Here is a 57671-nt window from a genome sequence, read left to right as displayed (position 1 = left end):
CAGACCTACAAAAGTGTTTTTATCTACCGTTTGTCTCGCGTCTGGCGGATCGATAGAATACTGGTACTTCGCAGTTCCTCCACTTGGGGTAATTATTATCCTTCCATCATTCCCTCCATTACAGCTTACTGGTTTTGATGAAAAAGCTGCCGAAAATTTAGCAGTTGGTTCTGAGATTTTAGCTGGCTTAGAAACTGTAGCACAATCCCCACTAGCAACCGTTACTAAATAATTGCCTTTAGGCAGATCCGTGAAAACACCTGGTGAAGTTTGAGTAACTACAAATGGTAACGGAAGTCCCATATTGTCTGTCAACGTATAAATATAATTGCCCAAACCACCTTGGGCAGTAGCCACGATTCTGGCGGTTCTATCACCAAAACAAATGATTTTGGCATTCGATAAATCTAAAGAAAGCGACACATTTACAACTGGAATAAAACCAATTGAGTTCGAGACTGTACTTTTACAGCCATTCGAATCCTGAACAAAATAGCTATACGTAGTGGCTACAGTCGTTTTTGGCAGTGTAAATGTTATTGGAGATACAAAAGAAGTCCAATTAGTAACTCCGTCCACACTATAGGAATAAGTACCGTTTCCGCCCGTACCAGTTAACGTAATTTCTGGTTGCTGTACACAGTCTTCTACTGTTTTAACCACTAAGCCAGCCGTTACAACGTTTGGTTCACTGATCACAATATTCGCAGAAGCACTTGAACTACAACCCCAAGCATCGGTAACCGTAACAGTATATGTTCCTGCAGTTAACCCATTAAAGATAGGCAAAAGCTGACCAACTGCCGGCGGCACAGAAGCCGGAACCGTATTTAAGGTATACCAATAATTACTTCCTTGTCCTCCAGTAGGCACATCAACAATTATAGAACCGTTAGTGTCTCCCTTGCAAGCAAGCGAAAGTGTACTTGAAGCATTCACAATAGGCGTACTAATTGGTGTTGGGTTGTCTAAAACTACCGTATCAAAGTCAACGCAACCCTTAACATCTCTTACACTTACCGTGTAAGTGCCTTTTGACAATCCGGTAAAGCTAAATTGAGTTGCATTCCAATCTGATATAACTGTTGCGCCTAATTCTACTTTAAATTCATAACCACCATCCCATCCGCCAAGGGCAGATACAGTAATCGTACCGTCATCGTTGCCCGCAGCACAAGTAATTTCGGTGTGCTTAACGTCTATAGCAAGCGGCAGTAATGGACCATCAATGGTAAAGTTGTTCGTAACGGTACACTCCGGACTATTTTTTAATGTAGCCGAAACAGAATAAAGACCCGCTTTCAAACTTGAAATAGTAACAGGGACTACGTTTAGAGATGTACCCGAAATCGTATTTCCTAATTTATCCGTAATTACATAATCAAAAGGTCCTGCATCATCGACTGGAACTGGTTGTTGGTCTATCATAAACAAGGTTACATTTCCTTCTGAACCATCGGCGCAAATAACATCCGAAACCTTAGTTACTTGTAGTTCAAAAGTATTCGGGTTGTTTACATAATGCATGGTTTTTATGCTGCAACCTGTAACAGTATTTGTAACGGTGATTAAATAATCTCCAAGGGTCAATCCCGGAAAGAGACCAGTAGTATTAGTAGTAAGCGGAAACGTACTACCTGCAGTCTTCGCTTCGGCTGTATAGCTCAAAGTGGGTGCTACTCCTCCATTGGTAATTACGTTAACATCTACCTGAATCGTTTCGGTAGTAGCGGTACATGTAATGGCTTTTGTAACCGTAATGGCTGGGTCTGCAAAATCGATGCTTACAAAAGGATCAATTATTAAACTACCAACAGCCGTTTGTCCAGAGCATCCATTGTCATCCTTTACGACAATGCTGTAATCGCCACCAAGCAAATCAGTCTCGGTATATACATATTCCGTCGCAGGAGCTATAATTGTCCCTTGCTCCACTAAAGTACCGTCTCTGTAGACATCGTACGAAGTATAGTTTCCGGAACCTCCCGTTGGTGCTTTTACGGTTATCGTAGCATAATTGGTTCCGTTGGTAGTGGCGTTACAACCGTATGGAGTAACAATTGGAGCGACGGTAACCAAATCTATAGGAGCTGGTTCGTCTACAAGGATAGGTTTAGAATCCTTACAGCCTCTGGCAGAAATCACCGTAACCGTATATGTATCTTTAGGAAGATTCGTAAACACGTTGCCTACTAAAACAACACCTACAGGACTAGGACTAATGGTATAGGTATAAACGGGATTATTATTGGTACCCACTGGCGTAGTTGGGAGTGTCACGGTAATTGTTCCGTCGCTACCGCCATTACAGGACACGTCTTTTGGAGTTAATACTATACCAGTAACTAAAGTAGCTGCTTTCAAATCTACTTTTACTTCAAAAGTACATTTGGTCGTTATATCACGAACCGTGATTGTATGTTGGCCAACCGCCAATCCTGGAAACTTAATAAGAGCTCCATAGGCTGAGGCACCAATTTTATATTCATAATTTGTAGAACCACCTGCAGCTTCTACTTCAATACTACCATCATCTGCGTAACAGCTTGGAGGATTTTGAGCGATAACTTTTAAGGTCAAAGGCTCTAAAATCGTTATTTTATAAGGTGTCGCCACGTTCGTACAGCCGTTTTTGTCTTTTACGATGATATAATAATCACCCGGAGCCGACACTTCAAATGGCTGAACGGTTTGGTAACCTTGACCAAAGTCGAATTCAAAAGGACCAACTCCTGTAACTCCTGTGATTAAATCGATTGTGAAATGGTATTTACCTGACGCATCCGCACATTGGCTAACAACGTCTGCTTTTGCAATCGTTGGCAAAGGATCTAACGTAATAACTTGCGGATGGTTTACCGGACAGCCATTGGCATCCTGAACGTACACCATCCAGTCCATGTCTACCCCGTTGTTGGTGTCTATCTCCAATACTTTGTTGCTTCCAAAAACGGTTGGTGCAAGATCACCCGCTTTCACAACGGCATAACCATAGCTTTCGGTACCACCAGCGGCAGTAACGGTTATGGTTGCTTTTTTCTTATCACAATTAATGTTGGTGGCTTCGGAAGTGAAATCTAGCACTGCCACTGGCTGTTTAATCTCGAAATCAGTTACTGTGGCAACACAACCAGAAACCTTGTCTGTTACTGTGAATGTATATTTTCCTGCACTTAATCCAGTATAGGTAATCACATCACCAACTTGTGACGGAGTATTTGTAGCAGGAATAGTAGCTAAAGAATAAGTGTATTGACTAGCCGTGATATAATTACTTACCTCAAAAGAAACCGAACCCGTGCTATCTCCATAACAATACACATCGTTGCCCAGCTGTGGGATAACGCTAATTTCATTGGCTTTTTTAATTTCAATAGGTTTTTCAATGCTACAACCTATTATCAAATCAGTTACTTTGATTTGATAGCTGACATCTGGCTGTAAACCTGGGAACTCATTCGAGCCTAGGCCTGTTCCGGTCATGCTAATAGGAGAAATGATCTCATATTTATAAGAACCCGATCCGCCAGCTACCGCAGTAACTTTCACGGTACTTTCCTTAGGATTTGTGCTGCAATAAATAGGCGTTGCCCCTAAGGTCATTGTAGTTGGCGGGTTAAAAGCCACTACTGGAATAGAGCCATTAAACTCACAAGCATTAGCATCTAACACTTTATAAGTAACCGTTTGTGCGCTACTGACTGCAAATGTATTAGAAATATCAAAAGCTCCATCATTAAAACTATAGGTGTACGGAGCGGTTCCTGTAGTAGGAACTGCGATGGTAACCACAGCATCTTCAGGGGTGTTGCTTGCATTACAACCAAATAGTTTTACACTAGCAGTGGTAGTCAAAATAGCTGGTGTTTTAATTTCTACCTCTTGCTCTGCCGATGGACAATCTTTGCTGTCTTTAACTATAATCTTGTATTTGCCTGTAGGTAATCCTGTGATTTTAGCTAAAGGTTTGAAAACGCCTCCGTCAATATTGTATTTATAAGGCGCTAATCCGTCTTTTGGAGTAATGGTAATTGTTCCGTCTGAACTTCCAAAACAGCTTACTAAGGTTTCTATATGGGTGAAATCTGGAGTTGTTTTTGCGGTTATCGTAATTTTATCCGATTGGTCTGTACAGCCTTGGCTATCGGTGCTCACAAAATAATAATCGCCCGCAGTAGTAATACTTTGTATAAAGCTTGCCCCAAGAACTGGCGTACCTACTGCAGTTCCTGACGGCGCTGTTCCAGCATAAAGTTGGGTAGAATAAGGAGCTACACCAAAGTCAACCGTTATTTTAACCGTTGCGTCTGGGGATAAAGAGCAATCTAAATCCTTGGTACGCGTAGCGGTTTGCTCCAGTTGTTTTTCAATTTTGTAAGTCACAAAAGCCTCACAACCATTATCGTCTCTAATTCCTAATTTATAAGTACCCGGAGCTGTCAATGTAGCCGTCGATGTGGCTAAATCAGCACCGTCTAGGGTGTAGGTTTTCGAGCCTCCATAAACGGTGGTCAAAGGACCTAAATCAACTGTTAGATTGGCACCTGTGAAACATTGCTGCGCAGGCGCAATAATCGTTGGCATAACATCTTTCGTGATTGTAATGTTGTCAAAAGCAGTACAGCCATTGGCATCTTTCACATACACATCTACGCTCCAAGTCGTTACAGCACCCACGGTTACCCCATTGGTAAGCGTTGCTGTGTCAAGGTTTGTATTATCGCTAAAAACCGTTGGCACAGTAGGTCCTGCTTCCACAAAAGCATACTCATAGGTTGCCGTTCCTCCTGTTGGAGTCATTGTAACTAGACTATTAGTATTGTTACAATTCACATTCGAAGCCACAGCTGTAAGGCCTAAAACCATTGCGGGTTGTGTAATTGTAACCGGTTTAGTTATAGGACAATGAGTCGTATTGTCTGTTACTGTTACGTTATAGGTTCCTTCTTTCAGGTCTGTTAATGTAAAGACATCGTTCACCACCGTACTTTCCGTGAAAGTCAGCCCCGCTGGGTTGGTTACTACTGTAATGTCATAATTTCCGCTTGCGCTAAATCCTGATACGGTAAATTTTGCTTTTCCTGTAGCCGCATTAAAACAGTCTACATTGGCAGTCACTTCTTCTTGTAATTGTATTGGGATAACCGCAGCAATTTCGAGTGGTTTTTCGTCAATACAGCCCTTAGCATCCGTAACACGGAAAATATAATTGCCCGCAGCTACTGCAAGGAAAACATCGTTATCCGTTTGAGTAGCAATAACAATTCCGTCAGAACTTTTAGCCATTGTATAGGTAAATGGTGCTACACCATCCGTTTTATTCAAGCTTACCGTAGTGGTTTTATCGGTACAATCGATCACCGGCGTAAAACTAGGCGCTAAAGTTGGCGGTACTAATGCATTTACATTTACCGTTTGCTTTGCTGTAAAACAGCCATTGGCATCTTTTACAATAATATCATAATCACCGGCAATAGTCGTCTTGTGAACAGGATCAAAAGAATAATTCCCTCCGTTATTAAAACTATATTCCAAGTCACCCGTTCCACCAGAGGCGGTAACGGTGATTGTGGCTTGATTGGCATCATTATTAAGTCCGCACGTTAATTGAACTACGTCAATTTTTGTTATTACTATAGCCGCAGGATCTGTAAGAGTTACTGAGATCTTTTCTACACAGTCATCGGTGTCTTTTACATAATAATCAACCGGATTTTCTAGAGCGGTTTGGCTAAAGACATTGTTGGTATCATAGGTTCCGGCAATTCCTTTTTTATACTCATAACTTCCCGTTCCGCCTGTAGCGCTAACTATTACTTGGCCAGCAAAGCCCACACAAAGTGGCTGGGTTACATCTACCTTAGGTACAATTAGCTCTAAAGGGTCAATTTTTACAGTAGTCGTTTCAGAACAAACACCGTCAGATACTTCGAAGGTATAATCGCCGTCAGCTAAACCTGTAAAAATTCCAGAAGAGGCTCCTGTAGTATTGATGGTCGCTCCTACCGTGATTGCGTAAGTGTAAGTTGCAGCATTACCGCCTCCGGCCTTAACCGTTACCGTGGCATTGGGCGCTGGCGATTTACAATCTAAAGGTTTGGTTAAAGTAGGCGTCAGCGTTAATTGCTCGTTGATAACAAAAGGAGTCGAAGCCACGCAGCCATTGCCGTCTTTTAGGTTCAGGGTATATGTTCCCGGTAAGAGATTAAATTTAGGATCGCTTTTATAAGCCCCTTTTACCGCACCATTATCTACACTATAGGTTACTGGTCCAACAAGAACTGCGGTATTCCCTGTGATAGTTATCGGTAGTGGCGTTCCAGTATAACAAAGCGCGACTTGGGCACCAATTGTAGGAGTTGGATCTAGTTTTACCTCTACATCGGCTTTTATAATACAGCCATATGCATCTTTAGCGTACACATCATACTTTCCGGCATCTTTATAAAAAGTATTCGGATTAGCAAACGTAGTTGGAGCCATTGCACCATCTGCAACAATGGCATATTGATACGGGCTGGTTCCGTTCTGGGCAATAGCGGTTATGCTACCGGCATTGGTAGTACAACTATTGTCGTTTTTAGGACTGCTGGCGTTTAGTGTCAAAGCAGTAGCCGATTCAGTAATTCTAAAAGGAGCCGTCACGATGGCACAGCCATCATTAGAACCCGAAGTTTCGGTAACTAACACATAATAACTTCCAATCGCCAAACCTTTGATAAGTGGTAGTGAAAATTCAAATCCGAAATCAGCCACCGTTAATTTTCCAGGAACCACTGGCACTGAAACTAAATCGGCAGCCGGCACTGTGCCAATAGCTGAAATCCCTGTGGTTAGTAAGGTTGATGAGTTGAAAATTTCATATTTCACACCAACAGGCGTAGCATAATTATTGAGTATCGTTAAATCTACCGCTCCATTAGCGTCTCCTTTACATCGAATTGCTTTGCCAATTCCGGTAGCGGTTAGCGTAGATTGTGTTGGTATGGCATTTTTAAACTCTTGGTAGTAATAACATTTCGAAATCTCATCATACACGATAAAGCTATAGGTTACTCCCGGTATTAAGCCTGGGAATGTCGCTTTTTTACTTCCTGGAGGAGCTTCTTGCAACCAGTCCGTATCTCCAACAGTGTATTTAATTCCGGGTTTGAAGATGGCAAACCAAAAAGGACCAGCTCCGGAACCAGCTGATGTTATTGCTATTTCTGCAGAAGCAGTAGTTCCACAAGCGGGAGCTGCTCCAATTATTACAAGTCCTAAACCTCCGGGTGGCCTGGTAATTTCTATATTATCATCAGTCCAAGAGCAACCTTTACTATCGGTAACTACTATTTTGTATATACCGTAATCGATAATATCAAATTTTAAAGTTAATCCGGTACCTCCAACAACTCCAGTTTTTTGTTGCGGAGCATACCCCATATAACTTGTTAAATCAATAGTATAAGGGCCAGTTCCTTCGGTAATGCTGGTTATTTCAATTTTCCCTTTTGTCTCACCAGAATTATCTAAATTACAAGTAATACCTGTTGGGATATTAGTTACAGCAATTTTTTTAGGATCAACAATCTCGATGTCTCTAAAAGCTTCGCAACCTTTTGAATCGGTAAGGGTGACTCTATAAAAACCAGCCGCTAGGCCCGATGTTTGTACTCCTAAATCAGTTAGCAGTGTTGCATACGTATTATCCGTATATTGTTTTACATTAATTACAAAAGGCCCCATCCCTTGGGTGTTATCATAAGTAACGGTTATTGCGGCATTCGAATCTCCGTTACATAACACAGCAGTAGCCAGCACAATTGGGTTTAAAACGGGTTGAACGGGATCGGTAACGGCTACAGGCTCAGTTGTAAAAACACATAATTTTGTGTCGGTAATTTCAAACTTATAATTTCCCGCTGTAGCGAAAGTTTCCGAGAATGTTGCCGTAGCGCTGGTTTTTACAACGCCATCTGTTACTCCATCCTTATAAATTTTATAGCTAAAAGGAGCAAAGCCGTTGGTAATGCTCACGTTCATTTTCGCATCTTTTGGTACTGAGCACGTAAGGTTTTTTTCTAAATCAGCTTGAGCTATTCGTTGCTTGTCAACGGTATAATCTACCTTTTCTGTACAGTTGTTCGCATCTTTCACACCGAAAGTGTAAGTTCCTGCTGCTTTAATTTCGTAGGTGTTGCCCGTAATAGTAGCACTGTTTACACTATACACCAATGGTGCTTTTCCTGTTCCTACAAGGGTAATTGTAGTAAAAGGAGCCCCTGTAAAACAGAAAGCTGCTGGCGCAGGCAAAGTGACTAGCGGATCTTTGTCAACAGCCACATCCCCTATTTTTTTGGCACAGCTATTTGCATCGAGTACCCAAACATCCCAGTTTGGAGTTGCAGGGTTTAAATTACCAATATTAGTTGCTTTATAATCTCCCGCAACTGGTATTACGCCATCTGCTACAAAAGCATATTTATAAGGCCCTTTGCCTCCTTTTGCGGTTACAGTAACGGTAGCCGTAGGGGTAATACAGTTGGCATTCACATTAGTAAAAGAATCTAATTCTAAAACTGGCGCTTCGGTAATAGTAAAAGAAACGTCTTTATAACAAGTGGTATTGGTATCTGTAACTCTCACCGTATAAGCACCTGCTTTTAATCCTGTAACATCCACAGTATTTGCTGTAATTGTCACGGTTCCTGTAGCTGGAGTTAAAACAGCGGTGTAGGCAGTAGAATTGGTTACGTTGATTTTCGCACTTCCTGTAGCGTCGCCAAAACAAAGCACATCGACTTGCGACACTAGGCTGGCATCGATGTTAACTCTTGAAAGAATGCTTTTGTTTTCAGTATCGCTACAGCCATAGGTATCGGTCACTTTAAAAACATAATTACCAGCAATCAATCCTGTAAAAATACCCGTGTCTTTTCCGGTTACATTTATAGTTGGCCCCGATTCTATGGTATAAACCAGAGTTGGTGTACCTCCCGTTACGGTGATGGTTGCAGTACTTGTTGCCTCGCTAGCTTTACACGTAATTGTTGAAACGTTTACCGCATCAATTACAGGTGGGTTTAGCGTATTGACCACTACTGCCGTCAATGCAATGCTACAGCCGTTGTTGGTCTTATCTCGCATACTAATTGTTACACTCCCTGAGGCAGTTGTAGAATAAGTAGTACTAGGAGTATAAGTACCTCCATTATAGCTGTATTCGTAAACGCCACTACCTCCTGCTGGATTGCTAACGGTGATGATAGCTCCTTGAGGCGTATTATTGACTGTGCCGCAAGTTAATACCGTAGTCATTTCTGTTTTAGCCGATAATTTTTCCAATTCATCAATAACAACCGAAGTTAGTGCCGAGGTACAGCCTAACTTATCGGTAACCTGAACATCATAGGTTCCAGCTATTAAACCGGTAAACACTCCATTAGAAACCTGAGTCACTTTGGCAGCAGCTGTTGGTAATCTTCTGGTTATGCTATAGGTATGCGGTGCTACACCCGAAGGATTTGTAATGCTAATGGTACCTGTGGCGGCTCCAAAACATTTTACATCGGTTTTATCGCTAGTCATCGTTAGCGTCGTTGTTTTTGTGTTTACCACAACTGGGGCAGAAAAAGCCTCACACATTGGCGTTGCCGCATCGGAAACTCTAAACGTATAGGTTCCGGCAATGGCTGTTACATAAGGATTTGTTGCCGTAGTATATGCACCACCACTAGAAACTTCATATTTAAGCGTCGGCGTTCCTCCTGTGGCAGTAAGATTAATAGTAGTATTTGCTGTACAAACAACATCTGCTTGGGCGACGGCGCTAAGGGTAAGTTGCGCTGCCACTTTATAGCTAGTTTGGGCAATACAGCCAAAACCATCTTTGATATATAAGGTATGGTTTCCTACTCCTAATTTGAAAATTGGCGAAGGATCGTAGGTAATATTGTCAACACTATAACTTGGGGTTCCTGTTACGGTACCACTTATGGTTACTGTAAGATCTGTTCCGGTATAACATTGAGTTGCTGGATTATCAATTTTTGGCGCATTTTCTGCAGTAATGCTAACATCCACTTTAGTCGTACAGCTGTTGGCATCTTTTACATAGACGGTCCAATTTTTGTCAGTTCCATTATTAGTATCTACCGTTAAAACATTTTGATTTACCACATAGCTTGGTGCTGTGTTATCGTCCTTTTCCAAAACCGCATAGGAATAACTGGCAGTTCCTCCAGAAACGGTTACCGTAATTTCGGACTCATCATTATTACAGCTAATCTTCGTTGGTATTGCACTCACAATAACTAATGCTGTTGGTTCCTTTAATTCTATGGCATACGTTGCCGGACAAGAGGTTTTTTTGTCTGTTAGGGTAATCGTATAAACTCCTTTGGTTAGAGCAGCAGGCACAACAATCGTCGTTTTTGTTTCCGCTTGATTCGTACCGCTTTGGATAGTAGCATCCGCAGCATTTTTAATCACATAGTCATAGCCTCTATCTTTTACTCCAGCCACGGTAAACTGTATTTTTCCGGTACCACCAAAACAATTAATGGCTGTAAGTATTGAACCACCAGCGGTAATATCCGGAACAGCTTTTACATTATACACCATATCAAAACTACATCCACTTTTATCTGTGGCTCTAAAAATATAATCTCCTGGATTAAGATTGTATTGTCCAGATGATTCTATTGGAATACTAGTGCCTGAAGGTTGAGAAGTAACTTGGTAACGAATAGGTGCTGATCCACCTATTGCCTGAAATTTAACATGTGCTTGATAGGCTGGACATTCTAAACCTGTTTCAAAAAACACATCAATACCTATTGGTCCACTTAAAGCAGCTACTATTATTTTCAAAACTTCCGATACGCAGCCATTTTTGTCTTTGATAGTGGCTGTAACCTCTCCAGAAGCAGTTGTAGAAAAGGTATTTGCTGGTTTATAGTTACCTCCGTTAAAACTATAGGTATATCCTCCTGCACCACCAGTCGCATCTTTAATTGTAACAATAGCGGCTGTAACTCCGGTCTTGCTACAAGCCAGCTCCGTGGCTTCAATAGTTCCGCTAACCGCTGTTGGATCCGTTAGCGTAATCTTTTGCACAGCAGACACACAGCCTTTGCTGTCTTTTACTTGGTAGGAATACTCTATTGCGCCTTTTAATCCGGTATAAATTGTTGTTGGGGTAAACGTAGCAGTAGCAAAGGCAGTAGTTTGGGCAAACTTATAGGTATATCCCGGAGAACCAGCCGCAGCTTCTAATAGTACTTCGCCATTGGCATATCCAGTACATTTTGGATCAGTAGGCGTTGCTTTTACCGTTGGGTTTGTAATTGCGTTTACCGTAGCTTCTGTACTTGTAACACAGCCTAGCTTATCAGTAATTTGAAATTTATAAACCCCTGAAGTGGCAGTGGTGAACGTGAATTTTCTTTCATCAGCAGTCCCTGCGGCTGTTGGCTGAACAAATGTTCCCGCAATTGGCCCTGAAACTTTAGTTACTACAAACGGAGCCGTTCCGCCCGAGATTGTTCCTATAATCACTGCATCTTTGGCAGGATCACAGTTTAATTCTGTGGTGCTGTCTATCTTGGCCGTTAACTTGGCATTAATCACTTGGCTTGCCGGTACTGCCGTTACACATCCGTAGCTGTCCGTAATCTCGAAGGTATAGGTACCTGGAGTAGTCGCTTTGTAAGTAAACGATGTCGCTGAAAAAGCAGTACTTGGCAGGTTATATGCGCCAGCATCTACCTTTACTCTATAAGTATAATCAGGCACTCCCCCACTTATGTTTATGGTCATCGTGGCTCCGTTAATAGGATCAAAACACAAACTGGTATCTTGTGTTATATTTACTGTTGGGGGAACGGCAACCAACACTTTTACAGCCTTACCAACTGGAGTTTCACATCCATTGGCATCTTTTACAAATACGGTGTAATCGCCTGCAGGAATTCCTTTAAACGTATTATCACTAAGCTGATACGCTGTAACAACAGCTATACCATCGGCTTTTCTCAATTCGTAGGAGTAGGCAGGATTTCCTCCTGTTACCGTTGCGGTAATTATAGCTCCGCTAGAACAGCTTGTTGCGCCAGCAACAGCCTTTAATACTAAAGGCACGGCGTCTTTTACATCCTTTATTCCTAAAGGAATTGTACAGGCACCTCCTGGGTTGTATCTCACTTTTACGGTATAAAACCCCGCTGCTAATCCTCCCACTACAGTTGTGGCTGTTTTAGAATTGAACCATTTGGTGCCGCCATCCGTAGTGTATTCGAAACCCGCTATGGGATCAAAATTTTTAGCGATAATAGTAATGCTTCCGTCTTTTGATCCCACACATTTTACATAGGAAGAAACATTGGCCACAGCAACAAATGCTTTTTGTGAAGCCACCTCAAACGGGATTATTTTTTCGTTGGTACATGATTTTGGTATTTGATACACCTTGATGTCGTCCATAACCGCATCATTACCATTGTAATCAATACTTCCAGATCTAACATTAAACGTCAAAGATGTATTTGCGCCCGGGTCTAAAGAAACCGTTCTTAATTCCCATTTATTAGAACGCGGGATTGTAGGAATTGGTGGAATTCCTGTAGGGTTTGGAGTGGGAGGAATCGGTGGTTGTTGCGCAATCACTTTTCCTGTACTATCATCCACTAATTCGAATGAGAAACTGGGATCAGCACCCCCACTGTGATTTAGTTCCAATAAATTGGCTAAATAAGCCTCAACCATTATTGGCTGATTTGGAATAATATCGTTAATTTTTTTACTATACAATATACCATTTGGTCCCGCAGCTCCACCGATATTAACAATCAAAAACCTTCCATTGGCATCTGGAATTGCATTAGCTGCTGTAGTATGATCCTTAAAGTGGTACCATGCCGCATCACTTCTCCAAAAATCTTTTGCAACAGAATATTGATTGTCTTCAATCGATCTTGTACGTTTTCCATTACTATCTACACAGGAATAAGGTGCGGTTGTGACCTGGGTATTAAAGCAATAAGCAGCTGCAATACCAGGGGCTTTAACTGGTGGTCCAGAACCAAAATCCTCATTCAGTAAATTACTGTACGTGGGAACGGTACCCAATTTGTATTTAATTTTAATGTCATGGCTTCCCGAAGGCACATTAACAAACTGATTTGAGGTATAAGGGGCTGGTGGGTTATTGGGTGTCGTACTGGCATCTAAAAAATATTCGTAAGTATAGCTCGTACTTGGCGGGCTGGTAACCGTTACGGTACTTGTACCATCTCCGTTACAATTATAAGTAGGCGCCGATGCAGTTGCGGTAGGCTCAGCAGGTTGAGGATCTAGTGTAACTTTCATATCAAAAGTACATACTTTACCAGCATCCCTAATTGATATTGTATAGGGTGTCGCCGATGGTGCCAAGTAAGCTTCATTTACAAAACTCCAAGCTCCCCCAGCAAAACTGTATTCGTAAGGTGGTGTTCCTCCTTGCGGGTTCGTGATACGCACCCTACCAGTTCCGTTTGGTCCGCAACCAGCCAATTCCGCAACACCACCCGAAGCGGTTAATGCGGCAGCTGGCTCTTTTATGGTAATGGTTTTCTTTGGATCGTAACAAAAGCTACCGCTACCTATTTTATATCTTAGAACAACATCATAAGTAGTCGGTGGTGTAGGCCAGGGCTTGATTGGATTGCTACTATAACTGCCTCCGTTATCAAAACTATATTCCAGAGTATAGCCATTGGTATTGGTTACGACAAATTCTATTTGACCGTTGGTTTGACCGTAACAAACATCCGCTGATTTAACAGTATATTCTGGCTTAGCAAGTTGTGCAGTGGTAAAAGTAGGGATGGTATATTTACATCCTAAAGCATCTTCTACTATAATGTTATAGGTTCCTGCTGGAGCTGTAATTACGGGATTAGTTGTCGCAACAGCAGCACCATTTATATAATAATTATAGAGCGGTCCGGCAAACGGTGTTCCTCCTAATGGTTTTATGGTAATTTCTCCAGCAGTACACGTTGTTTGTTTTGTTACCACTACAGTCGCGGTTACCGGGTTCGAAGCGATTATGATTACATCTTTCTTTACCGTACAATCTGCTGTTTTAACGGTTACTTCATAAGTGCCAACGGCTAGTCCTAAAAAAGTATAATCGCTATTGGTAGTAACAATTGGCCCCCCAACAAGTGCCCCCGTACTTTTGTTATTCAGCGTATACGTATATTGCGTACCCGCACCCGCTGGCAACCCACTGACAACCACCTTTGCAGTTCCCTTATCACTACCACAAACAGGCTGCGTATACGTGATTGGTTCAATAACAAGATTGAGTGTTTTTATTTCAATAGGCGTAACCGGAAAATCACAAGTCTTCGCCGATGCGCCTGCCAATTTGATATAAACCGTATGCGTACCCGCTGCTACTCCAGGAAAAACAGGAGAGCTTTGGTAATTTCTGGTGTTATCTAAGCTAAATAAGTATCCCGTAGTAGGGCTTGTTATTGTTATGCTCCCCGGATTACCACAAATAATATCTTTGGAAGTATATTTGGGGTCTAAATCATTTTTGTAAACATTAAAATAAAAGGTGTCAAAAGAACCATTATTATAGGTTATTACAACTCTATAGGATCCTTGTGTATCTATATCATAACTTGTTCCAGTCTTAACTAACAAAGCCGATGCGCTTTTGTCCGGACAGTCTGGACTAAGCGGCAAAACAGCATTGGTTACTAGCCACTCTATTTTTTTTACATTGGCTATTCCACTCAAATCTATCTTTTTCGTGTCGAATTTTCCACACAAGTATATTTCTGAAAAATCTTCAAGATCGTTGGGACAGCTCGCTACTTTACTTGCCAAAGCAAGTATTGGATCTGGTATTGAAGCAGCAGTCTTGGCGGTCTTACTTTGGGAATAAGAACTAAAATGCAATAAAATCACTAAAACAGCAAAGGCTGCCTTAGAAAGGGTAGTTTTTTTCATGTGGTATTTGGTATTTAGCAACTTCCTTTGTAGTTTTCCTCCTCTGGTATTGGAGAAAAACTAAAAAAGGAGTTACACTGTAATGTTATGGCTAACTCTTTTTTGGTGTAGGCAAAAAAGAGTTCTTACTTTATTTCAATTCAAAAGTTTCGGTTTGAAGGTTTGTACGCCAACAAACATTTTTAAAGCAGTTTTCTTACTCTAATTTTTTTCGACTTTCACGATAATCATTTTGCCATTATATGGCTTATCTCCTTTTGTTTCCAACGCTTTGGTCGCTTCTTGTATATTGTCAAATTTGTCGTAATAAATAAAATATTCGCTTGAATTAACATTGTAAAAGAAGTTGATATTCGATTGCCCGGCTGCAACAGCTTTTGTCAAGAAAGTGTCTCTTTTGGCAACGTCATTGTGCACGGCAAGAATCACATAATAACCAGCCTCAACATTCTTAATATTTTTAAGAATTTTCATATTCGATTGCTCATCACCATAATCAAAATCTTCCGGTTTGAATTTTGTTGCACTGATTGTTGTTGTCGTTTTAATACGTTTCAATGCTTCCTGATCTTTCTGATAACGGTTGTCTTCGTTTTCAAAATTGGCTCGTTTTATTCTACGTTTTTTCTCAATTTCAGTTTCTACTTTAATTTTCTCCAATGAGCTAATTAAATTCGTATTATATTGCTCTGCCTTTAACTGTGCATTTTTCAAAGATTCAATAGTCGTCAAATAACTTTGAGTGAGTGCATCGTTTTTATTAGACACTTTTTTAATTCGTTCGTTGTATAAATTTTTGAAATTATTAAGCAAGTCATTTTGACTTTTATTTAATTCCACTATTTCTGATTTTAATGATTCTAAGGCACCATTCTCCGCAGAAACGCTCTTAAATTCTTTTGGCGCGCTTGCAATTCCTTTATCACTTAAATCATTTTCGTCTTTTAAGTCCTTGAGTTCTTTTTGTTTATCACTTACTTTTTCATTTAATTGAGTCAATAAATGTTGCTGTGTCTTTTTAGAATTATCTAACATTTGAGCCAGATTATCCATCGATTTAGCGTTCTCATCTTTTGGTACCGCATTGGCTTTAGCAAGAGCGGCAGCTGCTTTTAATTTGGCATCCTCCGCTAGTTTGGCTGCTTCGGCATCGGCTTTCGCTTTAGTATCAGCAGCTAGTTTAGCAGCCTCAGCATCCGCTTTTAATTTAGCCTCAAAAGCTAACTTGGCTCTAGCATCGGCATCTGCGTCCAGTTTCGCTTGGGCAAGAGCATCGGCTTTAGCTTGGGCATCTGCAGCTAGTTTTGCTTGAGCGAGTGCATCCGCTTTAGCTTGGGCATCTGTAGCTAGTTTCGCTTGGGCAAGAGCATCGGCTTTAGCTTGGGCATCTGCAGCTAGTTTTGCTTGAGCAAGCGCCTCTGCTTTAGCTTTGGCATCAGCCACAAGCTTTGCCTGAGCAAGAGCATCCGCTTTGGCTTTAGCATCAGCGTCAAGTTTTGCCTGAGCAAGTGCATCCGCTTTGGCTTTAGCATCAGCGGCAAGTTTCGCTTGGGCAAGTGCCTCTGCTTTAGCTTTGGCATCAGCCACAAGCTTTGCCTGGGCAAGTGCATCGGCTTTGGCTTTAGCATCAGCAGCAAGTTTCGCTTGGGCAAGTGCATCGGCTTTGGCTTTAGTATCAGCAGCAAGTTTTGCTTGGGCAAGTGCATCCGCTTTAGCTTTAGCATCTGCCGCGAGTTTTGCCTGGGCATCGGCTTTCGATTTGGCATCAGCAGCAAGTTTCGCTTGGGCAAGTGCATCGGCTTTGGCTTTAGCATCTGCCGCGAGTTTTGCCTGGGCATCGGCTTTGGATTTAGCATCAGCAGCAAGTTTCGCTTGAGCGAGTACATCAGGTTTAGGTTTAGTATCCGTTGCTGATTTTGCTTTAGCAAGAGCATCAGCTTTGGCTTTGGCATCAGCCGCAAGTTGCCCTTGAGCGAGTGCATCCGCTTTAGCCTTGGCATCTGCAGCCAATTTGGTTTGAGCAAGTGCATCTGCTTTGGCTTTTGCTGCAGCATCAGCAACTTCTTTTAATTTTTGCAATCTTCTTTCTTCTTTTTGAACTGCCAAATCAAGTTTAAGTTCCTTCAGTTTTTGAGCATCCTCAGGAGATAAAATACTAGATTCTTTTGGTTTTGCAGGAACTGATTTTCTTACTTCTGTCGGAGTAATAATAGAACCTTCTTCCTCATCATCGCCATAATAATATGAATTACTTTTAAATTTATAGGCAACAACAATTTCGTGAGAAGAGCCAAAATTTGACAAATTGCCTATACCCTTTTCAAAATTATACTCTAAAGAAATTTTTGGAGTAATATTCAAACCTATTCCGCCAGACATCCCATATACGCTATTGTAACCCGCTTGAGCCCATATTCCTTTGGGAATAGCAAACATCATTAATCCTGAAACAACCATTTTGTCTTTTTTAACCTCTGTTTTAAGTAAAGCCGAAAATTTACTTTTATCAAAAAAACCATAGGTGTCTAAATATCCCGTGTGCATGATGTGAGCTTGAATACTTTGTTCAGGATCGTCTTCGACTACTTTAGACGTTTTCAGATTATATAAAATCAGATTATTGACAGAAAGTCCAAAATCAAGAAAGGCAGTTCCATAGTTTATGCCCGGATTTATAGCAATTAAAGAATTAGAGGGAATATTATCTATAGGAAGATTGGGATCGTTACTAATTACTTTGCCTTTGTTTAAGCCACTTTTATAAAAGCTGACATTCATACCAAAAGTCAGATTGCTGTCCTGGTCTAAATAAACATTGTGTGCGTAATTTGCAATAGCCCCAAAAGTTGTTAAAACACCATAGTTTTGCTGAAATAACCCTAAAGCAATTCCTTCATTTTCCCTGAATCTTCCCGAATAATTAAATAAATACGTTTGGGGGGCATCATCAAATTGGATCCATTGCCTCTTATTGTAAAAACTGAGATATGAATTTTGTTCCCTGACAAAACTAAAGGCAGGATTAATAAGGTATTTATTGAATTTTAACGAATTCCGGGCTGGTATATTAAGGGAAACAACCCCATCTTCTTTAGCTTCTTGAGAATAAACAAATTGTTGTGAACCGTAAAAAAAAGTTATGAATAGTAAAATTTTCTTCATATTACTTAATTACGGTTATGGATCCTTTTTTTTCTACAGTATCCGAAGTGATAACATAGTAATAAACTGGATTTATGTTTTTAAAATCTAATGTCCCTGATGCAGGCCAGTTACTTTGATAATCATAAGTATCAAGGGCTATCGCTCCCAATGAACTAATTATTAAGACATGTGTTTTTGGGTTTTTATATTCGTTAGGAATATCCCAAACATTGAAAGGATAACTACTGCTTAAACTTATTATGTTAGGAATTTTATCAACATTAGCACTGTGCCTTAATTCAAAAGGAATTTCATTTGAGGTATCGCATCCAGAAGTTTGCCTAATGACAACTTTATAATCCCCTTGGGTAGTTACATCAAAAGTATTTCCTGTAACTCCAGTTATTACATTATTCTGGTACCATTGAAACGTAGGATTGACCGCATCTGTCGTAGCAATTACTGTTTTGGTTTCCCCCTCTAGTATTGTGCTTGTAGTCGGTACGTTTATGGAGCTTTTTATTTCAGCTACCTTTAAAGTGATGGAAGGATTAGAAACACATCCTCCAAAGTCAAGCGCAACCGTGTATAAACCTGCTTCATTGGTTTGGTATTGTTGCTTAATTGCATCCTTTATTAAAGCACCGTTCTTATGCCATTGATAGGAATTAGCGGAAGATGAACTGCTAAGAACTGTAGGCGGATCATTAGGACAAAAAGTATCCCCTAAACTGGAGGTAACTGTAACGACAGATCCCGAACTGGCCACATTTACCGTTACTTTATTGGAATGGGAATTTGATGGTGAACAAGAACCATAATTCGTTTCTACATAATAAAGCCCCGGTTGGCTAGCCGTTAAGCTTGTTCCTGTACCAACTTGATCTCGTGTTGTCGTGCTAGTTTCCTTAAACCAAATATACGTCAATGCTGGATATTTTAAAGGAGAATCATTTGTCGCTGATTCCGGATCTATCCTTAGAACAACACTTCCACCGGAACAATAGGTAGCGGTAGGAACAAAATTATTAATCGAAAAACTAGTATTATGACTTCTATAATAAGCTGGAAAAACATTAGAGAGTGGGCTTTTGTCAACTGGAGCGGTACTCCTTACTCTTAATTGATATTTTTCTCCATTAGTACTTGTAGGTAGTCTATAGAAAAAATCGGCTGGAGAAACTGTAACAGCTCCCGCAGCAGAAGTATAAAGAACCGTAGGATTATTGGTAAAACTTCCCGAAGCATCCGACAACTCCAAAATAAATTGATTTGTAGGTTGAAACGTAGGGGCAAATGTAAAAGACACTTTAAAACTTCCGGTAACATCTGGACTGTCGCAGTTTTGAGTAAAAGCAAGAATAGGTTTCGATATTGCTCCCGTTTGAGCAAATAAAAACGCGGATGAAGATAGAATCAGCCACGTGAATAAAATATATTTTACACTAAAAAAAAATCTGTATTTCATAATCCAACTGGAACTGATTCAAACCATTTATTTAATTTAAGATTGGTATTGAATTACAAAAAATAACTCATGAAATTAATCATACCCGAACCCTACCACTGACACAATTAAGCTATATAAGTGTAGCTCTTCTTTCTAAACAGATAACACCGTGTCACACTATTCAAATATAATAAACCATATGAAATATAACGTTTAAACACCAATTAAATCGATGAAAATCATGTTGTTTTTTATTTTTAAAGTAAAAACCTACAACAAGATGTTTGATGGTTTATCTGACAGTTAAATGATCCATTTGATTTTTTGTTTCATTTACTCGCACAAAAAAAGCGCCCTGTCAAAAAATTAATAACATTAAAGACACAACAAAAAAACTTAATTTATTTAGCAGATGCAGTAATTTTAGATACCTGTAACCTATAGTCCGGTTTTTTATCATTAAAAAGGTCAATGAATGTTTCCCTATTATCACTTTTAGAATACACATTAGAAAAGGCACTATTGCCATACCAATTTTCTAAATCTTCGTTATTCGAATTATATTCTGTAAAAATATTCCCTTTGCAAAAATTGAAATACATCTCTTCGAATTTTATTTTCTTAAGATTTTCACCATTAATTTCAATCTTATTATCCAATAAAACTGCGGGATTAAAACCAGAAATCACCGTTCTTTTAAGATCGAGAGAAGTATTCTGAGAGACATATACAGCTTCTTTAACCAACCCTGATTGAATATCAATACTTAAGTTTTCGCTATTATTAATCAATGTTAAGTTTGTTGCAATAACTGAGGTTTGTTTTTTAGTGAAATCAACTTCCTCTTTTTTATCATAAGAGGCAACATCTATACATCTTGAACCCAAACTGCTTGTTAAATATGATGATCGAATGGCCAGAGAATTATCGATTCGACATTGTGTTCCAAAATTGAATTTATAATCATCACTGCTTGACTTAAAAGAAACCATCTTATTCAAAGTAAGTTCTCCTCCAAATATTTCAAAAGAATCACCTGCTGAATAACTGATCATTATGTTTTCTAATACCGTCTTATTTCCTACACCTGCCAGTAACAATGCATTGAAGTTACCTAAGCCTTTAATTTTTTTCCCTGCAAATTCTATTCTTACAAATTTTAAAATACCTGAATTGCTGCTTACATTACTACCGCCATACGATGTTAAAGAAATATCCAGATCAAAATTTACTGATGAAGCACTTCCAAATTTATTTGTAGGCGCATCGCCCAGTATCACAATTCCTCCCCAATCTCCCGCTTTTCTGGAGCTTCTGTTTGACGTGAAAACAATTGGATCTGTCTCTAAACCTTCGGCTATTATAGTAGCACCTTTTGTGATTACAAGAGAAGCACTTGATTCATAATCACCTATTATTACTGTTCCGGGTTCAATAGTCAGCGTTGCATTATTGGTAACAAAAACACTGCCTTGCAATATGTAGATATTTTTCTTGTACAATTTTGTGTTTACGGTAATATTACCCGCCAATATTTGGTTGGCTTCACCATAATCAACTTTATTGGGTTTAAATTCCGTCCAGTTATTGAGCCAGTTGTTTGAACCTGTTATTCCTTTTTCTTGCTGTGCATTTACACCGAAAACTCCAAAAAGGAGCATCCATATAATTTGAGTAATTTTTCTCATGGGATAAAAAGATATAAATTATTGATATTAAAATGCTTTGGTACTAATAAAAAAACTCATTACGATTTTTCTGAATTACTTCAGAATGTATCGATAACGAGTTTTTTCTAAATTAATATTCGATTATCGCTGCAATACTCTTATAAAAATTACTTGTTAATAAAAATTAAAAAAGGAATCAAACTAAGCCTCACTAATTATTACATATCATTGAACTCATGTAATGATTTCAATGTATTTTCATAAAATAAAATTGCTTTTACTAAATTATCTGTATCTGAATAAGGCACCATTCTTCTCTGAAATCCAACGGTTACATCCAGGAAATTTGTAGTACTTTCGGCTTGTCCATCTAATATTTTTCTGTTATCTGCATCATTAGGAATTCCCAGATCATTCATAGTCACTCCTGGTTTTGTAGCTAAGGCAATGTAGGGTAATGTTTTAACAAGAACTTTTATACGTTCAATATAGAGTTCTAATAATTCCCCTTTTTTCATCCCTTGCAATTCTTCCTTAACGTGGTATTTTTTTATTATCGCATTTGTACTAATAATACTTTTAGGAGCATTTTTATCTTGTGCCGAAACCATACCTGTTGCTAACAAAAAACACACACTGAAAAAAATAATTTTCCTTTTCATAATTTAAATTTACGAATTAATTTATTAAACAAAAATATACAATAAAACTAAAAATGCAATTTTGTTGCTATTTTTTTTGCTCACAAAAGATTACAAAATGTAAAAAAAAACGCATTATATCGAGCAAATTTGCGTTTTATCGAATGCTTTAATTTCTCATTACACATGTGATATTATTGGGATTAACCCTTTTTAAGTGTATTAGGAAAGCTTCTATAAAGAAAATTTAATTTTCTCCAACTAATTTTCCATTTATTAATATTAAACCTACACATGGACAACTTTAAACCGTTAAATTTTCATAAATAATGCCGTTTTTCACCTGTTTTAAGCCTATTTCTCCCAAAAAAAAGTTAAATTTTCATCTTAAAAAAGATGCATGCACAATATCTTTTATAAAGCTACTTTTCCCGAAAGTTTGCATCCGAAAATTTTAGACTAAACCATTTTCTGCTATCTTTGCTTTATGCAATTTTCAGAAATTTTAGGGCAGGAACACATTAAAAGTCATTTGACAAGAAGTGCTGATTTGGGAAGAATCCCCCATGCGCAGTTGTTTGTTGGTCCTGAAGGAAGCGGTACTTTACCCATGGCAATTGCTTATGCGCAATATATTATTTGCAGCAATCAAAACGGGGAGAACTCCGGTTCAAACGAAGCCTGTAACATCAAATTCCAGAAAACTTCGCATCCTGATTTGCATTTTATATACCCGACCGTGAGTACCGAAGATGTAAAAACAAAACCCAAAAGCATCGATTTTATCACGGAATGGAGAGAATTTCTGAACCAAAACCCGTACGGAAGTCTATTTGATTGGTACCAAATGTTAGGCGTTAAAAATAAACAAGGCGAAATAAGGGTTGATGACGCCCAGGAAATCTTGAAATCTCTTGCTTTAAAATCCTACGAAGGCGGATACAAAGTAATGATCATTTGGATGGCCGATAAATTAAATATTGCCGCTTCCAATAAATTATTGAAACTACTAGAAGAACCTACGGACAGAACGGTTTTTATCCTGATTTCAGAAAACGAAGAAGATATCATCCAAACCATTCGCTCCCGATGCCAAGTGCTACATTTTAACGGATTAAGTGAAACCGTAATTGCCGAAGCCTTAGTTTCAAGAGAAAACACGGAATCAAAAGAAGCCTTAAAAATAGCGCATCAGGCACAAGGAAATTATAACAAAGCATTGCAATTATTACAACCGGACAGCGAATCTGTTTTTTTTGAAAAGTGGTTTGTTGATTGGGTTCGCGCTGCTTTTAGAGCCAAAGGAAATGCCGCCGCCATTCAGGATTTGATCCAATGGAGCGAGCAAATTGCCAGTTTAGGGAGAGAAACCCAAAAGAAGTTTTTACATTTTTGTATCGATATGTTCCGTCAGGCATTGTTACTGAATTATCAAACGCCTGCCCTGGTTTATATGGAACCGCAAGTGGAAAAATTCAAACTGGAGAATTTTGCCCCTTTCGTAAATGGCAACAACATAAATGATATTTTCAAAGAACTTTCAGACGCCATGTATCACATCGAGCGCAACGGAAATGCTAAAATTATTTTAACCGATTTATCTATAAAACTCACCCGTTTAATTCACAAAAAATAAAAAAATGAACAACATTACTTCGATTTTAATCTTAATTTTTCTAGCCATTACTTTCTTGCAATCCGGTTACGACAAACTGTTTTATTGGAAAGACAATGTGGACTGGTTAAAAGGTCATTTTTCCAAAACGCCATTAAAAAACCATGTACCATTAGCATTACTTAACATTTTACTGTTAGAATTAATCTCCGGTATTTTATGCGTAGTGGGCTGTATTGAATTATTCGTGAATAATGGCCGAATCTTCGGTTTTTACGGAGCTGTTTTCTCTTGTATCACTTTATTAATGTTGCTTTTCGGACAGCGATTAGCCAAAGATTATGATGGTGCGAGAACAATTGTCATCTATTTTATACCCGCAATATTGGCGGTTTATTGGTTAAACTAAAATTCCAAAAAACGATTAAAAACAACAACAATTTCTTTTTACATTTTTACATAAAAAACATGGCTCCAAAACATCCTTCTGAATCCCTGACGATATTAACTGATTTGGTTTTACCAAGTGAGACCAATCCTTTGAATAATCTTTTTGGTGGTGAATTATTGGCCCGTATGGATCGCGCAGCGAGTATTGCGGCACGAAGACATTCCCGAAGAATTGTAGTTACGGCTTCCGTAAATCACGTAGCGTTTAACAGAGCCATTCCGCTGGGAAGTGTCGTTACTGTTGAAGCAAAAGTTTCAAGATCTTTCAAAAGTTCTATGGAAATTTTTATTGATATTTGGGTAGAGGACAGGGAGTCTGGCAACAAAACCAAAGCCAACGAAGCGATTTATACTTTTGTTGCGGTTGATGATACCGGAAGACCCGTAGAAGTACCACAAATAGTTCCGGAAACAGAGCTGGAAAAACAACGTTTTGATGCCGCATTAAGACGCAAGCAACTCAGTTTAGTTTTAGCAGGAAAATTAAATCCTCATGAAGCTACTGAATTGAAGGCATTGTTCCAGTAACACGTATAATCAACTTATTTTTTTATTGAAATTTAGATTTAAAATATTCTTGAAAGAGAAAATTTACATTAAAAAAAGAAGTATTTTTACGAAAACAAATATTCGCACACAAATAAAATTTTTAGGATAATTAGTCATCCTGTCAGTTTTTTAGAGTTATAAAATAATACAAATCGATGAAAGAAAAGGTAAAAGAGAAGATGAGTACAGAGAAAGAATCCAAATTAAAAGCGCTACAACTTACGCTTGACAAACTAGACAAAACGTACGGAAAAGGAACGGTGATGAAAATGGGTGACAAAGCCATTGAGGAAGTGGAAACTATTTCTTCTGGATCTTTAGGAATCGATTTAGCGTTAGGCGTTGGCGGGTATCCAAGAGGTAGAATTATTGAAATATACGGTCCGGAATCTTCTGGAAAAACAACCTTAACACTTCATGCCATCGCCGAAGCGCAAAAAGCGGGAGGAATTGCTGCTTTTATTGATGCGGAACACGCTTTCGATAGAAATTATGCCGAAAAATTAGGCGTAGATATTGAAAACTTAATCATCTCGCAACCGGATAATGGGGAACAAGCTTTAGAAATTGCTGAAAACTTGATTCGTTCAGGCGCAATTGACATTGTAGTAATTGACTCGGTTGCCGCTTTGACTCCAAAAAGTGAGATTGAAGGAGAAATGGGAGATTCTAAAATGGGTCTTCACGCTCGTTTAATGTCTCAAGCGTTACGTAAATTAACAGGAACCATCAGTAAAACAAATTGTACTGTTTTCTTTATTAATCAATTAAGAGAGAAAATTGGTGTAATGTTTGGAAATCCAGAAACAACAACTGGAGGAAATGCATTGAAGTTTTATGCTTCGGTTCGTTTAGACATCCGTCGTTCTACACAAATTAAAGATGGTGATAACGTACTTGGAAACAGAACCAAAGTAAAAGTGGTGAAAAACAAGGTAGCTCCACCATTTAAAATTGCTGAATTTGACATCATGTACGGTGAAGGAATTTCAAAAACTGGCGAAATTTTAGATCTTGCAGTAGAGTTTGAAATCATCAAAAAAGCGGGATCTTGGTTCAGTTATGGTGAAACCAAATTAGGTCAAGGTCGCGATGCTGTTAAGTCTTTGATAAAAGATAATCCAGAATTAGCCGATGAGCTTGAAGCAAAAATTAAAGCTAGAATAAAAGAATTAGCAGAAGCATAAAAACTAAAACCCGAAAATTTTCGGGTTTTTTTGATTTATGACGCAACCTTTTTAAAAATTTTCATCTCTTAAGAAACCGTCTCCAAAAACTTTTAAACAGACGGAAGAAGAATAGTAACATTTAAATTATTAAAGATGAAAAAAATTGTTTTACTCACCCTGTTTGTATTGACCCTAGTGGGCTGTAGTATTGACGATGATCAACCAAATTACAGCTATGAAGTACTCCCGATAGACAGTTACACGTTGCCTGAATCTTTCACTTTAGGAGAAACTTATGAAATAAAATTGAAGTACAAAAAACCTTCAAACTGCCATTCTTTTCAAGGAATCTATTATGATAAAGAATTAAATATCAGAACAATTGGCATACAAACCACAGTTCTGGAAAGTACAGATTGCACACCTTTAACTGCGGAACCAATTGAGGTTTCTTTCAAATTTTATGTAACCAACACTGGTTCTTATATTTTTAAGTTTTATAAAGGCGAGGATGCAAATGGTCAAAATATCTTTGAAGAAGTAGAAATTCCAGTGACTAATTAATTAATGTCGGTAAAAACTGTGGGATTGGATCAAATAATTAATCAATGTAAAAAAAACTGCCCCAAAGCGCAAGAGGAATTGTACCAATTGTTTGCGAAAAAATTCTTTGGGGTATGTTTAAAGTATTCCAGCAATTACGCAGATGCCGAGGATAATTTGCAGGATGGTTTTTTGATTATTTTTGGCAAAATAGAACAGTATAATTTTAAAGGTTCTTTTGAAGGATGGGCAAAGAGAATATTAATTAACAATGCCCTTCAAAAATACAGAGGCGTTAGGTATATGGAGGTTATAAATGACAATATTCCTGAGGAAGAAGTCGAAATTGACGACGAAAATATTTCTATCGAGTATCTAATGCAAATCATCCATGAATTACCAGACCAGTATAGATTAGTTTTCAGTCTCTATGTACTTGATGGATACTCTCATAAAGAAGTCTCCGAAATGCTTAAAATTACTACTGGAACGACAAAGTCAAATCTTGCCAGAGCCAGAGCAATTTTGAAAGAAAAAATTGATCTTCACACAAAAATTAAAATAAATTCATTGGCAAAATGAACGATAAAAAAAATATAGACCGATTGTTTCAAGAAAAATTCAAAGATTTTGAAACAGAACCAAATAAACATGTTTGGATAAACATCCAAACCGCTTTACAAGAAAAAAAGAAGGAACGAAAAGTAATTCCGTTTTGGATAAAATCTTCAGGAATTGCAGCTGCTTTTCTTTTAGGTTTATTTGCATTGAATACCGTTTTAAATAATAATAATAATAATATTGAACTAAAGAATGGTGTTGTTATAGACAGCAAAGTTTTAAAAAATTCGTTTGACGGAAAGGATTCTACTCTTGATAAAACAAAAAAAGAGCGTAATCCTTTAGAAATAAAAAAAGTTCCTCAGGTCGTAGTTAACAAAATTAAAACAGGGAAAAGAAATGAAAAAGAAATTACATCTTCTGATAGATTTAAAATCAATTCGAACAAAGAGAAGAATCAGAACGGTTCTGTTGTTTATTTCCAAAAAGATAATTCACCGCTAAAACCAACAACGGCAAATAATAACAACCCAAAATCTACGGCTGTTATCACGGAGAAAAACAACGCAACAACCTATAACCCGTTTGAAAATATCCAACAAAATCAAACACAGGAAAAAAATGGTTTAAAAGAGGTTGAAAACTCAAAAATTGCCGCAATAGAGTCTAAAAAGCAGCCCTCAAGTAATACTGAAACTCCAAACGAATTGGAGGAAATCCTTAAAAATAAAAAAGGAGAAGAAAAAGAAGCTTTGGTTCTTAACCAGAAAAACAAGTGGCAAATCACACCGAACATCGCGGCTGTATACTTAAATTCAAATTCAGGCGGATCTGCCATTGATCCCCAGCTTTCGGAAAACCAAAAAACGACCGATAACGGCCTTAGTTTTGGTATTGGAGTAAATTATGCCATTTCTAAAAAAATGGTCTTAAGATCCGGAATTAACAAGCTTACGGTGGGATACAACACCAATGATGTACTCTATTCAGCCGGATTATCAAGTAATAATTTGGCAAATGTTAATTATACCTCTACTACTTTAATTGAGATTAAAAATCAGGCTGCTTTAAATACGTTAATCACTTTTGAAAAAGACTTACAAAAAACGAATACTGGTGTACTAAACCAAAAAATGGGCTATTACGAAGTGCCTTTGGAGCTTTCCTATGCTGTTTTGGATAAAAAATTTGGAATTAACATTATTGGAGGTGTAAGCACATTATTTCTAAACCAGAATAAAATATCGTTAGTTTCATCTGAAACCAATGTAAAATTAGGCGAAGCAAAAAATTTGAATCAAGTCCATTTTAGCACTAATGTAGGTTTAGGATTTAAATACCAGATTATAAAATCATTCCAAATTAATGTGGAACCAATGGTTAAGTATCAACTGAATACATTTTCAAACAACTCCGGTGACTTTAAACCGCTATTTATTGGATTGTATTCTGGTATCAGCTATAGCTTTTAATCGGATTTGAATCGAAAGCTAATAATTGCGTATAAATTATTTCGCGTACTTCATCCCGGATTTCTTTTCGGTGAACGCCAGTTTTTCCCAAAGTTTCTACGTGTGAATGCATTTTCACTCGCATAATTCCTGGGCTTCCACTGAAAAAAGTATAGGAGAATCTTTTTTTATTGTCCGCAAAAGTAATGGGAACAATGGGAATTTCATGTTCTATCGCCAAGCGGAAAGCACCGTCTTTGAAAGTGTCCAAGAGTACCGACTCATCATCTGGAACGCCGCCTTCGGGGAAAATACAGATACTCAATCCTTGATTGATTCTTTTTTGAGCGCGATTAAAGACTTCCATTCTGCTTTTTGAAGAGCTTCTGTCCACCAAAATACAGGTTCTTTTATAGAAAAATCCAAACAACGGAATTTTTGAAAGCTCTTTTTTACCCACAAAAACAAACGGATTTCTAGTCAAGGCGAGCATCAGCATGATATCAGCCATAGAGGTATGATTGGCAACAATCATATAACTTTTTTGGTATTCCATTTCTTGGCTTTTATCTATTTTATAATAGAATCCCATCCCGAAAAGAATAAATTTTGCCCAAATACGAGCCATCTTAAAAAAATAAGGATAGCCGCTTTCCGTCAAAATAGACAATACCAAAAAAGGAAACATCACCAATATGGGAATGGTCATCAAAACATAAAACCATATGCGCCACAGTACCCAAAAAACAATTTTTAATCCTTTCATAAGTTCAAAAGTAAGAAATCGTAGGCGAATAATAATAAAAGAATTAAATTTGCTGAAAAACTTTGCGTCCCGATAGCTATCGGGATTGCGCATAAGAAAAAAGAAATAATGGCAAAAATACTTACAGGCGTTCAAAGTACCGGAACACCACATTTAGGAAACTTACTTGGCGCAATCATTCCCGCAATAGCATTATCAAATAAACCTGAAAACGAATCGTTTCTTTTCATTGCCGATTTACACTCGATAACGCAAATAAAAAACGGTGAAACCTTACGAACCAATACCTACAGTACCGCTGCAGCTTGGCTTGCTTGTGGTTTGAATGTGGACAAAGTAGTTTTCTACAGACAGTCAGACGTACCACAAACAGCTGAATTATCCTGGTATTTGAGTTGTTTTTTTCCTTTTCAACGCTTGACATTAGCGCATTCTTTCAAAGACAAAGCCGATAGACTGGAAGATGTCAATGCAGGTTTGTTCTCCTATCCAATGCTGATGGCTGCCGATATTTTATTATATGATGCACAGTTTATTCCGGTAGGAAAAGACCAATTGCAACACGTTGAAATTACTCGTGATGTAGCGTCCCGTTTCAACCACCAAATGGGAGAAACTTTTGTGCTTCCTGAAGCAAAAATTCAGGAAGACAGCATGCTTATTCCGGGTACCAACGGTGGAAAAATGAGTAAATCAGCCAATAATATTATCAATATTTTTTTGGATGACAAAATACTACGCAAACAAGTGATGAGTATTGAAACCGACAGCACGCCGCTGGAAGATCCTAAAAATCCGGACACGTGCAACGCTTTTGCTATTTATTCTTTATTGGCAACCGAAGAACAAATCGCAGTGATGAAAGCCAATTACCTTGGTGGAAATTATGGCTACGGTCACGCCAAACAAGCGTTGTTTGAATTGATTACTGAAACTTTCAAAACCGAAAGAGAAAAATACAATTACTACATGAACAATCTTGCCGAAGTAGATGCTTTATTGAAGATTGGTGCACAAAAAGCAGCAGTTGTTGCCAATGGCGTTTTAGCAAGAGTGAGAGAAAAATTGGGGTTTGAGGTGTAAAAAACAATCACAATCCTATCAGGGTTTCGAACCCTGATAGGATTAAATTAAATCATATCGCCTCAAACAATTTCCCTGGCAAAGGTCGTATCACGCCTTTCAGTTCCATATTCAACAGCATTCCAGAGATTTTATAAATAGGAAAATCACAGCGCAAAGCAATAATATCCATCAGTTCTTTTCCAGTTTTAAGGAGGTAATCGTATACTTTTTGTTCGTCTTCATCTAAGCTTACAAACAATTGTTTTTGTACCGGTTTAGTTTCTTTTTGAATGTCCCAATTCAAAATATAAATCAAATCCGCGGCACTTGTCAAGACATTTGCTTTTTGGGTTTTTATCAGGTTGTTGCAACCTTGACTGTACTTATCCGTAACACGTCCTGGTACCGCAAAAACATCACGGTTGTAATCATTCGCCATATTTGCCGTAATCAATGATCCGCCTCTATCCGCTGATTCAATAACGATAGTTGCTTCAGACATTCCCGCAACGATTCTATTTCTGCGTACGAAATTTTCTTTGTCAGGATTGGAGGAACTCCAAAACTCGGTCATAAAACCACCGTTTTGCTCGACTTTTGACACAAATTTTTTATGGGTTTTCGGGTAAATTTGGTTCAAACCATGCGCCACCACTCCTATCGTCTGTAAATTATTTTCCATTGCCAGTTGATGTGCAACAATATCAACACCATAGGCAAAACCACTGACGATTATAGGATCCAGCGGAGCCAAATCTTCTATCAGTTTTCTGCAAAACTCCGTTCCGTAGGATGTAATTTGGCGTGTTCCTACAATGCTGATTATTCTTCTGTTTTTTAAATTAATATTTCCCGATGTGAATAATAAAAGTGGTCCGTCAATGCAATGTTTCAACCGTTCCGGATAGTCGTAGTCCTGAAAATAAACCGCATTGATTTCATTCGCTTTTATAAACTCCAGTTCCTGAGTTGCTTTTTCGAAAACGGAATTATCTTTTAAATTTTTTAGCAAAACAGACCCCACTCCATCAATTGCAGCAAGTTGCGATGCTTTTGTATTAAAAACGGCTTCCGCACTTCCAAAATGGGTAAGCAGTTTTTTGGCCATTATGTCGCCCACTCCTTCTATTCTTTGCAATGCCAATAAATAAAATAAATCCTGCTCTTTCATGCTAATTATTTGAGAGTGAAATGTATAAATTTTTATGCGGATTGTTAATAAAAATTGTGAATAAAATTTTGATAACTATTTTCGTTGTATAACTTTGTAAGTATGAAAATCGAACAATACATCGCGCAGCTTTTATACCGTTATCAATGTGTAACCGTTCCGGGTTTCGGAGCTTTTTTGACCGAAATTCAATCGGCTAAACTAAACGAAAGCTTGAATTCGTTTTCTCCTCCCAAAAAAATGATCGCTTTCAATGCTAATTTGAAAAACAATGATGGTTTATTAGCCAATCACATCGCTTTAGCAGAGAAAACTTCTTATGAATATGCTGTAAGCGCGATTCAATATGAAGTTTTTAATTGGAAAAAAGCATTAGAAGAAAATGAACTTTTTTCTATAAAAAATGTGGGAGATCTTCGTTTGAATGCGGATAAAAATATAGTTTTCACTCCGTACGATCAAACAAATTATTTAACCAGTTCCTTTGGGTTGGCTCCTTTTGTTTCGCCTCTTGTAAAAAGAGAAATCTTCGAAAAAGAAGTTGAAGCAATTGAAGAAAAAGCAACAATCACAATGGTTCCTTTAGCAACAAGAACAGCGAATCCGTATTTAAAATACGCCGCTATTTTTGTATTAGGATTAGGACTTGCAGGAAGTGTTGGTTATCCAATGTATCAAAACCAAATCGCCTCAGAAACGATTCTTGTTGAAACTGCCGTTCAAAAACAAGTTCAAAATAAAATTCAGCAAGCCACTTTCTTCATCGAAAGTCCAGTTCCGGCTGTTACACTTTCTGTAAAATCGACTACCGAAATAAAAATGCCCTATCACATTATGGCCGGAGTCTACAGAGAAGAAAAAAATGCAGATAAGACTTTGCGAATTTTATCTCGTTTAGGATATGATGCCAAACGAATCGCTCCTAACAAAAACGGTTATTTTCCGGTTCTATATGGCAGTTACACCACATTTGCTGAAGCAGAAAAAGCGAAAAAAGAAATCAATGAAAAGCACAATCCAGAGGCTTGGATATTGATTCAATCACTATAAAAACAAAAACCCTATTCTTACCGAATAGGGTTTTTTAGTTCATAACTACTTGTATGTAACTAATGCCAAAAAAATATTTTAATCTCTTTTTTAAAATTCGAACTTACAAAAACACTTTGTAGAACTCTGTAAATAATTGAATTTAACAAATAAACCGTTATACATTTTTAAACAATGAGGTTTAGAGTTTAAGAGTTGGTGGCTTTGTTTTGTTCAACATTGAGCTTTAGTGTCTTTTTTAAAATAAAAGTATCAAGCTACATTCAGGACATTAGTATTTTTTTAAGTATTCCTTCATAACATTGACTCTAAATCTCTTGGTCTCTTTGTTGATGACAGTAAAAAAATAATGATCGTTTGTTTAGCGAACAGTCATTTTAGCGTTTTGTTGTTTTAATTCAAACTCGCTTTGTACATTCTGGCTTCTTCCCAAGAGAATTTATGACCGTGTTTTTCCATTAAGGCATTCAGCGATTCTTCTTTGTATCCCGAAAACGCTGCTGCTAAATCCTGCATTTTATCCTCCGGTAAAACTTCCGAAATGGATATCGCTTTGGTTTGTATCAGTTTTACAAAATGTCCGTAAATCGTTTGTTTGGTCAGCACTCTGATTGTCGCAATATCCGCAATTGATTTCTTTTCCACCCACAATTCATAGGTTTCCTGAACCGTTGATTTCTTAGGTGCTGCTGTTTTTGATTTTTTCGAAGTATAGCGTTCCACGTCTTTTTCGTCTTCAATCAGCGTGATATTTACTTCCTTGAATTGATTTTGTATGGCTTCCGTTTTTCGGCTGATGTATTTTTTTATTTCTGAGGACGTCAATTTCTCTTTCGAAATGGTTTCTCCTGCAACAACGGTTTCTATCAATAATTTGGCCTTCATTAACCGCAGAACGGCTTTGGTTTGCAATTCTTCCAGCACGATTAATTCGTCATAAAACGCTTTCACTTTCTTGATGCGTTTTACTTCCTCTAGTTTCCAAAGGATTTCAAAAACCAAATCGTCCATCGGTTTTAAGAAATAACTGAAAGCGGCTTGAATGCGTTCCGAAACATGATTCAAATCGACGGTTTCCTGACCAAAAAGCTTATTCAATTGCGAAATGAATTTTTTGGATGGATCCAAAAGCTGTTCGATTACTTCCGTTTGCTTTTTGGCCCAAACCGCATGTTTGGATTTCTCTGAAATTTCTGATTTTTCGTTGTAACTGAATTTATGATTGCGCCATTCCTGAGCCAAATCATTCCAATCGAAGGTGTTTATCAGATAGTTATGAATGAAATTTTTGGTTTCAAAATGCAAGGCATTCTCTAAAAACGAATCCGAAGCCTTGTTTAACGAATAATCCATCACATCCTGATCGTTTGAAATGCCATTCATGCGCAGCGGAGAAAGCAAAATAAGCCCTTCTAACGAACGCAAACGCGATAACGCCACATAAGCCTGTCCCGGGAGAAAAACCTGCGAAACATCAAGCGCAGCTTTATCAAACGTCAATCCCTGGCTTTTATGAACCGTAATTGCCCACGCTAATTTGATGGGATAATGCACAAAAGTCCCCAAAACTTCTTCTTCAATTTCTTTGGTGGTTTCATCTACTTTGTAGCGGATGTTTTGCCATTCGTATTTTTCGACTTCTATGGTTTTGTTTTCTTCCGGAAAATGAACCAGGATTTCCTGACTCGATAGCGATTTGATAATCCCCATTTTTCCGTTGAAGTAGTTTTTATCAAACGACAAATCGTTTTTTACAAACATGATTTGCGCGCCCACTTTCAACTGCAGTTGTTGTTCCACGGGAAATATCTTGTCCGGAAAATCTCCTGTTATCTCCGGTTTGTAAATCACTAACTTTCCTTCTAAATCTTCCAAAGCCTGCGCATTCATCGTATCGGCTTTGTTGTTATGCGTGGTTAATGTGATGTATCCTTTGTTAGCTTTTAAATCAAAATCGGGTTTGACGTATTGGTTTAAGGTTTGAATGTCTTCCTGCGAAATCTGGTTGTTGCGTAAATTATTCAAAACCGAGATAAACGTATCGTCGGTCTGGCGAAAAATCTTGGATAATTCAATGTATAAAGGCGGATTTTGCTGTACGACATGCGAATGGAAAAAGAATTTTCCTTTGTAATACGTTTTCAGCGTACGCCATTCTTCGTCCCGAATTACCGGTGGCAACTGCAATAAATCACCGATATACAAGACTTGGACCCCACCAAAAGCAACACTTTTTTTACGTACGGTTTGCATCATATAATCCATCGCATCCAGTAAATCCGCGCGAAGCATACTGACTTCATCGATAATCAACAATTCCATATTGCGAATCACCGATTTCTTCAAACCGCTCATTTTGAAATGCCTGCGCAAGGTGGCCTTGGTTTCAAATTTGGTGTTCTCGGAAAATTGAGGCGATGAATTGTCCGGAATGAATCCTCCAAACGGCAACTGAAACATCGAATGAATCGTTACGCCGCCAGCATTTAACGCGGCAATTCCCGTTGGCGCCACAACAACGGTGTTCTTGTGCGTAGTTTGGATAATTTCCCGTAAAAGGGTGGTTTTTCCGGTTCCTGCTTTCCCGGTTAGGAAAACGGATCGATGGGTTTGATTGATGAATCGTAAGGTATAAGCGGCGGCTTCTGAAATGGTTTGCATTAGGCGTGTATATATAAAGCTAAAGTATTGAAAATTAGGAATACTATTTTAATTTTTGGAAAACATTTTAGGATTATAATTCGACTATTTTTTAGCCCTGATAGCAGCGAAAATCTTCGAAATTTAGAAAGTGATTTTTTTCTGGCCGGAAAAGAGCGACTAAAAGAAGCTCCTTTCCTGGGTAAGAAAAAACACTTTCTAAACGAGAGATTACAGCGGATAGCGGGAAATAGCTTCAAAAAAAATGCCTTCAATCTAGTTGTAGACGAAGGCAGTTTTTTGAATTAATATAAAAAATTATTTTTTAGCTTCTGCTTTTTCTTCCGTTTTAGCAGGTGCTTTGTATTTATCGTTCAAGGCTTTGATGATTTCTTTTGTGATATCAAATTTGTCTTCAGCGTATAAAATTGAAGCCGCGTCACCTGTACCGTAGATGTATGCATATCCTTTTTCTTTACCGTACGTTTTGATGAATTTTTTCACTCCGCTTACTAAAGAATCCATTTCTTTTCCGCTTTCTTGTTGCAATTCTTGAGACAACGCTTGTTGCGCGTAACTCAATTGTTGCTCTTTCTTTTGCAATTCAGCACCTTTTTGTTGTGCCCATGCCTGACCGTTGGCTTGTGCCTGAGCTTGAAAACTTGCAGCCTCTTGTTTGAAACGATTAATTTCAGCTTCTAGCTGTCTTCCTTTTTCTTCTGCCTTTGTTTTATATTTTGCTTCAAGGTCTTTTGCCTCTGTATATTCTTTCATTAATTCAGAAGTGTCTACGTAAGCTGTTTTTACTTCCTTAACTTCTGCAGGTTTATTACAAGCAACAAGTGAAATTGAAAGTGCGATAATTACTAATGCTTTTTTCATTTTGGTTAATTTCTAATTTTTAAGTATTGGAGACAAAAATATAAAAAAATAGATAGCATTGACATAAAGTTTAAAAAATGCTACTTTTTTATGATATAAGATTTTATTATTGTGATTTATGAATGCATAATTTATGACTATTAAAAATGGCTTCTATATCTTTTAAATAAACTAATTAGTCTAAAAATCCGATAATCACCCTCGATTTCATCAAAAAATACACTTAAATGCGCTTAAAATGATTTTTAGTTATTTTTTAGGATGTAAATGTGTGAAGAATACTCAAAATTCTTCTTCGCTTTCCAATTCGATTGCAATCCGACAAAAAAGGCTTTTATATAATTCATTTTACCCGTTTTGTATTTTTCCGAAAGCAAAGCAACATAAAAAGAGTCGAACTTCATAGGAAGCACTTTTACCAATTTCATTTCTTCTTTTTCGAAAAGCATTTTTATTGCCGTTTTTGAAAAATGCCAAAAATGAATTGGCACATCATAAGCGGCCCAAAACTTTCCGTAATGTTTTGCATCGAAAGATTTGAAATTAGGAACCGCAATTATTAAAGTTCCGTTTGGTTTTAATAATCGTTTCAATTCTTTGATTTGGTTTTCCAAATTAGGAACGTGTTCCAAAACATGCCACATCGAAATCACATCAAAAGAATGATTGTCTAATTCGCTAGTTTCTCCAACAAATGAAACGCCTTTCTTTTTTGCAATCGCTTTTGCTTTTTCGCTTGGCTCCACTCCTATGGTATACCAACCGTTTTCTTTGGCCACAGATAAAAAATCTCCTGTTCCGGCACCAATATCTAAAATGCTTCCTTTACTAGATTGCAATGAATTAATTAAATTCAATTTGTTTTTAAGCGCAATAGTTTTTACAAAATGATATGCTTTTTCAAATAAAGATCGTTTGCTGTCTGTGTGTGAAATATAATCAACGCTTTCGTAGTACTTTCCTAGATTTTCTAAACTGGGTTGCGGAGACGTAATCAGCATGTCTAATTTGGCGTCATGATATAAGTCGAAAATTTCCTGAGAAACAGAATAATCTTTAACGGTTAAAAAAGGCTGTTGGTTTGAAATATCCATTAATTAATAGTGCTTTTATATTTTAATTTTAAACTAAACCCTGAAAACACCAACGGATGCTTTCAGGGCTGAATTATTTATTTTTGTGATTCTTCAATTATAGCAAGGCTTCACAGCGTAGTTTCACGTGGAACAGTTGATTTAAGATTGAAGATTTAGAATCAAAAATCGTTACCCGAGAGCTATGCTCGAACTGGCGAAGCAATCTTAAATCTGCAATCACAAATCCTATCGCCCCATATAAATCAACAACACCGAAACATCACTTGGCGAAACACCACTGATTCTTGATGCTTGAGAAATGGTTACCGGACGAATCTTGCTTAATTTTTGCTTTGCTTCAATTGACATCGATTTAATTTTATCATAATCGAAATTCTCAGGGATTTTTACATCTTCCAATCGAAGCAGTTTATCTGCATTGTTTCTTTCTTTTTCGATATAACCAGAATACTTCACTTGAATTTCGGCTTGTTCCAAAATTTCTTGGTCCAAATCATTCTCCGCAACATAAGCTGCAACCTTTTCAAATTTCATGATGTCTTCCAAATCAATTTGCGGACGAGAAAACACTTTAAACATTTTATCTCCTTGTGTAATCAGAGCCGTATCTTTTGATTCTAAAATAGGATTTGCTTCCGCAACCGAAATGCTTGTTTCTTTGAAGAAAGCGACCATTTTTTCAGATTCATTTAATTTGTGCTCCATTCTACGCAAACGCGCTTCTGAAGCCAAACCTATTTCATGGGACATTGGCGTCAATCTGAAATCGGCATTATCCTGACGCAACAACGTTCTGTATTCCGCACGAGACGTAAACATTCTGTACGGCTCTTCTGTTCCTTTCGTAATTAAGTCATCAATAAGAACTCCGATGTATGCTTCGTCTCTTTTTAAAATTAACGGCGCTTTTTCATGCACTTTTAAATGCGCATTTATTCCAGCCATCAATCCTTGAGAAGCCGCTTCCTCATATCCTGTAGTTCCGTTTATTTGTCCGGCAAAATATAATCCTTCAACCAATTTTGTTTCCAAAGTATGTTTCAATTGTGTCGGTGGGAAATAATCATATTCGATTGCATAACCCGGACGAAAGAATTTTACTTTCTCAAATCCCGCAACAGAACTTAACGCTTTGAATTGAATGTCCTCAGGAAGTGATGTAGAAAATCCATTTACGTAAACTTCGCAGGTATTCCATCCTTCCGGCTCCACAAACAATTGATGTCTTTCCTTATCAGCAAAACGATTTATTTTATCTTCAATTGACGGACAATATCTAGGCCCAAGACTTTTTATTCTACCGTTGAACATTGGCGAACGATCAAAACCTTCTCTCAAAATATCGTGAACTTCAAGAGACGTATACGTCATGTGACACGATTTTTGAATAACCAACGGCGAAGTCACATCCGAATAGGAAAACTTATCCGGCTTGGCATCTCCTTTTTCCTCGTTCATTTTCGAATAATCCAAAGATCGCCCATCGACTCTAGGAGGCGTTCCTGTTTTCATTCGTCCTGATTGAAAACCAGCCGCAACTAAATCTTCGGTAATTCCATACGCAGCACTCTCACCTGCTCTTCCGCCACCAAATTGTTTTTCGCCAATATGAATCAAACCATTCAGGAAAGTCCCATTGGTCAACACAACCGATTTAGATCGAATCTCTACTCCAAGCGAAGTGCGGATTCCTTTTATCTTTCCGTTTTCAATAATCAAACCTTTCACCATCTCTTGATAAAAATCAAGATTTGGAGTTCCTTCCAGCATCATTCTCCACTCCTCAGCAAAACGCATTCGGTCACTTTGAACACGCGGCGACCACATTGCAGGACCTTTGGACTTGTTCAACATCTTAAACTGGATTGCAGTCCTGTCTGAAACAATTCCTGAGTATCCTCCAAGCGCATCAATCTCACGCACAATTTGTCCTTTGGCAATACCGCCCATCGCTGGGTTGCATGACATCTGGGCAATATTCTGCAAGCTCATTGTAACCAATAAGGTTTTTGAACCCAGATTTGCAGCAGCAGCGGCGGCCTCAGAACCGGCATGTCCTGCGCCCACAACTATCACATCATATTCACTTAGAAACATCTTCTTTTATAATTTAATCCTTATTCGGGATTGCAATTTTGAAATCTATTTTATTGTTCCACGTGAAACATTGTAAACTTATTCTTCAAACCCAAACTACATGTTCCACGTGAAACACTTTGGGTTTGAAATTTAAACCTCTGCTATTGTTCCACGTGAAACATAGCGATTTTTTCATCTTCTTTACTCCTCATTAAAAGCTCTTCAGCTTCGCCTTTGTCTTTGTAGCCACAGTAATGTAAAATTCCATGAACCAAAACACGCTTTAATTCTTCCTCAAAAGAAACATTGAAATCAGCGGCATTGTCTTTCACTCTTTCGACAGAAACAAAAATATCACCGTGCAATTCATTACCCATAGAATAATCAAAGCTGATGATGTCCGTTAACGTGTCGTGATCGAGATATTCCACATTGATTTTATGAAGATACTCATCGTCACAAAAGATGTAATTAATCTCTCCCTCTTTCTTGTTTTCCGAAGTAATAACATTTCCCAACCAAGTAGCTACAGCTTCATCGTTATCTAAATTAAAGTCGGTTTCGTAATTAAAATTGATCATTTTTTATTAAAATATTCTTGAACCTTTTGATTAAAATTCGAGCGCAAAGGTAAGGATTGTCTATTTAATATTTCTATGCTATTCAAATAATCTAATAAAGCAGCTGGCAGCGCATTAGATTGATTATTAAACTCCTTTTTGTTGGTTTCAGATTGGCGCTTGTTTTCCTCTCCTTGTTGTTGAATGGCGGAATTTAATTTCAACAATTCCTGTTTCACATTCAGTATCTTTTGAAGCGTTTCGTTCTTAAAACCTTTGTTCAATAATTGCTTTTCAATTTGCTTCATTTGTTCCAAAGCGCTTTGTCCATTACCCCCCAATCCTTGTTTGTTCAATTCGTTTTGCAATGCTTCTCGCAATTGCTTTTGCTCTTTATAAATCTCCATTATAGCTTGCGCATCACCTTCGCCTCCCTCTCCTTCTTGACCCGATTCGCCAGACTTGCCTTGTTTACCATTTTGCCCTTTTTGACCATCACCCGGTTTCTCTCCTTTTTTAATCCCGTCTTTCATTTTCTCGCCAAGACCTTCTTGCTTTTTAATAATATCCGGCAGTTGCATTCCTTGCCCATGACCCGGCTTCGGTTTTCCGGAACCCATTCCTGACATTTGCATTTGCATATTATTAAGCATGTCACTTAGAAAATCTGCTAGTTTATTAGCCGCTGAAATAGTATATTGTTGATGCGACAACCCTTTTGGCACTTGAGCATCGGTTAAACTGGACAAAGATTTATCTACGTTGTAAATTACATTCCCTATTTCTTTGGTGATGTCCTCCGCAATTTTTGGATTGCGCAACGACATCGCAAACAAACTATCGTCAACATGTTTAAACTGTTGTTTTAAATCCTGCTGTATTTTAATGTTTTTATTAAACGCCGGAGATCCTGATTTGTGCTTTTTAAACTGGTCCATCAAGTCTTCCTGTGACAAAGAAAACGCTAATAAATTATCTAGGATTTGTCGCAACATGGCAACATCTTCCTGCAACTGTTCCATCTCTGACCCCTCCAAAGTTTGTGCCATTTTTTGCGACATCTCTTTCATCTTTTTGGAAGCGCTTTTTTGATTTGGCTTTGCCTTTTCTTTTTTGTCTTTCTTCAATTCCTCAGAAGCTTTCTTTAAATCTTCGTCAATACTTTTTTCTTTGGCATCGTCTTTTGGTAAATCCAAAGGTGATTTTAACTCCTTATTTTCTTTTTCTAAATCATTCAAATCTTCTTGGATTTTGTCAAACTCAGCATTGATGTCTTCCTGTTTATCCAGTTTATTTTCCTTTTCGTCATTGGATAATTTGTCTTGTTTTTCAGAAAGCTTGTCCAGTTTATCCCCTAATTGTTCTGCTTTCTTTTCTACATAAAACCTCTTGGTCAATTCCACCAACTGTTCTAAATTCTTGGTTTGGTTTTTACTGTTTTGTTTGAATTTATCCAACTTAGACAACAACTCTTCATTCTGAATTTTATCGTTCAGTTCTTTCAGTTCGTCTAAAAGCTTCTGGTTTTTTTCCAATTCCTTTTCCGCTTTGTCCATTCGTTTTTGAAGCTCCTCTTTCAACTCATCCTTTTTATCGGTTTTAAATTGCTCCAAATTATCGTTCATTTTTTTAGTAAATTCCTTCATCATCTCATCTTGTTTCATTTGACGCTTGATAAAATCATTTACTTTTTGCTGATCTTTGAAATCCAAATTTTCTTTTTCTTTCCCGGTTTTTTGCAACTTCTCCATTTCAGAGATTTGCTTATCCTGATTTTTTAAAGACTTTTCTAAACTATTGATGTTATCGTTTTGCTGTTGCAAAATTTGATCTTCCTTCTCTTCATCTGTAGAAACGCGATTAGAGAAAACCGAAGATTTCGTGCTTTTGAAATTATGTATCGCATCATTATCAAAAACTTCAAAATAATAATCATAAGACACGCCTTGCTCTACCGGAAGATTGCTTGGAAACGAAAACACGAATTGATCAAACGCACTTTTCTTAATAGCAATTGTTCCACGTTTAGCGGTTTGTGGTTTCTCTCTTTCGTAATAGACAATCTGAAGTTTAGACAAACCATAATCATCCGAGATTTGACCTAAAACATAATTTTTGGCGACCTTCAAACTGTCCGGAGCATTGTTGACATTGATCGTTGGGAACTGATCTTTGACAACAGTAAGCTGATAATTGAGTTTTTCGTAGTTTTTTACCTTCTCATTTGAAGTAAGGATTTGATAATCTGTGTTTTGAAGTATATTTTTAGATAAAATAAAGGTGTTTTCTGTTTTCGAAAAAGAAGCATTGGTAATTCCGTCCATCCAAGCTACATTCTGTGTCGCTTGCGTATTCATTTTCCAAGTCACACGCGTTCCTTCCGGAATAACCGCATTTCCCGTTCCTTTGATTGTTTCCGATTTTTTATTCAAATACGAAGGAAAGTTCAACTGCATTTCGAAATTAGCTATCGAAGGAACAGTTATCACTTTCAATTCATAATTTGGAGAAGAAATAGTATTTCCCTCCACGTGGAACAAAATGTTTTCTGAAGGCTTCGCCATCTTAAATTGAAATTCACCTGCTTTAGTCGATTCCATAAAATAACTTTCATCGCCAATAAAAATCATCGCATTCTCAGGAACAATTTTTCCTTCGGTTTTAATTCGAAGTATAAAATCCTTTCCTTGTTCGGTTTGTAAATTCGGATTTAGAACCACGAATTTAAAAGGAGCCGGCGGCAGAAAAGCCGAATTGAAATGCACTACTCTATTCAAACTTTGAGAAATCATACTGCTGTTTCCCGAGAAATAAAAGAAAGCAAATAACAAAATTGGAATTAAAGCCAAAGGAAAATACTTTCTGTTTCCGTTGTAATTTATGGCGTTCCCAAAAGGGATTGGTTGCAATGCATTGGCTTTTTGTTCAATCGATGCGGCCAATAATTCCGATTTATTCTGATAACTATCAGAATCCGATAATTGTAAAAAGTTAGTCAGCTTGTCACTTACTTCCGTAAAATGATTACCAATAATTTCCGAAGCCTGATTGTAATCGATTCCTTTTTGAAGTTTGAATAATTTAAAAATTGGAAACAAAATGAAACGAAACAACAAATACACTTCTACTCCAATGAAAGTCCAAAATAAAATGGTTCTTCCCATTGGCTTGAGCCAAAGAAAATATTCGACAAAAAGCGTAAATAGAAAATACAACAATCCTAAACCGATAAAGAAAATAGTTCCCCGTATCAATTCGTTGGTATAAAACTTCCTGATGAAAGCTTCTAATTTTTGATAAATAAATTGCTGATTTTCCAAAATTTATGCTTTGTTTTTTGTAACCAATAAAAGTAATAATTTATATGAATAAAGAAATGTTAAAAATCATCAAACTCATTAATCTTACATTATCTCATTTTCAAATAATCCAATTGAGTAATCGAATTTGTATCTTCGCAAAAAAATTTACAGCAATGTCTAAACAAGTTCGGGTGCGTTTTGCACCAAGTCCAACTGGACCTTTACATATTGGCGGAGTTCGTACCGCATTATTCAATTATTTGTTTGCCAAAAAAAACAATGGTGTTTTCTTCCTGAGAATTGAAGATACCGATCAAAACCGTTTTGTTCCAGGTGCCGAAGAATATATCATGGAAGCGCTGGAATGGTTAGGAATTGCGCCAGATGAGACTATTGGTAAAAACGAAAAATTTGGTCCATACCGTCAAAGCGAAAGAAAAGATTTGTACCAACAATATGCTGCTGAATTAATCAATTCCGGTAACGCGTATTATGCTTTTGATACAGCCGAAGCTTTGGATGCAGCAAGAAAATTAGAAGAAGAACAGGGAAAAACCTTTATATACAATCACCATAACCGAGAAAAACTGGACACTTCGTTAGTGATTTCTGCAGACGAAACTGCTAAAAGAATTGCTGATGGAGAACATTATGTAATCCGTTTTAAAACTCCCGTAAATGAAACGTTGCATTTGCATGACATTATTCGTGGCGATGTGAAATTTGAAACGAATCTTTTAGACGATAAAGTATTGTTCAAAAGTGACGGAATGCCAACCTATCATTTGGCTAATATTGTGGATGATCATTTAATGGAAACTTCGCATGTAATTCGTGGTGAAGAATGGTTGCCATCAATGCCTTTGCACGTTTTATTGTACAGAGCATTTGGCTGGGAAGCACCGCAATTTGCACATTTACCATTGATTATGAAACCTGTTGGAAACGGAAAATTATCCAAACGTGACGGTGACAAAATGGGATTTCCAGTTTTCCCGTTGGATTGGAAAACTGCAGAAGGCGTTTCATCCGGTTACAGAGAAAAAGGATTTTTCCCGGAAGCCGTAATCAACTTTTTGGCATTATTGGGTTGGAATGACGGAACAGATAAAGAATTATTCTCGCTGGAAGAATTAGTTGAAGCATTTGACTTGAACAGAGTACATAAATCCGGAGCTAAATTTGATCCGGAAAAAAACAAATGGTTCAATCACCAGTATTTAATCAAACAGGAAGATGCAACTTTGGCGAAAGCCTATGCTCCTATTTTGGCTGAAAAAGGGTTTTCTGTAACGGAAAGTGTCTTAACAAAAGTGGTTTCTTTAATCAAAGAACGTGCGCATTTTGCTTCTGAATTTTGGGAAATGAGTGATTTCTTTTTTGTGGCTCCAACAGCCTATGATGAAAAAGCAAGCAAAAACTGGAAAGCCGAAACACCAGCATTGATGCAGGAATTAATCTCTGTTGTGGAGGAAATTACCGATTTCACTTCTATGAATATCGAAACCATTGTAAAAGACTGGATGACGAAAAACGAAATTGGAATGGGAAAAGTAATGCAACCCTTTCGTTTGAGTTTGGTTGGCGCTCTGAAAGGTCCTCACCTATTTGATATTGTTGAAGTAATAGGAAAAGATGAAACAGTTAACAGAATTCAAAAAGCAATAGCAACTTTATAATTTTTTAAACACAAAGTTCACTAAGAAGGCTCAAAGTTCACTATGATTAATTTAGTGAATTTTGAGCCTTCTTCATTATATTCTTATGTGATTAGTTATAAATAAATAATCAAATTTCCGTTTAGAATCCCTGGATTTCCTTTGAAATTTACTCCTAAATTCTTGTTGTTTAAGTTTTCAAGCATATTATTAATTCCATATTGATACGAAAGATTAGCTCTGAAATGACGGACTCCAAACGTGATTCCAACTGTTGGATAAAAATTAAAATTCGAAATGGCTCTAATATCTTTGGCTAATAATGTAGTTCCAGAAATGATATTGTTTTCATCATTGTTATCAATATTTAATTTTCCGTTTACTTGAACAATGGGTCCAAATTCAATACTCAAATGATTTTCAATAAGCCTGTAACTCACTTGTAAAGACACTTGAGCTGACGCCAATTTATAGTTAACATCTTCCTTTGCCAAAGTCAAAGTGTTCGTTGCAACAGAAAAATTATTCTCGCTAAATTGAATGTTATACACCATGTCCCAATTATTATAGAAATTTCCTCGCATAGAAAGTCCTGCATTCCAACCCAATTCAGGTTTAGTTTGAAAGTTATTCGTGTTTAAAGTAAATTGATTGACTCCAAAAACAATTCCTATTCTATTTGAATCCCTGTATTCATATTGAGCAAAGGTTGCCATTGAAATGAAAACAAAAAATAAAGTAAGCGATATCTTTCTCATATAATTGAAATTTACAAAGACAAACCTAAAGTTTTTTTGTAAATTGTGAGATAATTTTTAACTAAAAACAAAAAATATTATGAATATTGCGTTAATTATCCTACTAGTCTTTGGGTTCTTCATTTTACTGTCTTCTTTTTTTACGGTAAAACAGCAAACGGCCGTTGTTGTAGAACGATTTGGAAAATTTTTAAGTATCAGACAATCCGGTTTGCATTTGAAAATTCCTTTAATAGATCGAATTGCAGGACGCGTGAATCTAAAAATCCAGCAATTAGATGTTATCATCGAAACAAAAACTAAAGACAACGTTTTTGTGAAACTAAAAGTTTCAGTTCAATTTATGGTTATTAAAGAGACTGTTTATGATGCTTTTTATAAACTGGAATATCCACACGATCAAATTACTTCTTATGTGTTTGATGTTGTTCGTGCTGAAGTTCCAAAATTAAAACTGGATGATGTTTTTGAAAGAAAAGATGATATTGCCATTGCGGTAAAAAGAGAATTGAATGAAGCCATGACTACTTATGGATACACGATTATCAATACTTTGGTAACTGATATTGATCCAGATATTCAAGTAAAAAATGCCATGAATAGAATTAATGCGGCTGATAGAGAGAAAACAGTAGCTGAATTTGAAGCTGAAGCATCAAGAATTAGAATTGTAGCCAAAGCCGAAGCTGAAGCAGAAAGCAAACGTTTACAAGGACAAGGTATTGCGAACCAAAGAAGAGAAATTGCCAAAGGTTTAGTAGAAAGTGTGGATGTTTTGAACAGAGTTGGAATAAACTCTCAGGAAGCTTCGGCATTGATTGTAGTAACACAACATTATGATACTTTGCAAGCTATTGGTGCTGACACAAATTCAAATCTGATTTTATTACCCAATTCTCCACAAGCTGGAAGCGACATGCTCAATAATATGATTGCATCTTTTAGTGCATCCAACCAAGTGGGTGAAATGATGAAGAAAGCCAGCAGAAAGCCAAAACCAAAAACAGAGGAAAATAATATAGGATCTCAAATTCCTGAGAAACCTGAAACTCCTGAAACAGAAGAGTAATTTACTAAAATCTATAAAAAAAGAGGCTTAATTGCCTCTTTTTTTGTTTGAAATCCACCTTTTAACAAAAGGTACAGCTGTATTCAAAATAAAAGGAAAAGCTGTTTTAATAAGCACTCCGTAAGGTATTGCTGAACTATAATTTCCTATTAAATCACTTACAATGTGTTGCGGTGTTAAGTTTTCTTTCGTTTTTTGAAAACCATAAGCCATTTTTTGATAACTGATTTCTTTTTCAATCTTTAAAATTTCCAGTTCCCTATCAATTTGAGCATAGGATGTATATTTTTTGGTTTCCATAAGTTAGTCGTTAAAAAAGATTTCTGAAAATTTCTCTAAAATTGGTCCTTCAACGATTTTATCTTTTATAGAAAATAAAATTACTGTTATCAAAAGATAAACTCCACCAACGATTAAAAATCCCAAAGCATAACTGTCTAAAGCTATGCCTATAGCTAACGCGGCGGCTACAGAACAAAACAATAAAACCATACTAAAACATAATAAAATCAATGAAAACTTTATTATCATGGTTGTTGATTTCATTGCAACCTTGAAACCCCGCAATTTATAATAAGCCGCAGTGCTTTCTAAATAAGCTTTGGCTTGTTCTTGAATGTTTTCTGTATTTTCTTTTAGTTCTTCAAAAGCCATGGGTTTATTTTTAGGATTTGATACAATAGGTAAATCAAAATTATTTTTGAAGTTTAGCGTTCTGCCTCTTTAATTCAGCCAATTTTTCTTCTAAGAAAGAAATTACATCTTCGGTCTTGTGACTCATATTTGAAACCAATTCTTCGTAAGTTTCCTCTAAGTCATATTTTGCACTTGTGAATTTATCTTTCAATTCTAAAGATGCAGTATCAAAACCATCTTTAATTTTCCCTCTTGTTTTAGAACCTTTATCTGGTGCAAACAAAATTCCTATTCCAGCTCCAATAGCTACTCCGGTTAAAACAGCCACCAATGTATTTCCTGCATTATTCGACATAATTCTAAATTTTAAAAGTTTGTTTCATAAAGATACGGATTTATTAACAACAACCCGTTAACAACTCGTTAAAGTGCAATTTTACAAGGCAAAAAGCAAATAAAAGCAAGCTGTTACACGTTTATTTGAATTTCGTATTGAGTGTTATTTATTCTAAAAAACGGTCTTAGAATCGATTTATAGGTGTCGTTTTTGATTGAAAAAAAGTATTAAAAATAGTGTTTTTATAAGAAATTACAATAATAAAAAAAGCCCTCTAAAAAGAGAGCTTTTGATTGATAAAATCTATTTAAAAAATAAACCTTATATTTTAAGATCATTTAATAATTGTAACACTTTTTCGTTTTTCTCGTTCGTTTTTAATTCTGAAAGTTGAACTTTGAAAAGAGTAAAATTATTCAAATCATTTTGTAAATTTTCAATGGCTAAAATTCTAACGGCTGCCATTTGACTTTTTAATGACATCGTATATAATTTTGTCAAAGCTTCTTCTTCGATATCTTTTACCTGCACTTTATCTGAATGATGCAAAATCAAATTTGAAAACAACAACGAGTTATTATCATTCTTGATATTTTTGACAATAGTCTGAATGATTAAACTGTAATTATCAATACTTTTTATGTTATCAACAATACTGTTTAAAATCAAATTGGCATTGTTTTCATCCTTTTCTTTTACATATTTATTGATTTCTTTTTGAGTGTTCATCAATAAATTTTCTTCTTTTTTGCCTTTTTCTTCCCATGCATCTTTCAATCCAACGGTTTTATTAAATACAATTTTACCTTCGGCTGTATCTTTATCCACATTGAAATAACCCAAACGTTGAAACTGGAATTTCTCTCCAGATTGTACTGTTCCCAAACTTGGTTCTACAAATCCTTTCACAATTTGTAACGAACTAGGATTCATAAATTCCAAGAAATTTTTCTCTTTATGACTGTCTGGCGCTTCATCGATAAACAAACGATCGTAAAGACGAACTTCAGCTTCCAAAGCATGCTCTATAGAAACCCAATGCAGGGTTCCTGCCACTTTTCGTTGACTGGCTTCGCTCCCACTTCCGCTTCTACTGTCTTCATCATACGTTACATGAATCTCCGTAATAGTTCCTGCAGCATCTTTTATAATACGTTCTCCTTTAATGATATAAGCGTTTTTAAGACGTACTTCTCTGCCTAAACTCAATCGGAAAAACTTAGCCGGAGCATCTTCTAAAAAGTCTTCTCTTTCAATATATAATTCTTTTGAAAAAGGAACTTTTCTAAATCCTGCGCTTTCATCTTCCTGATTATTTTCGGCTTCCAGCCATTCTTCTTTATCTTCCGGATAATTAGTGATTACCAATTTTATTGGATCTAAAACCGCCATAACTCTTGGAGCCGTTTTATTCAAATCTTCGCGTAAGCAAAATTCCAAAAGTGAAAAATCAATTATATTTTCTCTTTTAGCAACACCAATAATTTCACAAAATTTACGAATAGAATTTGCTGTATAACCTCTTCTTCTCAATCCTGAAATAGTTGGCATTCTAGGATCATCCCAACCATTTACTATATTTTCCTGAACCAATTGCAACAGTTTTCGCTTGCTCATTACGGTGTAATTCAAGTTCAAACGGGCAAATTCATATTGATGTGGTTTTACTTTTGAGTCATCATAAATTTGGTCCAAAAACCAGTTGTACAATTCCCGGTGCATGACAAATTCTAACGTACAGATAGAATGCGAAATTTGTTCTATATAATCACTTTCGCCATGTGCAAAATCATACATTGGATAGATTTTCCAATCGTTTCCGGTTCTGTGGTGATGACGGTGTAAAACACGATACATCAATGGATCACGCATCAACATATTAGTCGAAGTCATATCAATTTTAGCACGCAAAACATGACTTCCTTCCTCAAAATCACCATTTTTCATTCCTTCGAATAAAGTAAGATTTTCTTCAACCGAACGGTTTCTGTAAGGTCCATCAACTCCAGGTTGTGTAGGCGTACCTTTTTGCTCAGCCATCTCTTCTGAAGATTGACTGTCTACGTAAGCTTTACCGTTTTTAATCATTTTTACAGCCCAATCGTATAATTGTTGGAAGTAATCCGATGCATACCTTTCTTCGGCCCAATTGAAACCCAACCATTGTAAATCTTCCTTTATAGCATCTACATATTCCTGCTCTTCTTTGGCTGGATTTGTATCGTCAAAACGCAAGTTAATTGGCGCATTGTACCTTAATCCTAATCCAAAATTCAAGCAAATCGATTTAGCATGACCTATGTGTAAATACCCATTAGGTTCTGGTGGAAAACGGAAACGTAATTTATCTTTGGGAAAACCGTTTGATAAACTGTCTTCAATTATTTGTTCTATAAAATGGAGTGATTTTTCTTCAGTTGACATTTTTTTGTTTTATTTTAGCAAAGATAAAAAATAGATATTAGATAATAGACTTTGAGATAATAGATATTAAATTCAAGTAAATGCAATACTTTTTATTGCTTAAAAACACAATCCAATAAAAAATGGGAATCATAAAACTTAAAAATATCAGAACCTACTCTTACCACGGTTGTTTAATTGAAGAGGGAAAAATTGGTTCTGATTATTCAGTAAACTTAGAAATCAAAACCGATTTAAGAAAATCCAGTATATCAGATGATTTGAAAGATACTGTGGATTACGTGCTTTTAAATAGCATTGTGGAAGAGGAAATGGCCATACGGTCGAACTTATTAGAACATGTTTCAAATCGTATCGTAACCCGAATTTTCAGTGAAATCCCTGAAATTTCAAGAATTATTTTACAAGTTTCTAAACTAAATCCTCCTATTGGTGGTGATGTTGAAGCAGTTACTATCGAAATGGAAGAATATAGAAGTTAAATAAGAGATGTTTAAAAAGGGTAAAAAAATATTTTTTTAAACTTTTAATCTTTAATCTTTTAAACTTTAAACTTTTTAAGTACTTTTGCCATCCGTTCAACTACGGCGTCGTGGCCGAGCGGCTAGGCTGGGCTCTGCAAAAGCTCCTACTCCGGTTCGAATCCGGACGATGCCTCAAAAACCTTCAAAGCAATTTGGAGGTTTTTTTTGTGTCTAATTTTTAGTAAAAATTAAGTAAAGTTATGGTTCGAATCCGTCCCGATAGCTATCGGGAGATGCCTCTAAAACCTTCAAAGCAATTTGGAGGTTATTTTTTGTCTAATTTTTAAGAAAAATTAAGTAAAGATAACGTTAGAATCCGTCCCGATAGCCATCGGGAGATGCCTCTAAAACCTTCAAAGCAATTTGGAGGTTTTTTTTATGCCTAATTTTTATGGAAAATTAAGTAAAGTTACTGTTCGAATCCGTCCCGATAGCTATCGGGAGATCCCTCTAATCCTTTCTAGAAATAGAAGCCTTTTTTATGTCAAATTTTAATAAAAAAGACAAAAAAATTTCCATAGATAAGCCATAAACCAAAAACTTAAATGAATTTATATTCCTTAGATGTTGAAAATTACAAAACATATAAGAAACATAAGTTCATTTAAAAAATCATTCGATTTAATTACAGTAAAACTAAAATAATTTAAATAGTAGATAGTAAAAAAGCCTTGAATCTAATTAATTTAGAGTCAAGGCCTTTACTGTTTTTATAAAAATTATTATCTATTTATTTATCTATTTTTTCAAATGCTTTTTTAACCATTTCTTTTTCTTCCGGGAACCAACCTTGGGTGATTAAAACCATCCCAAAAACCATCATTACAATACTGATTCCTTTCTTAATTTTAAGAATATTTACAGGTGTTAGTTTTGTTTTTAATTGCTTAGCTAATAGCATTTTAATACAATCAATAAACAAATAAGAAACAACTACTGATATAAAAAAAGTCATCATTCTGGACGTTTGCATTTCTAGTTTTGGCCCTACTGAAATAATAATGGCCAACCAAAAACCAAGAACACCTATATTAATAATATTCAACAGAAACCCTTTTATAAAAAGGCTTAAATAGTTTTTTTTCACTATTTCCCTGTCAATAATATCAGTGTTTATTTTTTCTTCTTTTTTTAATTGTATGAAGGAAATTATACCATAAGCTAACATCAATACACCCCCAAAAATGAAAAGTGCCGGTTGATCTTTTAAACTTTGAATCAACCTGTAACTGCCTAAATAAGCAATTCCAATAAAAACAATATCTCCTAAAACTACGCCTAAATCAAATACTAAAGCAGCTCTAAATCCTTTTATAATACTTGTTTCCAGTAAAATAAAAAAAACAGGACCAATCATAAAACTCAAAAAAATTCCCCAAGGAATACCAGATAAAATATCGTTTATCATTAAAAATTTAAATTTATTACCATAAAATCTAAACCAAAGTACTAATTTTTTTCTAAAATAGTACCGCCAATGAAAACTTCCTTGTTAATCTGTTTTGGTTTACCATAGATAAAAATAGAGCCTCCTGCTTTTACTTTTGCATCAACCAATGTAGTTGCATGTATTTCAGATTTTCCTCCTGCAGCAACGCTTATTGATGTTTGTGTAGTATGTAAATCCTTTGCTTTTAGAATGCCACCTGACGTAATAACAACATCTTGATTTGTGGCTTTACCTGAAATATCAATTATTCCTCCAGAATTTGCCTTTACATTCACTTTATCAACATCCATTTCAATGTTTATTTCAGCACCTGATTTTGCATTCAAATCCAACATCGTTTGTTTAAAATCAGCTTCACTTGAAACATAACTTCCCTCGCTTGCACTGATACTTTCAATATTTTTGTAATATAATTTTATTGTAATAGCATCACCTGATAATAGTTTTGGAAAAGGCATTCTGATTTTTAATTCTCCATTTTTATTAACCGTTTCCACTTCATCAGCACGGTCTCCCGTTATTACTATTTTATTTTCTGAAGCTGGAATTAATTTTACATTAATTTTATCAAATACTTTTACTTCATCAAAATCTCCTAAGTTTCTGGATACCTGAGCATTTGTTATTTGAGTCAACAATACAAAGGCAATAATTACTAATTTTTTCATTTTTTTTATTTAATTGGTTCTTCAATTCTTCTTAAAAAATTAAAATCCAGTTGTTTTTTAACTAAATCGGCATTTTTTACTTTAACGTAAATTTCATCTCCTAATTGTAATAATTTACCTGAAGTTGCGCCAGTTAGTGCATATTGTTTTTCGTCAAAGGTGTAATAATCGTCTTTTATATCACGTATTCTACACATTCCTTCACATTTATTCTCGATGATTTCTACATAAATTCCCCATTCCGTCACACCAGAAATTACACCTAAAAACTCTTGATCCTGATGATCCTGCATGTATTTTACCTGCATGTATTTGATAGAATCGCGTTCCGCATTGGTTGCCAAACCTTCCATTGTGGAAGAATGAACACACTTCGTTTCATACGTTTCTTCATCGGCTGATTTTCCACCATCTAAATAATGCTGTAATAATCGATGCACCATGACATCCGGATAACGACGAATTGGTGATGTAAAATGTGAATAATAATCAAAAGCCAAACCGTAATGTCCTATGTTATCTGTAGAATATTTGGCTTTACTCATACTTCTAATCGCAAGAGTATCAATTAAATTCTGTTCTTTTTTACCATTTACTTCTTCCATCAACGCATTCAATGATTTTGAAATATCGCCTTTGTTACGGAAATCAATTTTGTAACCAAACTTGGCAATTACCGTTTGCATGGCAATTAACTTATCTTCGTTAGGCTCATCGTGAATCCTGTAAATGAAGGTTTTCTTTTGTTTTCCAATGTATTCTGCTACTTTTTTATTGGCCAAAAGCATGAATTCTTCAATCAAATGATTCGCATCTTTTGATATTTTAAAATAAACACCCTGAGGTTCACCCGCTTCGTCTAAATTAAATTTCACTTCTACTTTATCAAAAGAAATGGCGCCATCGGCCATTCTTCTTTTTCTAAAAATTTTAGCTAATTCATCCATTTTTAGCGTCGCAGCAACAATTGCTGAAGAAACCTGATACGAACTTCCAGTTATAGAAATTTCTTCCGGAATTACATCATCCTTGGTTTCTATAATGTATTGCGCTTCTTCGTACGAGAATCGTTGGTCCGAATAAATTACTGTTCTACCAAACCATTGATTCACCACTTGAGATTTTTCGGTAATTTCGAATATAGCCGAAAACGTATATTTTTCTTCGTTTGGTCGTAATGAACAAGCAAAATTTGATAATACTTCCGGTAACATTGGCACTACACGATCCACTAAATAAACCGAAGTCGCTCTTTGATACGCTTCATCATCCAGGATTGTTCCTTCTTGAAGATAATGGGAAACATCGGCAATGTGAATACCAATTTCATAATTACCATTCTCTAATTTTTTAAATGATAAAGCATCATCAAAATCTTTAGCATCTTTTGGATCAATGGTAAAAGTCAACGTATCTCGCATATCGCGACGTTTGGCAATTTCACTTTCTTCTATCGAGGTATCAATTTTTTGTGCAAATGTTTCTACTTCAATAGGAAACTCTGTTGGTAATCCATATTCAGCAAGAATAGCATGAATCTCTGTATCGTGTTCTCCTGGTTTTCCTAATACTTTTATTACGGAACCAAAAGGACTATCCGCTCTGGCTGGCCAATCTTCTATATGAACCAAAACTACATCGCCTTGCTCCGCCTCGCCTATTTTATCCTTTGGAATAAAAATATCAGTATACATTTTTGGATTGGCTGTAGAAACAAAAGCAAAATTAGCTTGAATGTCAATTACACCCACAAAGTCGGTTTTATTTCTTTCAATCACTTCAATCACTTCACCTTCAGGTCTTTTCCCTTTTCTTCGATTGTAAACATACACTTTGACAATATCTTTGTCTAAAGCATGATTCAAATTATTGGTTGGAATAAAAACATCTTCTTCCATTTCAGGACAAACAAAATAAGCTGTTTTACGTCCCGTCATGTCAATTTTACCTTCATAGTAATCCTGACTCACTGCTTTTACTAAATATTTTCCAGGTTCTGATTCTATAATTTTATTTTGCGAAGCCAGAATCTTCAAATCTTTTATAATTTGATTTCTGCTTTGGGTATCATCCAGTTCCAGCTTTGCTCCTATTTGTTTGTAGTTGAATGCTTTATTAGCACTTTGCGATAATATTTTTAGAATTTTATCAGAGAAATCTTTCTCTTTTTTTATCGGCTTTCTTAATCTTTTACTCATAAATCTGTTCTTAAAAGTCTAAAATTACAAAATACTAAACTGTAATCGGTAAAGAGTTCACAGTTTTAAAGAAAATATAACTTTAAAGAATAGTTGTATCTTTATAAAAACAATCAAAATGGAAGACTTTCAAACAATTGCAATTTTTAATTATTCACATGAAATTGTAGTGCTGAAGCATTTATTGGAACAAGAAAAAATTAACTATTTTTTTGAAAACGAAACCTTAGTTTCAGTCGATCCTTTTGGGAGTTTTGCTTACGGTGGAATCAAGCTTAAAATTCACATCAATGATTTTGAAAAAGTACAAAAATTTTTAGACGACTTGAATAACAATCTAACGATCGTTTAAAACAATTAAGAAGTCTAAAATCTATTTTTTGAATTCTAATTTTTTCAAAGTTGTCAACATATATTAATATAAACAAAAAGAAAAATTAAATTTAAATTATTTTTTGGTTGTTATTATAGGGTGTTAATAGTCGCAATAAATTTATTTTAAAATGTATTGAAATCAAGTTTAAAGATGTTATACGGACTTATCAACATAGTTATTTTATACTAAAGTATTCGTTTTAAAGTCTTTTTGAATTTTAATTAACAATGGTTAATAATCTAAAAAGAATAGTTTTTGTAAATAAGTACTTTTTAAAATTTTGTTGATAAACTACTTTTTAATATTGATAACTATTCTAAAAATTCAACGAACTAAATTTGGATTTCTAATGTGGGTTTTGGATTACTTATTTTTTCATTACAACCCAAAAAAACTTCTAATATTCTATCTAAAGTTATGAACATCTTGTGTTAATTTAAAGTTAACTGAATATCAAGCGATTGCATTTTGCTATTAACAATGTAAATTTTTAACATTTTAAATATAAAATCTACATTGATTCACAGCTATTTATATATTTATTAAAATTGTTGATAACTGCTAATCAAATAGTAATCTGACAGTTATAAAGTCTACTATTAATTTTCCTTCTTTATGTTAATCCGTTAAGTTGGCTAAATATTTTTTTTCCACGAATTACACCAATTTTTAAACGAATTTTTAATTAGAATTTTAAGAAATTAGTGTTTTTTCGTGTAATTTGTGGCAACCATTTTTTAATAGGTGTTATAAAGGATAATCATATTAATTTTTATTGCCTTATTTCAATTGTAATAATCTATTAAAGAAGCAAGATTTAAATTCGGCAAAACTAAATTTCTTTATTTAAATTTGCACCACACAACTTAATACATATAAAATGAAAATCTCCATAGGAAACGATCACGCAGGACCAGATTACAAAAAAGCAATTGTCGAAATGCTTAAAGCAAAAGGACATGAAGTAACTAATTACGGAACGGATTCGGCAGATAGTGTTGATTATCCTGATTATGGTCATGCTGTTGCAAAAGATGTATCAGAAGCAAAAGCTGATTTTGGAATTGTAATTTGCGGAAGCGGAAATGGAATTGCCATGACGGTGAATAAATATCCAAAAGTTAGAGCAGGTTTATGCTGGACAAAAGAAATAGCTATTTTAACAAGGCTTCATAATAATGCAAATATTATTAGTATTCCCGCTCGTTTTACTTCAATTCCACAAGCAGTAGAAATGGTAGAAGCGTTCTTAAATACTGAATTTGAAGGTGGAAGACACCAAAACAGAGTAGATAAAATTTCTTGTTAGAATCTTTTATTGACTGAATTAATGTTAATTCAGTCAGTGTGTTGACTGAATTAACATTAATTTAGTCAACGCACTGACTGAATTACTATTTTTTGATTATATTTGGTTTAGGTTTTTAAATCAAATAGAATGGAAAATTATTTAAAAAGAGCACTATTTCAAGATTTTGGTAAAAAAGTACTTCCTAATAAAGTATTAATTTTACTGGGCGCTCGTCGTGTTGGAAAAACCGAACTACTAAAAAATTACCTTCAAACCATTCCTGACGGAAGTTATTTGCAATTGAACGGAGAAGATATCAATGACGCTAATTTACTCAAAGAACGTTCAGTAGGGAATTACAAACGATTATTACTCAATATTGATTTATTGGTTATAGACGAAGCCCAAACGATTCCTGATATTGGACTTATTCTAAAACTAATTGTGGATTCTATTGAAGGAATAAAAATAATTGCGACAGGTTCCTCGATATTTGATTTAAACAATACTCTTGGCGAACCATTGGTAGGACGAAAAAACACCTTATATCTTTTTCCATTGGCACAAATGGAATATTCCAAATACGAAAATTACAAACAAACTACAGAAAAATTAGAGGAAAGATTACTTTTTGGAAGTTATCCGGAACTGATTCAATATTCAGATTGGGAGGATAAAAAAGAGTATTTGTATGAAATCATCAATTCGTATTTACTTAAAGATATTTTAGTTTTTGAAGGAATAAAACACGCCGATAAAATATATGATTTGCTGCGTTTGATAGCGTATCAATTAGGAAAAGAAGTTTCGTTGCAGGAATTAGCAAATCAGTTGCAAATGTCTAAAAATACAGTTGCTACTTATTTGGATTTGCTTTCTAAAGTGTTTATTATCTTTAAAGTAGAAGGGTTCAGTCGCAATCTTCGAAAGGAAATTGTGAAATCCAGTCGTTGGTATTTTTATGACAATGGCATTAGAAACGGCATCATTAATAATTTCAATCGATTAGATTCCAGAACAGATGTGGGCTATTTATGGGAAAATTACTTGGCAGTAGAACGAGTTAAAAAGCAAAATTATTTAAAAATAAAAAGCAATAATTATTTCTGGCGCACTTATGATCAGCAAGAACTAGACTGGCTTGAAGAAACAGCTGATAAATTGTCAGGATTTGAGTTTAAATGGAATGAGACTAAAAAAGTCAAGATTCCTGCCGCTTTCGCAAAAGCCTATCCGGATGCTACTTTTGAAGTAATTAATAAGAGTAATTATTTAGATTTTATAACATAGAAATATGCTATAAAAACCTGCAGTATACCAATTAATACCAAACACATGTATTATATAGTCCAAATTTCATCTAAAAACACATAGCTATATCCACAGATACTCATTACCTCTTTTTTGCTTGTAGCTTTTACGAGGTTAGTAATGAA

Annotated in this window: 36 protein-coding genes and 1 tRNA gene (1 of these 37 running past the window's edge); 16 read left to right on the top strand and 21 right to left on the bottom strand. The window is 36.2% G+C overall.

Annotated elements, in window-relative coordinates:
* The 5 genes from ACNQGX_RS09285 to ACNQGX_RS09265 all read right to left on the bottom strand — a co-directional run.
* Positions 1–14991 carry the 5' portion of a T9SS type B sorting domain-containing protein gene (locus ACNQGX_RS09285; protein ID WP_417975613.1) on the bottom strand. The gene continues 1089 nt to the left of window position 1, outside the view, so 14991 of the gene's 16080 nt are visible here — the first part of the coding sequence; its start codon is at positions 14989–14991; the stop codon falls past the left edge of the window.
* Between the two features lie 201 nt (positions 14992–15192).
* Positions 15193–18153: a PorP/SprF family type IX secretion system membrane protein gene (locus ACNQGX_RS09280; protein WP_417975612.1), complete on the bottom strand. Its 2961-nt coding sequence runs from the start codon at positions 18151–18153 to the stop codon at positions 15193–15195.
* Between the two features lies 1 nt (position 18154).
* A complete protein-coding gene (locus tag ACNQGX_RS09275; protein ID WP_417975611.1) occupies positions 18155–19603 on the bottom strand; it encodes a gliding motility-associated C-terminal domain-containing protein in 1449 nt (482 codons plus the stop codon).
* A 383-nt stretch (positions 19604–19986) separates the two neighbouring features.
* Positions 19987–21273, bottom strand: coding sequence for a hypothetical protein (locus ACNQGX_RS09270; protein WP_417975610.1), 1287 nt, complete (start codon positions 21271–21273; stop codon positions 19987–19989).
* A 200-nt stretch (positions 21274–21473) separates the two neighbouring features.
* Positions 21474–21917, bottom strand: a complete 444-nt coding sequence (locus ACNQGX_RS09265) for a hypothetical protein (protein ID WP_417975609.1) — start codon at positions 21915–21917, stop codon at positions 21474–21476.
* 466 nt (positions 21918–22383) lie between these two features.
* On the opposite strand from ACNQGX_RS09265, the gene ACNQGX_RS09260 reads away from it, so the two are divergent.
* The 7 genes from ACNQGX_RS09260 to ACNQGX_RS09230 all read left to right on the top strand — a co-directional run bounded on the left by ACNQGX_RS09260 (position 22384) and on the right by ACNQGX_RS09230 (position 28255).
* Positions 22384–23532 (top strand): DNA polymerase III subunit, encoded by a 1149-nt coding sequence (locus tag ACNQGX_RS09260; protein WP_417975608.1) that lies wholly within the window; start codon positions 22384–22386, stop codon positions 23530–23532.
* Between the two features lie 4 nt (positions 23533–23536).
* A complete protein-coding gene (locus tag ACNQGX_RS09255) occupies positions 23537–23920 on the top strand; it encodes a DoxX family membrane protein (RefSeq protein WP_131914565.1) in 384 nt (127 codons plus the stop codon).
* Positions 23921–23979: 59 nt separating this feature from the next.
* Complete coding sequence (locus ACNQGX_RS09250; RefSeq protein ID WP_417975607.1) at positions 23980–24489, top strand: acyl-CoA thioesterase; 510 nt, start codon at positions 23980–23982, stop codon at positions 24487–24489.
* Between the two features lie 200 nt (positions 24490–24689).
* Positions 24690–25697, top strand: a complete 1008-nt coding sequence (gene recA, locus ACNQGX_RS09245) for a recombinase RecA (RefSeq protein ID WP_131991614.1) — start codon at positions 24690–24692, stop codon at positions 25695–25697.
* Between the two features lie 135 nt (positions 25698–25832).
* Entirely contained in the window at positions 25833–26243 is a 411-nt protein-coding gene (locus ACNQGX_RS09240; protein WP_417975606.1) for a hypothetical protein, read from the top strand.
* Positions 26244–26261: 18 nt separating this feature from the next.
* Positions 26262–26804 carry an RNA polymerase sigma factor gene (locus ACNQGX_RS09235; RefSeq protein WP_417975730.1) on the top strand — a complete coding sequence of 181 codons (543 nt, stop codon included), beginning with the start codon at positions 26262–26264 and terminating at the stop codon, positions 26802–26804.
* Positions 26801–28255 carry a hypothetical protein gene (locus ACNQGX_RS09230; RefSeq protein ID WP_417975605.1) on the top strand — a complete coding sequence of 485 codons (1455 nt, stop codon included), beginning with the start codon at positions 26801–26803 and terminating at the stop codon, positions 28253–28255. Before ACNQGX_RS09235 ends, ACNQGX_RS09230 begins: the two co-directional genes overlap by 4 nt.
* Here the strand turns inward: ACNQGX_RS09230 and ACNQGX_RS09225 are convergent.
* Positions 28239–29000 (bottom strand): lysophospholipid acyltransferase family protein, encoded by a 762-nt coding sequence (locus ACNQGX_RS09225; RefSeq protein WP_417975604.1) that lies wholly within the window; start codon positions 28998–29000, stop codon positions 28239–28241. The two genes, ACNQGX_RS09230 and ACNQGX_RS09225, sit on opposite strands and share 17 nt — an antisense overlap.
* 108 nt (positions 29001–29108) lie before the next feature.
* Here ACNQGX_RS09225 and trpS point away from each other — a divergent pair, with 108 nt between their 5' ends.
* Complete coding sequence (trpS, locus tag ACNQGX_RS09220; RefSeq protein ID WP_417975603.1) at positions 29109–30083, top strand: tryptophan--tRNA ligase; 975 nt, start codon at positions 29109–29111, stop codon at positions 30081–30083.
* A 52-nt stretch (positions 30084–30135) separates the two neighbouring features.
* Here trpS and dprA read toward each other — a convergent pair whose 3' ends face one another.
* Entirely contained in the window at positions 30136–31236 is a 1101-nt protein-coding gene (dprA, locus tag ACNQGX_RS09215) for a DNA-processing protein DprA (protein ID WP_417975602.1), read from the bottom strand.
* A 102-nt stretch (positions 31237–31338) separates the two neighbouring features.
* Between dprA and ACNQGX_RS09210 the strand changes: the two genes are divergently transcribed.
* Positions 31339–32286 carry an HU domain-containing protein gene (locus ACNQGX_RS09210; RefSeq protein WP_417975601.1) on the top strand — a complete coding sequence of 316 codons (948 nt, stop codon included), beginning with the start codon at positions 31339–31341 and terminating at the stop codon, positions 32284–32286.
* A gap of 393 nt (positions 32287–32679) precedes the next feature.
* Here the strand turns inward: ACNQGX_RS09210 and ACNQGX_RS09205 are convergent, their stop codons facing one another.
* From ACNQGX_RS09205 to ACNQGX_RS09180, 6 genes are all read right to left on the bottom strand, one after another.
* Complete coding sequence (locus ACNQGX_RS09205) at positions 32680–34947, bottom strand: helix-turn-helix domain-containing protein (RefSeq protein ID WP_417975600.1); 2268 nt, start codon at positions 34945–34947, stop codon at positions 32680–32682.
* 297 nt (positions 34948–35244) lie between these two features.
* Positions 35245–35808 (bottom strand): OmpH/Skp family outer membrane protein, encoded by a 564-nt coding sequence (locus ACNQGX_RS09200; protein WP_417975599.1) that lies wholly within the window; start codon positions 35806–35808, stop codon positions 35245–35247.
* 245 nt (positions 35809–36053) lie between these two features.
* Positions 36054–36902 (bottom strand): class I SAM-dependent methyltransferase, encoded by an 849-nt coding sequence (locus ACNQGX_RS09195; protein ID WP_417975598.1) that lies wholly within the window; start codon positions 36900–36902, stop codon positions 36054–36056.
* Between the two features lie 228 nt (positions 36903–37130).
* On the bottom strand, positions 37131–39002 hold the full coding sequence (mnmG, locus tag ACNQGX_RS09190) for a tRNA uridine-5-carboxymethylaminomethyl(34) synthesis enzyme MnmG (RefSeq protein ID WP_417975597.1): 1872 nt from the start codon (positions 39000–39002) through the stop codon (positions 37131–37133).
* 143 nt (positions 39003–39145) lie between these two features.
* Positions 39146–39565, bottom strand: coding sequence for an rRNA maturation RNase YbeY (ybeY, locus tag ACNQGX_RS09185; RefSeq protein WP_417975596.1), 420 nt, complete (start codon positions 39563–39565; stop codon positions 39146–39148).
* Positions 39562–42864: a hypothetical protein gene (locus ACNQGX_RS09180; protein ID WP_417975595.1), complete on the bottom strand. Its 3303-nt coding sequence runs from the start codon at positions 42862–42864 to the stop codon at positions 39562–39564. Before ACNQGX_RS09180 ends, ybeY begins: the two co-directional genes overlap by 4 nt.
* A gap of 155 nt (positions 42865–43019) precedes the next feature.
* Between ACNQGX_RS09180 and gltX the strand changes: the two genes are divergently transcribed.
* Positions 43020–44525 (top strand): glutamate--tRNA ligase, encoded by a 1506-nt coding sequence (gene gltX / locus ACNQGX_RS09175; protein ID WP_417975728.1) that lies wholly within the window; start codon positions 43020–43022, stop codon positions 44523–44525.
* A 95-nt stretch (positions 44526–44620) separates the two neighbouring features.
* Here gltX and ACNQGX_RS09170 read toward each other — a convergent pair whose 3' ends face one another.
* On the bottom strand, positions 44621–45262 hold the full coding sequence (locus ACNQGX_RS09170) for an outer membrane beta-barrel protein (RefSeq protein WP_417975594.1): 642 nt from the start codon (positions 45260–45262) through the stop codon (positions 44621–44623).
* Between the two features lie 79 nt (positions 45263–45341).
* On the opposite strand from ACNQGX_RS09170, the gene ACNQGX_RS09165 reads away from it, so the two are divergent.
* Entirely contained in the window at positions 45342–46331 is a 990-nt protein-coding gene (locus ACNQGX_RS09165; RefSeq protein WP_417975593.1) for an SPFH domain-containing protein, read from the top strand.
* 27 nt (positions 46332–46358) lie between these two features.
* Here ACNQGX_RS09165 and ACNQGX_RS09160 read toward each other — a convergent pair whose 3' ends face one another.
* The 4 genes from ACNQGX_RS09160 to ACNQGX_RS09145 form a co-directional block, all read right to left on the bottom strand.
* Entirely contained in the window at positions 46359–46631 is a 273-nt protein-coding gene (locus ACNQGX_RS09160; protein ID WP_417975592.1) for a DUF6327 family protein, read from the bottom strand.
* A 3-nt stretch (positions 46632–46634) separates the two neighbouring features.
* Positions 46635–46985 (bottom strand): phage holin family protein, encoded by a 351-nt coding sequence (locus ACNQGX_RS09155; RefSeq protein WP_131914586.1) that lies wholly within the window; start codon positions 46983–46985, stop codon positions 46635–46637.
* Positions 46986–47025: 40 nt separating this feature from the next.
* On the bottom strand, positions 47026–47322 hold the full coding sequence (locus tag ACNQGX_RS09150) for a YtxH domain-containing protein (protein ID WP_417975591.1): 297 nt from the start codon (positions 47320–47322) through the stop codon (positions 47026–47028).
* A gap of 303 nt (positions 47323–47625) precedes the next feature.
* Positions 47626–49728 carry a glutamine--tRNA ligase/YqeY domain fusion protein gene (locus ACNQGX_RS09145; protein WP_417975590.1) on the bottom strand — a complete coding sequence of 701 codons (2103 nt, stop codon included), beginning with the start codon at positions 49726–49728 and terminating at the stop codon, positions 47626–47628.
* A 122-nt stretch (positions 49729–49850) separates the two neighbouring features.
* On the opposite strand from ACNQGX_RS09145, the gene folB reads away from it, so the two are divergent.
* Positions 49851–50210: a dihydroneopterin aldolase gene (gene folB / locus ACNQGX_RS09140; protein WP_417975589.1), complete on the top strand. Its 360-nt coding sequence runs from the start codon at positions 49851–49853 to the stop codon at positions 50208–50210.
* A gap of 104 nt (positions 50211–50314) precedes the next feature.
* A tRNA-Cys gene (locus ACNQGX_RS09135) sits at positions 50315–50385 on the top strand.
* A gap of 597 nt (positions 50386–50982) precedes the next feature.
* Here the strand turns inward: ACNQGX_RS09135 and ACNQGX_RS09130 are convergent.
* From ACNQGX_RS09130 to rnr, 3 genes are read right to left on the bottom strand one after another with little or no spacing between them, the layout of a single operon-like run.
* The gene (locus tag ACNQGX_RS09130; protein WP_417975588.1) at positions 50983–51660 is read right to left on the bottom strand and encodes a LysE family translocator; all 678 of its coding nucleotides are present in this window, start codon (positions 51658–51660) and stop codon (positions 50983–50985) included.
* Positions 51661–51701: 41 nt separating this feature from the next.
* Entirely contained in the window at positions 51702–52370 is a 669-nt protein-coding gene (locus ACNQGX_RS09125) for a head GIN domain-containing protein (RefSeq protein WP_417975587.1), read from the bottom strand.
* A gap of 5 nt (positions 52371–52375) precedes the next feature.
* Positions 52376–54568 carry a ribonuclease R gene (rnr, locus tag ACNQGX_RS09120; RefSeq protein WP_417975586.1) on the bottom strand — a complete coding sequence of 731 codons (2193 nt, stop codon included), beginning with the start codon at positions 54566–54568 and terminating at the stop codon, positions 52376–52378.
* A 118-nt stretch (positions 54569–54686) separates the two neighbouring features.
* Here rnr and ACNQGX_RS09115 point away from each other — a divergent pair, with 118 nt between their 5' ends.
* The 3 genes from ACNQGX_RS09115 (at position 54687) to ACNQGX_RS09105 (ending at position 57525) form a co-directional block, all read left to right on the top strand.
* Positions 54687–54920, top strand: coding sequence for a DUF2007 domain-containing protein (locus ACNQGX_RS09115; protein WP_417975585.1), 234 nt, complete (start codon positions 54687–54689; stop codon positions 54918–54920).
* 904 nt (positions 54921–55824) lie between these two features.
* The gene (gene rpiB, locus ACNQGX_RS09110) at positions 55825–56253 is read left to right on the top strand and encodes a ribose 5-phosphate isomerase B (RefSeq protein WP_417975584.1); all 429 of its coding nucleotides are present in this window, start codon (positions 55825–55827) and stop codon (positions 56251–56253) included.
* A 129-nt stretch (positions 56254–56382) separates the two neighbouring features.
* Positions 56383–57525: an ATP-binding protein gene (locus tag ACNQGX_RS09105; protein WP_417975583.1), complete on the top strand. Its 1143-nt coding sequence runs from the start codon at positions 56383–56385 to the stop codon at positions 57523–57525.
* Positions 57526–57671 lie beyond the last annotated feature (146 nt).

The organism is Flavobacterium glycogeni (genome assembly GCF_048286775.1).
In the GTDB taxonomy this organism is placed as follows: Bacteria; Bacteroidota; Bacteroidia; order Flavobacteriales; family Flavobacteriaceae; genus Flavobacterium.
The sequence above is the reverse complement of the archived record's forward strand: the minus strand, read 5'-3'. Positions and strand labels throughout refer to the sequence as shown.

Bases quoted from the DNA above. Each gene is read 5' to 3' on its own strand.
- ACNQGX_RS09145 (WP_417975590.1), bottom strand. From the start codon at position 49,728: ATGTCAACTGAAGAAAAATCACTCCATTTTATAGAACAAATAATTGAA.
- ACNQGX_RS09150 (WP_417975591.1), bottom strand. From the start codon at position 47,322: ATGTCGAATAATGCAGGAAATACATTGGTGGCTGTTTTAACCGGAGTA.
- ACNQGX_RS09255 (WP_131914565.1), top strand. From the start codon at position 23,537: ATGAACAACATTACTTCGATTTTAATCTTAATTTTTCTAGCCATTACT.
- ACNQGX_RS09265 (WP_417975609.1), bottom strand. From the start codon at position 21,917: ATGAAAAGGAAAATTATTTTTTTCAGTGTGTGTTTTTTGTTAGCAACA.
- ACNQGX_RS09165 (WP_417975593.1), top strand. From the start codon at position 45,342: ATGAATATTGCGTTAATTATCCTACTAGTCTTTGGGTTCTTCATTTTA.
- ACNQGX_RS09260 (WP_417975608.1), top strand. From the start codon at position 22,384: ATGCAATTTTCAGAAATTTTAGGGCAGGAACACATTAAAAGTCATTTG.
- ACNQGX_RS09270 (WP_417975610.1), bottom strand. From the start codon at position 21,273: ATGAGAAAAATTACTCAAATTATATGGATGCTCCTTTTTGGAGTTTTC.
- trpS (WP_417975603.1), top strand. From the start codon at position 29,109: ATGGCAAAAATACTTACAGGCGTTCAAAGTACCGGAACACCACATTTA.
- rpiB (WP_417975584.1), top strand. From the start codon at position 55,825: ATGAAAATCTCCATAGGAAACGATCACGCAGGACCAGATTACAAAAAA.
- ACNQGX_RS09280 (WP_417975612.1), bottom strand. From the start codon at position 18,153: ATGAAGAAAATTTTACTATTCATAACTTTTTTTTACGGTTCACAACAA.
- folB (WP_417975589.1), top strand. From the start codon at position 49,851: ATGGGAATCATAAAACTTAAAAATATCAGAACCTACTCTTACCACGGT.
- ACNQGX_RS09115 (WP_417975585.1), top strand. From the start codon at position 54,687: ATGGAAGACTTTCAAACAATTGCAATTTTTAATTATTCACATGAAATT.
- rnr (WP_417975586.1), bottom strand. From the start codon at position 54,568: ATGAGTAAAAGATTAAGAAAGCCGATAAAAAAAGAGAAAGATTTCTCT.
- ACNQGX_RS09205 (WP_417975600.1), bottom strand. From the start codon at position 34,947: ATGCAAACCATTTCAGAAGCCGCCGCTTATACCTTACGATTCATCAAT.
- ACNQGX_RS09240 (WP_417975606.1), top strand. From the start codon at position 25,833: ATGAAAAAAATTGTTTTACTCACCCTGTTTGTATTGACCCTAGTGGGC.
- ybeY (WP_417975596.1), bottom strand. From the start codon at position 39,565: ATGATCAATTTTAATTACGAAACCGACTTTAATTTAGATAACGATGAA.
- recA (WP_131991614.1), top strand. From the start codon at position 24,690: ATGAGTACAGAGAAAGAATCCAAATTAAAAGCGCTACAACTTACGCTT.
- ACNQGX_RS09225 (WP_417975604.1), bottom strand. From the start codon at position 29,000: ATGAAAGGATTAAAAATTGTTTTTTGGGTACTGTGGCGCATATGGTTT.
- gltX (WP_417975728.1), top strand. From the start codon at position 43,020: ATGTCTAAACAAGTTCGGGTGCGTTTTGCACCAAGTCCAACTGGACCT.
- dprA (WP_417975602.1), bottom strand. From the start codon at position 31,236: ATGAAAGAGCAGGATTTATTTTATTTATTGGCATTGCAAAGAATAGAA.
- ACNQGX_RS09160 (WP_417975592.1), bottom strand. From the start codon at position 46,631: ATGGAAACCAAAAAATATACATCCTATGCTCAAATTGATAGGGAACTG.
- mnmG (WP_417975597.1), bottom strand. From the start codon at position 39,002: ATGTTTCTAAGTGAATATGATGTGATAGTTGTGGGCGCAGGACATGCC.
- ACNQGX_RS09170 (WP_417975594.1), bottom strand. From the start codon at position 45,262: ATGAGAAAGATATCGCTTACTTTATTTTTTGTTTTCATTTCAATGGCA.
- ACNQGX_RS09250 (WP_417975607.1), top strand. From the start codon at position 23,980: ATGGCTCCAAAACATCCTTCTGAATCCCTGACGATATTAACTGATTTG.
- ACNQGX_RS09125 (WP_417975587.1), bottom strand. From the start codon at position 52,370: ATGAAAAAATTAGTAATTATTGCCTTTGTATTGTTGACTCAAATAACA.
- ACNQGX_RS09275 (WP_417975611.1), bottom strand. From the start codon at position 19,603: ATGAAATACAGATTTTTTTTTAGTGTAAAATATATTTTATTCACGTGG.
- ACNQGX_RS09155 (WP_131914586.1), bottom strand. From the start codon at position 46,985: ATGGCTTTTGAAGAACTAAAAGAAAATACAGAAAACATTCAAGAACAA.
- ACNQGX_RS09195 (WP_417975598.1), bottom strand. From the start codon at position 36,902: ATGGATATTTCAAACCAACAGCCTTTTTTAACCGTTAAAGATTATTCT.
- ACNQGX_RS09210 (WP_417975601.1), top strand. From the start codon at position 31,339: ATGAAAATCGAACAATACATCGCGCAGCTTTTATACCGTTATCAATGT.
- ACNQGX_RS09105 (WP_417975583.1), top strand. From the start codon at position 56,383: ATGGAAAATTATTTAAAAAGAGCACTATTTCAAGATTTTGGTAAAAAA.
- ACNQGX_RS09130 (WP_417975588.1), bottom strand. From the start codon at position 51,660: ATGATAAACGATATTTTATCTGGTATTCCTTGGGGAATTTTTTTGAGT.
- ACNQGX_RS09230 (WP_417975605.1), top strand. From the start codon at position 26,801: ATGAACGATAAAAAAAATATAGACCGATTGTTTCAAGAAAAATTCAAA.
- ACNQGX_RS09200 (WP_417975599.1), bottom strand. From the start codon at position 35,808: ATGAAAAAAGCATTAGTAATTATCGCACTTTCAATTTCACTTGTTGCT.